At 42.0% G+C, this 56,411-nt stretch carries 55 protein-coding genes, 16 tRNA genes, 3 rRNA genes, 1 pseudogene and 2 CRISPR repeat arrays (2 of these 77 running past the window's edge); of the genes and pseudogenes, 19 read left to right on the top strand and 56 right to left on the bottom strand.

Annotated elements, in window-relative coordinates; translation table 11 throughout:
- The 4 genes from NKR21_RS04655 to NKR21_RS04640 all read left to right on the top strand — a co-directional run.
- Nucleotides 1-458, top strand: the 3' portion of a protein-coding gene (locus tag NKR21_RS04655; protein ID WP_144458545.1) for a DUF1963 domain-containing protein. It extends 232 nt beyond the left edge of the window; the window shows 458 of its 690 coding nt (coding positions 233-690); its start codon lies off the left edge, out of view; the stop codon is at nt 456-458.
- 65 nt (nt 459-523) lie between these two features.
- The gene (locus tag NKR21_RS04650; RefSeq protein ID WP_041815304.1) at nt 524-793 is read left to right on the top strand and encodes a hypothetical protein; all 270 of its coding nucleotides are present in this window, start codon (nt 524-526) and stop codon (nt 791-793) included.
- A 122-nt stretch (nt 794-915) separates the two neighbouring features.
- Complete coding sequence (locus tag NKR21_RS04645) at nt 916-1,107, top strand: hypothetical protein (protein ID WP_012009355.1); 192 nt, start codon at nt 916-918, stop codon at nt 1,105-1,107.
- A 55-nt stretch (nt 1,108-1,162) separates the two neighbouring features.
- Nucleotides 1,163-1,720: a histidine phosphatase family protein gene (locus NKR21_RS04640; protein ID WP_012009354.1), complete on the top strand. Its 558-nt coding sequence runs from the start codon at nt 1,163-1,165 to the stop codon at nt 1,718-1,720.
- 18 nt (nt 1,721-1,738) lie between these two features.
- Here the strand turns inward: NKR21_RS04640 and NKR21_RS04635 are convergent, their stop codons facing one another.
- From NKR21_RS04635 to NKR21_RS04520, 24 genes are all read right to left on the bottom strand, one after another.
- On the bottom strand, nt 1,739-2,443 hold the full coding sequence (locus tag NKR21_RS04635) for a hypothetical protein (protein ID WP_144458544.1): 705 nt from the start codon (nt 2,441-2,443) through the stop codon (nt 1,739-1,741).
- Between the two features lie 68 nt (nt 2,444-2,511).
- Entirely contained in the window at nt 2,512-2,943 is a 432-nt protein-coding gene (locus NKR21_RS04630) for a DUF7832 domain-containing protein (protein ID WP_144458543.1), read from the bottom strand.
- Between the two features lie 147 nt (nt 2,944-3,090).
- On the bottom strand, nt 3,091-3,885 hold the full coding sequence (locus NKR21_RS04625; RefSeq protein ID WP_041815298.1) for a phosphotransferase: 795 nt from the start codon (nt 3,883-3,885) through the stop codon (nt 3,091-3,093).
- Between the two features lie 424 nt (nt 3,886-4,309).
- On the bottom strand, nt 4,310-4,735 hold the full coding sequence (locus NKR21_RS04620; protein ID WP_041815295.1) for a hypothetical protein: 426 nt from the start codon (nt 4,733-4,735) through the stop codon (nt 4,310-4,312).
- Nucleotides 4,736-4,990: 255 nt separating this feature from the next.
- A tRNA-Leu gene (locus NKR21_RS04615) sits at nt 4,991-5,072 on the bottom strand.
- 36 nt (nt 5,073-5,108) lie between these two features.
- Nucleotides 5,109-5,197: transfer RNA gene (locus NKR21_RS04610), tRNA-Leu, on the bottom strand.
- A gap of 13 nt (nt 5,198-5,210) precedes the next feature.
- Nucleotides 5,211-5,281, bottom strand: a tRNA-Cys gene (locus tag NKR21_RS04605).
- A 5-nt stretch (nt 5,282-5,286) separates the two neighbouring features.
- Nucleotides 5,287-5,361, bottom strand: a tRNA-Gly gene (locus NKR21_RS04600).
- 7 nt (nt 5,362-5,368) lie between these two features.
- A tRNA-Gln gene (locus tag NKR21_RS04595) sits at nt 5,369-5,440 on the bottom strand.
- 9 nt (nt 5,441-5,449) lie between these two features.
- Nucleotides 5,450-5,525 (bottom strand) — tRNA-His (locus tag NKR21_RS04590).
- Nucleotides 5,526-5,555: 30 nt separating this feature from the next.
- Nucleotides 5,556-5,629, bottom strand: a tRNA-Trp gene (locus NKR21_RS04585).
- A gap of 9 nt (nt 5,630-5,638) precedes the next feature.
- Nucleotides 5,639-5,723 (bottom strand) — tRNA-Tyr (locus NKR21_RS04580).
- 15 nt (nt 5,724-5,738) lie between these two features.
- A tRNA-Thr gene (locus tag NKR21_RS04575) sits at nt 5,739-5,811 on the bottom strand.
- A gap of 6 nt (nt 5,812-5,817) precedes the next feature.
- Nucleotides 5,818-5,893 (bottom strand) — tRNA-Phe (locus tag NKR21_RS04570).
- Between the two features lie 18 nt (nt 5,894-5,911).
- Nucleotides 5,912-5,988 (bottom strand) — tRNA-Asp (locus tag NKR21_RS04565).
- 22 nt (nt 5,989-6,010) lie between these two features.
- Nucleotides 6,011-6,087, bottom strand: a tRNA-Met gene (locus NKR21_RS04560).
- 15 nt (nt 6,088-6,102) lie between these two features.
- A tRNA-Val gene (locus tag NKR21_RS04555) sits at nt 6,103-6,178 on the bottom strand.
- 32 nt (nt 6,179-6,210) lie between these two features.
- Nucleotides 6,211-6,285: transfer RNA gene (locus tag NKR21_RS04550), tRNA-Glu, on the bottom strand.
- Between the two features lie 17 nt (nt 6,286-6,302).
- Nucleotides 6,303-6,393, bottom strand: a tRNA-Ser gene (locus NKR21_RS04545).
- A 4-nt stretch (nt 6,394-6,397) separates the two neighbouring features.
- A tRNA-Asn gene (locus NKR21_RS04540) sits at nt 6,398-6,472 on the bottom strand.
- A 9-nt stretch (nt 6,473-6,481) separates the two neighbouring features.
- Nucleotides 6,482-6,597, bottom strand: a 5S ribosomal RNA gene (gene rrf / locus NKR21_RS04535).
- 109 nt (nt 6,598-6,706) lie between these two features.
- Nucleotides 6,707-9,637, bottom strand: a 23S ribosomal RNA gene (locus NKR21_RS04530).
- 182 nt (nt 9,638-9,819) lie between these two features.
- Nucleotides 9,820-11,368: ribosomal RNA gene (locus NKR21_RS04525) — 16S ribosomal RNA — on the bottom strand.
- The 16S, 23S and 5S rRNA genes sit together here with 16 tRNA genes alongside, the layout of an rRNA operon.
- Before the next feature lie 317 nt (nt 11,369-11,685).
- Nucleotides 11,686-12,564, bottom strand: a complete 879-nt coding sequence (locus tag NKR21_RS04520; RefSeq protein WP_012009349.1) for a nucleotidyltransferase-like protein — start codon at nt 12,562-12,564, stop codon at nt 11,686-11,688.
- A 189-nt stretch (nt 12,565-12,753) separates the two neighbouring features.
- Between NKR21_RS04520 and NKR21_RS04515 the strand changes: the two genes are divergently transcribed.
- A complete protein-coding gene (locus NKR21_RS04515) occupies nt 12,754-13,101 on the top strand; it encodes a YgzB family protein (RefSeq protein ID WP_012009348.1) in 348 nt (115 codons plus the stop codon).
- A gap of 34 nt (nt 13,102-13,135) precedes the next feature.
- On the opposite strand, the gene perR is transcribed toward NKR21_RS04515, so the two are convergent.
- Complete coding sequence (gene perR / locus NKR21_RS04510) at nt 13,136-13,573, bottom strand: peroxide-responsive transcriptional repressor PerR (RefSeq protein WP_012009347.1); 438 nt, start codon at nt 13,571-13,573, stop codon at nt 13,136-13,138.
- A 158-nt stretch (nt 13,574-13,731) separates the two neighbouring features.
- Nucleotides 13,732-14,199 carry a thioredoxin-dependent thiol peroxidase gene (bcp, locus tag NKR21_RS04505; RefSeq protein ID WP_012009346.1) on the bottom strand — a complete coding sequence of 156 codons (468 nt, stop codon included), beginning with the start codon at nt 14,197-14,199 and terminating at the stop codon, nt 13,732-13,734.
- A gap of 129 nt (nt 14,200-14,328) precedes the next feature.
- Here bcp and NKR21_RS04500 point away from each other — a divergent pair, with 129 nt between their 5' ends.
- Nucleotides 14,329-15,624, top strand: coding sequence for a glutamate-1-semialdehyde 2,1-aminomutase (locus NKR21_RS04500; protein ID WP_012009345.1), 1,296 nt, complete (start codon nt 14,329-14,331; stop codon nt 15,622-15,624).
- A gap of 246 nt (nt 15,625-15,870) precedes the next feature.
- Nucleotides 15,871-16,944: an FUSC family protein gene (locus NKR21_RS04495; RefSeq protein ID WP_012009344.1), complete on the top strand. Its 1,074-nt coding sequence runs from the start codon at nt 15,871-15,873 to the stop codon at nt 16,942-16,944.
- 29 nt (nt 16,945-16,973) lie between these two features.
- Here the strand turns inward: NKR21_RS04495 and NKR21_RS04490 are convergent, their stop codons facing one another.
- The 10 genes and pseudogenes from NKR21_RS04490 to fabL all read right to left on the bottom strand — a co-directional run bounded on the left by NKR21_RS04490 (nt 16,974) and on the right by fabL (nt 26,728).
- Nucleotides 16,974-17,870: an ABC transporter permease gene (locus tag NKR21_RS04490; protein WP_012009343.1), complete on the bottom strand. Its 897-nt coding sequence runs from the start codon at nt 17,868-17,870 to the stop codon at nt 16,974-16,976.
- 17 nt (nt 17,871-17,887) lie between these two features.
- Nucleotides 17,888-18,889, bottom strand: coding sequence for an ABC transporter permease (locus NKR21_RS04485; protein ID WP_003217874.1), 1,002 nt, complete (start codon nt 18,887-18,889; stop codon nt 17,888-17,890).
- A gap of 61 nt (nt 18,890-18,950) precedes the next feature.
- On the bottom strand, nt 18,951-20,537 hold the full coding sequence (locus tag NKR21_RS04480) for an ABC transporter substrate-binding protein (RefSeq protein ID WP_144457515.1): 1,587 nt from the start codon (nt 20,535-20,537) through the stop codon (nt 18,951-18,953).
- Nucleotides 20,512-21,489, bottom strand: coding sequence for an ABC transporter ATP-binding protein (locus NKR21_RS04475; RefSeq protein ID WP_144457513.1), 978 nt, complete (start codon nt 21,487-21,489; stop codon nt 20,512-20,514). Before NKR21_RS04475 ends, NKR21_RS04480 begins: the two co-directional genes overlap by 26 nt.
- Complete coding sequence (locus NKR21_RS04470; RefSeq protein WP_144457511.1) at nt 21,458-22,480, bottom strand: ABC transporter ATP-binding protein; 1,023 nt, start codon at nt 22,478-22,480, stop codon at nt 21,458-21,460. Before NKR21_RS04470 ends, NKR21_RS04475 begins: the two co-directional genes overlap by 32 nt.
- A gap of 112 nt (nt 22,481-22,592) precedes the next feature.
- The gene (locus tag NKR21_RS04465) at nt 22,593-24,335 is read right to left on the bottom strand and encodes an ABC transporter ATP-binding protein (RefSeq protein ID WP_144457509.1); all 1,743 of its coding nucleotides are present in this window, start codon (nt 24,333-24,335) and stop codon (nt 22,593-22,595) included.
- Between the two features lie 94 nt (nt 24,336-24,429).
- Entirely contained in the window at nt 24,430-24,960 is a 531-nt protein-coding gene (ntdP, locus tag NKR21_RS04460) for a nucleoside tri-diphosphate phosphatase (protein ID WP_012009337.1), read from the bottom strand.
- Between the two features lie 147 nt (nt 24,961-25,107).
- A complete protein-coding gene (locus NKR21_RS04455) occupies nt 25,108-25,368 on the bottom strand; it encodes a YgaB family protein (RefSeq protein ID WP_144457507.1) in 261 nt (86 codons plus the stop codon).
- 382 nt (nt 25,369-25,750) lie between these two features.
- Nucleotides 25,751-25,900 (bottom strand): annotated as a pseudogene (locus NKR21_RS04450) (gamma-type small acid-soluble spore protein); the annotation flags it as partial.
- A 75-nt stretch (nt 25,901-25,975) separates the two neighbouring features.
- Nucleotides 25,976-26,728 carry an enoyl-[acyl-carrier-protein] reductase FabL gene (gene fabL, locus NKR21_RS04445; RefSeq protein WP_144457505.1) on the bottom strand — a complete coding sequence of 251 codons (753 nt, stop codon included), beginning with the start codon at nt 26,726-26,728 and terminating at the stop codon, nt 25,976-25,978.
- A gap of 81 nt (nt 26,729-26,809) precedes the next feature.
- Here fabL and NKR21_RS04440 point away from each other — a divergent pair, with 81 nt between their 5' ends.
- The gene (locus tag NKR21_RS04440; RefSeq protein ID WP_003217808.1) at nt 26,810-27,034 is read left to right on the top strand and encodes a hypothetical protein; all 225 of its coding nucleotides are present in this window, start codon (nt 26,810-26,812) and stop codon (nt 27,032-27,034) included.
- On the opposite strand, the gene mutY is transcribed toward NKR21_RS04440, so the two are convergent.
- Entirely contained in the window at nt 27,021-28,121 is a 1,101-nt protein-coding gene (mutY, locus tag NKR21_RS04435; protein ID WP_144457503.1) for an A/G-specific adenine glycosylase, read from the bottom strand. The genes NKR21_RS04440 and mutY overlap by 14 nt on opposite strands.
- Before the next feature lie 191 nt (nt 28,122-28,312).
- On the opposite strand from mutY, the gene NKR21_RS04430 reads away from it, so the two are divergent.
- Complete coding sequence (locus tag NKR21_RS04430) at nt 28,313-29,293, top strand: metal-dependent hydrolase (RefSeq protein WP_144457501.1); 981 nt, start codon at nt 28,313-28,315, stop codon at nt 29,291-29,293.
- Nucleotides 29,294-29,994: 701 nt separating this feature from the next.
- A CRISPR array of direct repeats spans nt 29,995-30,368; the repeat unit is 33 nt; unit sequence ATTTCAATCCACGCACTCACATAGAGTGCGACT.
- 565 nt (nt 30,369-30,933) lie between these two features.
- Here the strand turns inward: NKR21_RS04430 and cmr6 are convergent.
- The 9 genes from cmr6 to NKR21_RS04385 form a co-directional block, all read right to left on the bottom strand.
- The gene (gene cmr6 / locus NKR21_RS04425) at nt 30,934-31,710 is read right to left on the bottom strand and encodes a type III-B CRISPR module RAMP protein Cmr6 (protein WP_253602463.1); all 777 of its coding nucleotides are present in this window, start codon (nt 31,708-31,710) and stop codon (nt 30,934-30,936) included.
- Nucleotides 31,707-32,075, bottom strand: a complete 369-nt coding sequence (gene cmr5, locus NKR21_RS04420) for a type III-B CRISPR module-associated protein Cmr5 (RefSeq protein WP_041090765.1) — start codon at nt 32,073-32,075, stop codon at nt 31,707-31,709. Before cmr5 ends, cmr6 begins: the two co-directional genes overlap by 4 nt.
- Complete coding sequence (cmr4, locus tag NKR21_RS04415) at nt 32,072-32,941, bottom strand: type III-B CRISPR module RAMP protein Cmr4 (RefSeq protein WP_253602462.1); 870 nt, start codon at nt 32,939-32,941, stop codon at nt 32,072-32,074. The genes cmr5 and cmr4 overlap by 4 nt, the downstream gene beginning before the upstream one ends.
- Nucleotides 32,942-32,954: 13 nt before the next feature.
- Entirely contained in the window at nt 32,955-34,187 is a 1,233-nt protein-coding gene (gene cmr3, locus NKR21_RS04410) for a type III-B CRISPR module-associated protein Cmr3 (RefSeq protein WP_144457495.1), read from the bottom strand.
- The gene (gene cas10, locus NKR21_RS04405; RefSeq protein ID WP_144457493.1) at nt 34,180-35,991 is read right to left on the bottom strand and encodes a type III-B CRISPR-associated protein Cas10/Cmr2; all 1,812 of its coding nucleotides are present in this window, start codon (nt 35,989-35,991) and stop codon (nt 34,180-34,182) included. The genes cmr3 and cas10 overlap by 8 nt, the downstream gene beginning before the upstream one ends.
- A complete protein-coding gene (gene cmr1, locus NKR21_RS04400) occupies nt 35,961-37,268 on the bottom strand; it encodes a type III-B CRISPR module RAMP protein Cmr1 (protein ID WP_144457491.1) in 1,308 nt (435 codons plus the stop codon). Before cmr1 ends, cas10 begins: the two co-directional genes overlap by 31 nt.
- A 15-nt stretch (nt 37,269-37,283) precedes the next feature.
- Nucleotides 37,284-38,126: a DUF6602 domain-containing protein gene (locus NKR21_RS04395; RefSeq protein WP_144457489.1), complete on the bottom strand. Its 843-nt coding sequence runs from the start codon at nt 38,124-38,126 to the stop codon at nt 37,284-37,286.
- A 317-nt stretch (nt 38,127-38,443) separates the two neighbouring features.
- A CRISPR array of direct repeats spans nt 38,444-38,871; the repeat unit is 32 nt; unit sequence ATTTCAATCCACGCACTCATGTAGAGTGCGAC.
- A 181-nt stretch (nt 38,872-39,052) separates the two neighbouring features.
- Complete coding sequence (gene rsoA, locus NKR21_RS04390; RefSeq protein WP_148666385.1) at nt 39,053-39,274, bottom strand: sigma-O factor regulator RsoA; 222 nt, start codon at nt 39,272-39,274, stop codon at nt 39,053-39,055.
- Nucleotides 39,222-39,824, bottom strand: coding sequence for a sigma-70 family RNA polymerase sigma factor (locus NKR21_RS04385; protein ID WP_012009330.1), 603 nt, complete (start codon nt 39,822-39,824; stop codon nt 39,222-39,224). Before NKR21_RS04385 ends, rsoA begins: the two co-directional genes overlap by 53 nt.
- A gap of 166 nt (nt 39,825-39,990) precedes the next feature.
- On the opposite strand from NKR21_RS04385, the gene NKR21_RS04380 reads away from it, so the two are divergent.
- The 3 genes from NKR21_RS04380 to NKR21_RS04370 all read left to right on the top strand — a co-directional run bounded on the left by NKR21_RS04380 (nt 39,991) and on the right by NKR21_RS04370 (nt 41,890).
- Nucleotides 39,991-40,173: a YvrJ family protein gene (locus NKR21_RS04380; RefSeq protein ID WP_144457487.1), complete on the top strand. Its 183-nt coding sequence runs from the start codon at nt 39,991-39,993 to the stop codon at nt 40,171-40,173.
- A 66-nt stretch (nt 40,174-40,239) separates the two neighbouring features.
- Nucleotides 40,240-41,403, top strand: coding sequence for an oxalate decarboxylase family bicupin (locus tag NKR21_RS04375; protein WP_088001657.1), 1,164 nt, complete (start codon nt 40,240-40,242; stop codon nt 41,401-41,403).
- A gap of 67 nt (nt 41,404-41,470) precedes the next feature.
- Nucleotides 41,471-41,890 carry a regulatory YrvL family protein gene (locus NKR21_RS04370; RefSeq protein ID WP_119124604.1) on the top strand — a complete coding sequence of 140 codons (420 nt, stop codon included), beginning with the start codon at nt 41,471-41,473 and terminating at the stop codon, nt 41,888-41,890.
- Between the two features lie 7 nt (nt 41,891-41,897).
- Here the strand turns inward: NKR21_RS04370 and NKR21_RS04365 are convergent, their stop codons facing one another.
- Nucleotides 41,898-42,365, bottom strand: coding sequence for a DinB family protein (locus tag NKR21_RS04365; RefSeq protein ID WP_144457485.1), 468 nt, complete (start codon nt 42,363-42,365; stop codon nt 41,898-41,900).
- Between the two features lie 206 nt (nt 42,366-42,571).
- On the opposite strand from NKR21_RS04365, the gene NKR21_RS04360 reads away from it, so the two are divergent.
- Nucleotides 42,572-43,705, top strand: a complete 1,134-nt coding sequence (locus tag NKR21_RS04360; RefSeq protein WP_144457483.1) for an FAD-dependent oxidoreductase — start codon at nt 42,572-42,574, stop codon at nt 43,703-43,705.
- Between the two features lie 23 nt (nt 43,706-43,728).
- Here NKR21_RS04360 and NKR21_RS04355 read toward each other — a convergent pair whose 3' ends face one another.
- From NKR21_RS04355 to NKR21_RS04345, 3 genes are all read right to left on the bottom strand, one after another.
- Nucleotides 43,729-46,323 (bottom strand): YfhO family protein, encoded by a 2,595-nt coding sequence (locus tag NKR21_RS04355; RefSeq protein WP_144457481.1) that lies wholly within the window; start codon nt 46,321-46,323, stop codon nt 43,729-43,731.
- An 87-nt stretch (nt 46,324-46,410) separates the two neighbouring features.
- Complete coding sequence (locus tag NKR21_RS04350; RefSeq protein ID WP_003217835.1) at nt 46,411-47,394, bottom strand: glycosyltransferase family 2 protein; 984 nt, start codon at nt 47,392-47,394, stop codon at nt 46,411-46,413.
- A gap of 290 nt (nt 47,395-47,684) precedes the next feature.
- Nucleotides 47,685-47,957, bottom strand: a complete 273-nt coding sequence (locus NKR21_RS04345) for a YfhJ family protein (RefSeq protein WP_012009323.1) — start codon at nt 47,955-47,957, stop codon at nt 47,685-47,687.
- Between the two features lie 116 nt (nt 47,958-48,073).
- Between NKR21_RS04345 and NKR21_RS04340 the strand changes: the two genes are divergently transcribed.
- Both NKR21_RS04340 and NKR21_RS04335 read left to right on the top strand, forming a co-directional pair.
- Nucleotides 48,074-48,223, top strand: coding sequence for a small, acid-soluble spore protein K (locus tag NKR21_RS04340; protein ID WP_003217849.1), 150 nt, complete (start codon nt 48,074-48,076; stop codon nt 48,221-48,223).
- A 25-nt stretch (nt 48,224-48,248) separates the two neighbouring features.
- Entirely contained in the window at nt 48,249-48,422 is a 174-nt protein-coding gene (locus NKR21_RS04335; RefSeq protein ID WP_144457479.1) for a YpzG family protein, read from the top strand.
- Between the two features lie 22 nt (nt 48,423-48,444).
- On the opposite strand, the gene NKR21_RS04330 is transcribed toward NKR21_RS04335, so the two are convergent.
- Together NKR21_RS04330 and recX are read right to left on the bottom strand one after the other, a co-directional pair.
- A complete protein-coding gene (locus tag NKR21_RS04330) occupies nt 48,445-48,759 on the bottom strand; it encodes a YfhH family protein (protein WP_088001663.1) in 315 nt (104 codons plus the stop codon).
- A 3-nt stretch (nt 48,760-48,762) separates the two neighbouring features.
- Nucleotides 48,763-49,554: a recombination regulator RecX gene (gene recX, locus NKR21_RS04325; protein ID WP_144457477.1), complete on the bottom strand. Its 792-nt coding sequence runs from the start codon at nt 49,552-49,554 to the stop codon at nt 48,763-48,765.
- Between the two features lie 94 nt (nt 49,555-49,648).
- Between recX and NKR21_RS04320 the strand changes: the two genes are divergently transcribed.
- From NKR21_RS04320 to NKR21_RS04310, 3 genes are all read left to right on the top strand, one after another.
- Nucleotides 49,649-50,545, top strand: a complete 897-nt coding sequence (locus tag NKR21_RS04320) for a TIGR01777 family oxidoreductase (RefSeq protein ID WP_144457475.1) — start codon at nt 49,649-49,651, stop codon at nt 50,543-50,545.
- Nucleotides 50,546-50,597: 52 nt separating this feature from the next.
- Entirely contained in the window at nt 50,598-50,708 is a 111-nt protein-coding gene (locus NKR21_RS04315; RefSeq protein WP_144457473.1) for a YfhE family protein, read from the top strand.
- A gap of 61 nt (nt 50,709-50,769) precedes the next feature.
- Nucleotides 50,770-50,925: a YfhD family protein gene (locus tag NKR21_RS04310; protein WP_012009317.1), complete on the top strand. Its 156-nt coding sequence runs from the start codon at nt 50,770-50,772 to the stop codon at nt 50,923-50,925.
- Between the two features lie 37 nt (nt 50,926-50,962).
- Here the strand turns inward: NKR21_RS04310 and NKR21_RS04305 are convergent, their stop codons facing one another.
- Nucleotides 50,963-51,550: a nitroreductase family protein gene (locus NKR21_RS04305; protein WP_186299657.1), complete on the bottom strand. Its 588-nt coding sequence runs from the start codon at nt 51,548-51,550 to the stop codon at nt 50,963-50,965.
- A 272-nt stretch (nt 51,551-51,822) separates the two neighbouring features.
- Here NKR21_RS04305 and NKR21_RS04300 point away from each other — a divergent pair, with 272 nt between their 5' ends.
- Nucleotides 51,823-53,079, top strand: a complete 1,257-nt coding sequence (locus NKR21_RS04300; RefSeq protein ID WP_012009315.1) for a transcriptional regulator — start codon at nt 51,823-51,825, stop codon at nt 53,077-53,079.
- 37 nt (nt 53,080-53,116) lie between these two features.
- On the opposite strand, the gene NKR21_RS04295 is transcribed toward NKR21_RS04300, so the two are convergent.
- The 3 genes from NKR21_RS04295 to mprF all read right to left on the bottom strand — a co-directional run.
- Nucleotides 53,117-53,584, bottom strand: a complete 468-nt coding sequence (locus NKR21_RS04295) for a thiol-disulfide oxidoreductase DCC family protein (protein ID WP_012009314.1) — start codon at nt 53,582-53,584, stop codon at nt 53,117-53,119.
- Between the two features lie 336 nt (nt 53,585-53,920).
- Complete coding sequence (locus NKR21_RS04290; RefSeq protein ID WP_012009313.1) at nt 53,921-54,469, bottom strand: thioredoxin family protein; 549 nt, start codon at nt 54,467-54,469, stop codon at nt 53,921-53,923.
- Nucleotides 54,470-54,560: 91 nt separating this feature from the next.
- Nucleotides 54,561-56,411, bottom strand: partial view of a bifunctional lysylphosphatidylglycerol flippase/synthetase MprF gene (mprF, locus tag NKR21_RS04285; RefSeq protein ID WP_144457469.1) — the 3' portion only. It continues 720 nt past the right edge of the window; 1,851 of the gene's 2,571 nt are visible here — the last part of the coding sequence; its start codon lies off the right edge, out of view — the gene reads right to left on this strand; the stop codon is at nt 54,561-54,563.

Below are 56,411 nucleotides of genomic sequence, written 5' to 3'. Positions count from 1 at the left end.
TTCAAATCTTTCTCAATCAGAAAGCACTTCCGATGGATATCACCAAAAAAGGCGAAGGCTGGAAACTCATTGAATATTCAACTATGGATGGATTAGAAGTAGTTGAGACTCCCGAAGAAGTGAGAGGATTAAAACCCTTTCAAATTCAATGGAAGAAAAGTGAGCAAGAAGACCACCCTTGCTGGGAAGAAGCGTGGTCATACGTCGATTTATCAGAAGTAAATGAAAGTGATGCAGCGACAGAACACTTCTTTGATCAATACACCAATTATTCATTCACAAAAATTGGTGGGTATGGCGCATATATTCAATCCCCACCCCATCATCAACCAGGCGAATTCATGCTACAAATCGCCTCAGAAGAAAAACCTCGGTTTATGATTGGTGATAACGGCACGATGTATTTCTATTACGACAAAGACACAAAAGAATGGTTTATGCATTGGGATTGTTTTTAAAGTTTGATTGAATGAAACCTTCCCTCCTTCTAAGCGTAGGAAATAATATGGAAGGAGGAACTAACATGGGATTCATTTTTGATATCTTCTCACTAGCTGTGTATATTCCTTTTCTACAGGTAGATGAAGAGGATATTTCTCGAAACGCAAGCGAGCTCAAAAGGTATAGCTGGTTTCATGCATTATTAAATAATCCAGCTTACAGACAACTTATCATTTATCATCAAGATGTCAGACACGTCATTGGCAGATGTAACACGAATAAACTCCATCGCAAGCGATACAACTTAAAATGCGAACGCAAATTGCTAAAAGCATTGCATCGTGCTATGTAAGAGCCGCACTATCCTGTGTGGCTCTTTTCATATATTCTTTTGAAGAAAACATTTGACGCCTGGACAACTCTCCCCGTATATTATGTATAAATCCATCTTTTTCATAGAAAAGGGGGCTTCACATGCGCTTGTTTAAGTACTGGAAAAAAAAGCAGCAAACACAGCAGGTCACCTCTGAAAAACAGGAAGACAGCATCCCAATTAACTTCTCCGCACTTCCCTTTGGCACAGACACCGTAGATGATTTTTTGTTCAACTTAGACCTCACCTCGAAGCTCACAGATCCCTATAAAGAAATAGACCCGAGCAAATGAACCTATCCTCATCCAATCCTGGATGATTTTTTTATACTCATGAAAGGTGTGACCTATGAAAACATATTATATCGTTAGACACTGCCAAGCCAATGGACAATCCGAGGATGCGTCTTTAACACTACAAGGCATCGCACAATCTCACGCACTAGCACAGTTCTTTTCCAGCATCCATCTCAATCAGATCATCTCAAGTCCCTATAAGCGAGCGATCCAAACATCTGAGCCTCTTGCTCATGCAAAACAACTCGAAGTGAAAATTGATCAACGCCTCGCTGAACGTGTGCTAAGCAGCAAACCAATGGACAATTGGTATGAGAAACTAAAGCACAGTTTTACGGACTTACATTTGACTTGTGAGGGCGGAGAATCAAGCCTTGAAGCCATGAATCGCATTGTAGAAGTACTCTACGAACAAATAAATTCAGAAAAAGATCATACGCTATTTGTCACACATGGCAATATCATGAGCTTGCTTCTTAAACACGCCGATGCCACGATTGGATTCAAAGAGTGGGAGAAACTAAGCAATCCAGATGTCTATGTCCTGACATATTTCAAACCAGATCATGTAGAAATAGAGCGAATATGGCATAAAGAAACGGCAGAATGAACTCTGCCGTTTCCTCACCTATTGTTGATAATAAAAAGCCTCTACCCACTCATACGGCTTCTGACGCTCCGCACACCATTTCATAAAACCTCTTGTCTCCGTTTGCTGAAATTCCATCCAGTCTGATAAAAGCTGACCATAATAGGCTACTTGTTTTTCAACATTAGTGCGAATCCTCTTATCTTCAATCAGCATCATGACATCTTCAATACCTTGAATTCGCTCTTGGTCTTTCTCATAGGTGCTTAAATAAAGATCTTCATGTATATGATGATACGAATACCATAAAGCAGATAAATAGGTTTCGCAAATTTGAAAAATGACACGCTGCTCCTTGCTGCCTCCAAGCTCTAGTGCTTTCAATAAATAGGGCAGTCCTTCTCCCTGATGCACAAACAAGCCCTGCCAGCGATATGGTCTCACATCAATCGGATCAACCTTCTCCCACTCTTGCAGAACAGGCTGAATCACCCCCATTATCAATGGATACACAAGCACATGATGACCATCCTCAAACCGTTCAATCTTCTCAAACAGCCAAGCAACAAATGAACGCCGTGCTGCAAATTCGGTCTCATTCATCTCTTCAATAAAAAACTGGAGAGCCTTTAACGCATCTTTACGCAGACCCTGTTCTTTCTTCAGACAGTACTGTCTAAAAAGCGGATAATCATGGGATCCTTCGTCTTCAATGATGGTCTGTATAATCGTATTCATTTGCAAGTTAACAACTCCGCCTTTTTAACATTCATTCTATTACTCATTTATATTTGAATCATAAACCTGATTCCTTAACGCTGATTCACCCAATCTAAATAACGTTTTTGAATCACTTTTTTGATTTTTTCGTAGTTCTCCCAACTATCTTTAACATCATATACATCTTCGGCTTCTGGAAATTTCTCCTCATAGTCATCTAAATACAACCCATTTTCAAAATCGAAATAATCTTGGGCAAATTCATTGCCTTCATCATTCAACATATCATTTGAAAACACACCATCACAGTCCATATAAATTTGAGTCCCTGTTACTTCTCGTGATTTGAATTTTTGAATCTCACCCTCAATGTCTTCTTCAAATTCTTCACTGAACAAATCATTATCAATTATCCAACCCAAAAACATGCCTGTATGTACGAAGGCTTGATCAATAGATAAGTCCTTTGGAAAATCCCCATCATAATGATATTTTGCTTTATCATAAACGATCACTTCAAACAACAATTCCAGCCCCCTTCATATCTTCTCTATTTCAAAAATAACTTTAGGTCTAGATAAAGTCAATTTCTTTTAGTCTCTTACGTAAGCGTGATAAGAGTGGTATAAACACCTAATTGTTCCTTCTCTTTTAGAGGGCCCTTGGCATCCTCAAACCCATTCTTTTCTGTGTTCATGAATGAATTGTATGTCTTTTTGATAATGTTCAAGGTGCCCCTCATCAATCATTTTTTGAAAAGCAATATCCCCGTCACTCGCTTTTCGTTTCATGTACTGACATAACCCTTTTAAACGCATCAGCACCATCTCCACATAATCTTCTGCTATTTCCTCACCATAAGCTTCAAAAAACAGTTTGACTCTATACTTTATATGGCCTGCATGTTCTAATGCGTGATAATGAACGATCTCCCCCGCTTCAGTGCGAAAAAATCTACTGAGAGGCACACATGTATAAAGGGTATAAGCGATATCCCAAAGTCTTGGACCCGGAGCAGCTACATCAAAATCAATGATCCCCACTGGCTTTTTATCTTTGAAAATAATGTTGTACATCGCAAAATCATTATGGCACACAACCTCTATGTTGTTAGGCGTATTGTCCATTCGTTCCCAATCGTCTGAAATGGGAAAATCACAAATAGCATCATGATACTGTCTAAGCATTCTCGCTATTTCTTTTAAAGCATTGTGAGAGCACATGTATTCTTCTAAGGGATCATGACCGGCTACACCTTCAATGAAGGACAAGATCTCTCGGCCTTTTTCATCAACCCCTAAAAACTTTGGAGCATAGGAGAAATTCTTTTTTTCTAAATGCTTTAGCAGCTTTCGTATATTAATATTGTCTGACTTTACTTCTCGACGAACCGTATCTCCCGAACGATAAACGTTCGAGACATTTCCACCTGTCAATAACTCCTCATGATCATTTTGTTTTTTCATAAATTCTCCCCTCAAACTGGGTCACAATGATGATGTCAGCTAAAGATGTGTATGTACCCACAAATATTCATTTAGTTATTCAAAGAAAGTGCACTGTTTGATGTGAATGTGCTACACCGTTTTGTTTCCTTCCATGGTTAAATGTATCTTATCAAATGTTGCAAATCATCTAAAGATTAATCTGCTAAAAGAAGTACATACTCTTTATTTTCTAATAGGTTTCTATTTTTTATTTAAATAACTCTTTTAAACCACAAAAAAACGCTTCACCACGAGGGTGGAACGTTAGGTTGACGGTAAAAACCGATTATGAAACTTTTAATAGATACTGGTGGCTGGGGTCAAACCGGCACTCCGCGATCAATTATTCCAAAAAGGCACGGTATCCCCTCTTAAAGTAAAGCACCTCTTAATAAAATAAGAGTTAAAGTTCTTCTTGATATATGTCTAATTTTATCGGCTTTAAACTCAAAGGTATTGTAAACTCATGAATACTTTCAATATGATTAAAAAAATGATCTATATCGTCATAATCCATTGACCATTCTTCTACCACCTTTAACTTTTTTAACTCGCTTGTTGGTTTAAATAAAAATTCACAGTGCAGTTGTTCCATGTGTGAATAATCATCTTCTTCATAAACTGTAAACTGACGTACCAAGTCAAAATGAAATAGTTCCTCTCCTGTAAAATCATAGACACCACACTGAAATAAAATTTCTTTATCTTCTTCGCCCTCAACAGTCTCCTTTGAAAAAGCTTTAAATGTTTCCCAAACCTTTTTTATATCATCGATATCTTCACCAATGCTATCTTTAAGATAACTTTCAGCATTTTTAACCGTAATCATTACAACACCACCTATGTACAATTTATACAATCCTTCTTCAATTATCCTGCCTCTTTAGTTTAATCATAAGGTAACCATCATTAAAGTTAAAGTTAATTTCCTTTGAACACGATTTGAAGAACTTTTTTCGTGTGAAAAATCAGCTAAAAAACAAATAAAAAAACGCCCTCCTACAATTTGTAGAAAGACGTTTGAAACGTAGATATTCCTTTATTCTTCTGTACTTGACGATCATAAAGAATATCTAAATGTAGATACCGGTGGCCGGGGTCGAACCGGCACTCCGTGAGGAACACGATTTTGAGTCGTGCGCGTCTGCCAATTCCGCCACACCGGCATGATCATTAAAGAGCGCAACTTATAATTAAAAACATGGTGCCGAGGGCCGGACTTGAACCGGCACGGTAGTCACCTACCGCAGGATTTTAAGTCCTGTGTGTCTGCCAATTCCACCACCCCGGCAGTCTTTTCAAAAAGGCGACACCCGGATTTGAACCGGGGATAAAGGTTTTGCAGACCTCTGCCTTACCACTTGGCTATGCCGCCATTATTGGAGCGGAAGACGGGATTCGAACCCGCGACCCCCACCTTGGCAAGGTGGTGTTCTACCACTGAACTACTTCCGCAAATTAACTGGGCTAGCTGGATTCGAACCAACGCATGACGGAGTCAAAGTCCGTTGCCTTACCGCTTGGCTATAGCCCAATAATAAAATGGGGCGATTGATGGGAATCGAACCCACGAGTGCCAGAGCCACAATCTGGTGCGTTAACCACTTCGCCACAACCGCCATAGATGTTATGAATCATATTAAGAAAATTGGCAGGGGCAGTAGGAATCGAACCCACACCGGAGGTTTTGGAGACCTCTGTTCTACCTTTAAACTATGCCCCTATGAAAAAATGGTGGAGGGGGGCGGATTCGAACCGCCGAACCCGGAGGGAGCGGATTTACAGTCCGCCGCGTTTAGCCACTTCGCTACCCCTCCACATTTGAAAAACAGTGCCGGCAAGAGGACTTGAACCCCCAACCTACTGATTACAAGTCAGTTGCTCTACCAATTGAGCTACACCGGCAAATAGTGGTGGCTCGGGACGGAATCGAACCGCCGACACACGGATTTTCAGTCCGTTGCTCTACCAACTGAGCTACCGAGCCATGTATTCTTTTTAAAAATGGCGGTCCGGACGGGACTCGAACCCGCGACCTCCTGCGTGACAGGCAGGCATTCTAACCAACTGAACTACCGGACCATTTTGGTTGTATAAAATAATTTGGTTGCGGGGGCAGGATTTGAACCTGCGACCTTCGGGTTATGAGCCCGACGAGCTACCGAACTGCTCCACCCCGCGATGATATAAAAGATATGGTGGAGGATGACGGGCTCGAACCGCCGACCCTCTGCTTGTAAGGCAGATGCTCTCCCAGCTGAGCTAATCCTCCGAATAAAAAACACTGGTGTATATTCTATAAAATGGTGACCCGTACGGGATTCGAACCCGTGTTACCGCCGTGAAAGGGCGGTGTCTTAACCGCTTGACCAACGGGCCCTCTATTATGTAAATTGTGGCGGAGAGCAAGGGATTCGAACCCTTGAGACGGGGTTACCGCCTACACGATTTCCAATCGTGCTCCTTCGGCCACTCGGACAGCTCTCCAAATTGGCTCCGCAGGTAGGATTCGAACCTACGACCGATCGGTTAACAGCCGATAGCTCTACCACTGAGCTACTGCGGAATGAAGAAAGCCTGGCGATGTCCTACTCTCACAGGGGGAGACCCCCAACTACCATCGGCGCTGAAGAGCTTAACTTCCGTGTTCGGTATGGGAACGGGTGTGACCTCTTCGCCATCATCACCAGACAATTTAGTGACAAAAGATATTATACTATGTATTGAAAATAAATCAAGAGAAATTTAAAAAATATTCTCTCAAAACTAGATAACAATGTTCAAACTTCACAATAGAATATAGGTTAAGTCCTCGATCTATTAGTATCTGTCAGCTCCACGTGTCACCACGCTTCCACCTCAGACCTATCAACCTGATCATCTTTCAGGGATCTTACTTCCTTGCGGAATGGGAAATCTCATCTTGAGGGGGGCTTCATGCTTAGATGCTTTCAGCACTTATCCCGTCCGCACATAGCTACCCAGCGATGCCCTTGGCAGAACAACTGGTACACCAGCGGTGCGTCCATCCCGGTCCTCTCGTACTAAGGACAGCTCCTCTCAAATTTCCTGCGCCCGCGACGGATAGGGACCGAACTGTCTCACGACGTTCTGAACCCAGCTCGCGTACCGCTTTAATGGGCGAACAGCCCAACCCTTGGGACCGACTACAGCCCCAGGATGCGATGAGCCGACATCGAGGTGCCAAACCTCCCCGTCGATGTGGACTCTTGGGGGAGATAAGCCTGTTATCCCCGGGGTAGCTTTTATCCGTTGAGCGATGGCCCTTCCATGCGGAACCACCGGATCACTAAGCCCGACTTTCGTCCCTGCTCGACTTGTAGGTCTCGCAGTCAAGCTCCCTTGTGCCTTTACACTCTGCGAATGATTTCCAACCATTCTGAGGGAACCTTTGGGCGCCTCCGTTACATTTTAGGAGGCGACCGCCCCAGTCAAACTGCCCACCTGACACTGTCTCCCTGCCCGATAAGGGCAGCGGGTTAGAAGGTCAATACAGCCAGGGTAGTATCCCACCGATGCCTCCACCGAAGCTAGCGCTCCGGTTTCCAAGGCTCCTACCTATCCTGTACAAGCTGTACCAACATTCAATATCAGGCTGCAGTAAAGCTCCACGGGGTCTTTCCGTCCTGTCGCGGGTAACCTGCATCTTCACAGGTACTATAATTTCACCGAGTCTCTCGTTGAGACAGTGCCCAGATCGTTGCGCCTTTCGTGCGGGTCGGAACTTACCCGACAAGGAATTTCGCTACCTTAGGACCGTTATAGTTACGGCCGCCGTTTACTGGGGCTTCAATTCGCACCTTCGCTTACGCTAAGCGCTCCTCTTAACCTTCCAGCACCGGGCAGGCGTCAGCCCCTATACTTCGCCTTACGGCTTCGCAGAGACCTGTGTTTTTGCTAAACAGTCGCCTGGGCCTATTCACTGCGGCTTCTCGGGGCTTTAACACCCTAAGAAGCACCCCTTCTCCCGAAGTTACGGGGTCATTTTGCCGAGTTCCTTAACGAGAGTTCTCTCGATCACCTTAGGATTCTCTCCTCGCCTACCTGTGTCGGTTTGCGGTACGGGCACCTCTCACCTCGCTAGAGGCTTTTCTTGGCAGTGTGGAATCAGGAACTTCGCTACTAAATTTCGCTCGCCATCACAGCTCAGCCTTCACGGGAAACGGATTTGCCTATTTCCCAGCCTAACTGCTTGGACGCGGATATCCAATACCGCGCTTACCCTATCCTCCTGCGTCCCCCCATTGCTCAAATGGTGAGGAGGTGGTACAGGAATATCAACCTGTTGTCCATCGCCTACGCCTTTCGGCCTCGGCTTAGGTCCCGACTAACCCTGAGCGGACGAGCCTTCCTCAGGAAACCTTAGGCATTCGGTGGACGGGATTCTCACCCGTCTTTCGCTACTCATACCGGCATTCTCACTTCTAAGCGCTCCACCAGTCCTTCCGGTCTGACTTCACAGCACTTAGAACGCTCTCCTACCACTGTTCGTTAGAACAGTCCGCAGCTTCGGTGATACGTTTAGCCCCGGTACATTTTCGGCGCAGAGTCACTCGACCAGTGAGCTATTACGCACTCTTTAAATGGTGGCTGCTTCTAAGCCAACATCCTGGTTGTCTAAGCAACTCCACATCCTTTTCCACTTAACGTATACTTTGGGACCTTAGCTGGCGGTCTGGGCTGTTTCCCTTTCGACTACGGATCTTATCACTCGCAGTCTGACTCCCAAGGATAAGTCATCGGCATTCGGAGTTTGACTGAATTCGGTAACCCGGTAGGGGCCCCTAGTCCAATCAGTGCTCTACCTCCGAGACTCTTACCTTGAGGCTAGCCCTAAAGCTATTTCGGAGAGAACCAGCTATCTCCAGGTTCGATTGGCATTTCACCCCTACCCACACCTCATCCCCGCACTTTTCAACGTGCGTGGGTTCGGGCCTCCATTCAGTGTTACCTGAACTTCACCCTGGACATGGGTAGATCACCTGGTTTCGGGTCTACGACCACGTACTCATGCGCCCTATTCAGACTCGCTTTCGCTGCGGCTCCGCATCTTCTGCTTAACCTTGCACGGGATCGTAACTCGCCGGTTCATTCTACAAAAGGCACGCCATCACCCTTTAACGGGCTCTGACTACTTGTAGGCACACGGTTTCAGGATCTATTTCACTCCCCTTCCGGGGTGCTTTTCACCTTTCCCTCACGGTACTGGTTCACTATCGGTCACTAGGGAGTATTTAGCCTTGGGAGATGGTCCTCCCGGATTCCGACGGAATTTCACGTGTTCCGCCGTACTCAGGATCCACTCTGGAGAGAACAACATTTCAGTTACAGGGCTGTTACCTTCTTTGGCGGGCCTTTCCAGACCTCTTCGCTTATATCGTTCCTTTGTAACTCCGTATAGAGTGTCCTACAACCCCAAGAGGCAAGCCTCTTGGTTTGGGCTGTTCCCGTTTCGCTCGCCGCTACTCAGGGAATCGCATTTGCTTTCTCTTCCTCCGGGTACTTAGATGTTTCAGTTCCCCGGGTATGCCTTCTCATACTCTATGTATTCAAGTATGGATACTACTCCATTACGAGCAGTGGGTTTCCCCATTCGGAAATCTCCGGATCAAAGCTTGCTTACAGCTCCCCGAAGCATATCGGTGTTCGTCCCGTCCTTCATCGGCTCCTAGTGCCAAGGCATCCACCGTGCGCCCTTTCTAACTTAACCATTTCTTACTTTAGAAAGAATCACTATGTGTGATGAACTTTGCATTGCATTCAATGTGAATGTATTACTTATTGTTATCTAGTTTTCAAAGAACAATCCTGTCTCGCTAGAGACATGTTTTGAAGGAATGATCCTTCAAAACTAAACAAGACGAAAACGCACGCTGCTCCATATATCCTTAGAAAGGAGGTGATCCAGCCGCACCTTCCGATACGGCTACCTTGTTACGACTTCACCCCAATCATCTGTCCCACCTTCGGCGGCTGGCTCCATAAAGGTTACCTCACCGACTTCGGGTGTTACAAACTCTCGTGGTGTGACGGGCGGTGTGTACAAGGCCCGGGAACGTATTCACCGCGGCATGCTGATCCGCGATTACTAGCGATTCCAGCTTCACGCAGTCGAGTTGCAGACTGCGATCCGAACTGAGAACAGATTTATGGGATTGGCTAAACCTTGCGGTCTCGCAGCCCTTTGTTCTGTCCATTGTAGCACGTGTGTAGCCCAGGTCATAAGGGGCATGATGATTTGACGTCATCCCCACCTTCCTCCGGTTTGTCACCGGCAGTCACCTTAGAGTGCCCAACTAAATGCTGGCAACTAAGATCAAGGGTTGCGCTCGTTGCGGGACTTAACCCAACATCTCACGACACGAGCTGACGACAACCATGCACCACCTGTCACTCTGTCCCCGAAGGGAAAGCCCTATCTCTAGGGTTGTCAGAGGATGTCAAGACCTGGTAAGGTTCTTCGCGTTGCTTCGAATTAAACCACATGCTCCACCGCTTGTGCGGGCCCCCGTCAATTCCTTTGAGTTTCAGTCTTGCGACCGTACTCCCCAGGCGGAGTGCTTAATGCGTTAGCTGCAGCACTAAGGGGCGGAAACCCCCTAACACTTAGCACTCATCGTTTACGGCGTGGACTACCAGGGTATCTAATCCTGTTCGCTCCCCACGCTTTCGCTCCTCAGCGTCAGTTACAGACCAGAGAGTCGCCTTCGCCACTGGTGTTCCTCCACATCTCTACGCATTTCACCGCTACACGTGGAATTCCACTCTCCTCTTCTGCACTCAAGTTTCCCAGTTTCCAATGACCCTCCCCGGTTGAGCCGGGGGCTTTCACATCAGACTTAAGAAACCGCCTGCGAGCCCTTTACGCCCAATAATTCCGGACAACGCTTGCCACCTACGTATTACCGCGGCTGCTGGCACGTAGTTAGCCGTGGCTTTCTGGTTAGGTACCGTCAAGGTGCGAGCAGTTACTCTCGCACTTGTTCTTCCCTAACAACAGAGCTTTACGATCCGAAAACCTTCATCACTCACGCGGCGTTGCTCCGTCAGACTTTCGTCCATTGCGGAAGATTCCCTACTGCTGCCTCCCGTAGGAGTCTGGGCCGTGTCTCAGTCCCAGTGTGGCCGATCACCCTCTCAGGTCGGCTACGCATCGTCGCCTTGGTGAGCCATTACCCCACCAACTAGCTAATGCGCCGCGGGTCCATCTGTAAGTGACAGCCGAAACCGTCTTTCATCCTTGAACCATGCGGTTCAAGGAACTATCCGGTATTAGCTCCGGTTTCCCGGAGTTATCCCAGTCTTACAGGCAGGTTACCCACGTGTTACTCACCCGTCCGCCGCTAACATCCGGGAGCAAGCTCCCTTCTGTTCGCTCGACTTGCATGTATTAGGCACGCCGCCAGCGTTCGTCCTGAGCCAGGATCAAACTCTCCGAGGTATGCAGGATGCATATCACACATGCGTTGCTACACGATGTAGCGAACTTAGCATGTGATCATTTCCTGCCTCGTCAGCGTTTGACTGACTACCTATGAAACATCATAGGATTTTTTATAAAAACTCGAATTAACAGGTACGTTTTGTCTTGTTTAGTTTTCAAAGATCATCTTCGTCGTCTCTCAGAGGCGACTTTCTCAATATAACATTTTGACGCTGTGGGCGTCAAGTGTTTTTTAGAATTTCTTTTTGTCAGCTTTTCATTCAAAGCAACTTGGTTGCTCGTTAGCGACGTATAATAATATACCATCATAATATTCAAGCGTCAACATCTTTTTTCACAAAATATCCTCGATGATAGATTTTTTGTCCCTTTGTCTCAATCGGCTCCACTTGAACAATTCCTTTTTCCACAAAGAAATCAATCATGACGCTAAGGTCAGGCGTAAAATACTTGAGGTCAGGATGCGCGAGAAGCTCTCCAAAAAGCCATATATCTTGCTGTTCCATGACATGACGCAAATGAGCGGCGCCAATTTCTGCTTTTGAATGGATCAAAAAGTCATTTGCTAAAAATAAAAGTTCCAAACGCTTATGAAGGCTTTCATGGCTTTCAATGAGTTCTGAATAAAGTTTATAAACTTCCGGTTCCATATGTCGTACCTGATTCCAAACTGTCACTTCTGGATGGAAGCCTTTATCGATGACTTCAATACGTGCCAAATGATGCAGCGCATGCACAATTGAATTATATGCATCAAGGAATTGATTTGACTCAAAAAATGCTTTTCCTTCTATATACCTTCGAATAAGCTTGCCGTATTCTAAACCGATTTTAAGTTTGCGGTTTGAAAATGGGAATGTACTCAGGTCATCAATTAAGTTGAAAATATATTCATTTCGATCAAATAGGACTTTCCCATTTAAAATCCAATCAATGATACGGCGATTCGTGCCAAGGGTAATCCATTCCTTCAACTGCTCATCTGTGACAACATTTAAAGAAGCTGTTTGGTGAGCAGATTCATAGTGCTTGATAAATAACGGCTCTTCCGCTTCTTTTACAATGACTAAAAGTGCTGCATCAAAGTTATCCGTCTCAGAAGATACTTTGTGTCTTCTTTCTACTATAATCACAGCCAATGTGTCTGGGTGACTTGCTCTCTCTTGATAAATAGGACGGAGAAGATTTTCCATAGTGATTCCTCCAATACTCGGGTGTAAAGTTCTTCTCTAATGCTATGTATTTCTCCTCATAGAATCAAAATTCCTTCAATTCAAGAAAAAAGATCATTGAATCATTATAAGCAATTTATTCACAAAACTCTATAACTAATTCAAACAGAAAGGTAAAATGTGCTATATTGGAGACAAGGGGGACTAGGGATGGCGAAATACTCCAGTAAGATTAATAAAATCAGAACATTTGCACTTAGTTTGGTTTTTGTTGGCTTTCTGATCATGTATATCGGTGTGTTCTTCAAAGAATCGATTTGGCTGTCGACTTTCTTTATGCTACTCGGCGTCTTATCGATCGGATTGAGTACAGTGGTTTACTTTTGGATCGGTATGCTTTCTACGAAGGCAGTCCGTGTGGTATGTCCAGGCTGTGAGAAGGAAACAAAAGTGCTTGGGCGGGTGGACATGTGCATGCATTGCAGAGAGCCGCTTACACTCGATCCAGGATTAGAAGGCAAAGAGTTTGATGAATCCTACAATCGAAAAAAGTCATAAAAAAAGCTGACCGGTTAAATGGTCAGCTTTTTCATTAATGATTTTCTTTTTTCGCACATTCTTGACAAGTCCCATAGATCTCCAAGCGATGATGACTAACTTTAAAGCCCGTCACATGGGATGCAAGCTGTTCCACTTCATCAAGGCCAGGATAATGAAAGTCCACTATTTTTCCGCAGTTTTCACAAATCGCATGGTAATGGTCGGATGTCGCAAAATCAAATCGGCTTGAGGAATCACCGTACGTTAATTCCTTTACTAATCCAGATTCCCGGAAGACTCGTAAATTGTTGTAAACCGTTGCGACACTCATATTTGGAAATTTACCTTCAAGTGCTTTATATATATCGTCCGCGGTTGGGTGAGTCATAGAATTTACGAGAAACTCCAAGATGGCATGGCGCTGCGGAGTAATTCGAACACCGGTTTCTTTTAAAGCATCTAAAGCGTCTTTTAGTTCGTGAGCAGCCATTTCATCATGCACCTCTCTTCAAAAATATTCTTATATTATAATCTTTATAAATAGTGTACCCCCAGAGCCGAATCTTTGTCAATTACAATCCTCTTTTTTACCTATTCTACTTCACAAAAAAAGACCGGCATGTCTGCCAGTCCGATCCTGTGAAGATATTAAGCGTGAGCTTTTAGTTCCTCAAGCGCTTCTTCTACGTGGTCTTTCACCTTAACTTTTCTCCACTCTTTCACAAGCGTTCCTTCTTTATTAATAAGAAACGTTGAACGTTCGATGCCCATGTATTCTTTGCCAAAGTTCTTTTTCAGCTTCCACACTCCAAAGGCTTCAGACAATTTCTGTTCATCATCTACAAGAAGTAAGAACGGTAAATCATGTTTTTCTTTAAACTTTTGATGCTTGTCCTGACTGTCTGGGCTTACGCCGATAATGACAGCATCTAATTCTGCAAAGCTTTGATGGCGATCACGGAAATCACATGCTTCTGTTGTACAGCCGGGTGTCATATCTTTTGGATAGAAATAAAGGACAATATGTTTTCCTTTAAAGTCGGAAAGCTTTACTTTCTCCCCGTTGTCACCAGTTAATTCAATCTCAGGTACTTGCTGGCCTACTTCGATTGTCATAACACAATCCCTCCAACCTATTTTTTAAATAGCCTATCCAATTTTGAGAGGATATTCAACTAAGGACGCTTGCATCGACATGTTAAAATAATGATAGACGACGTGATACGTTGAGATAGGAGGCTATTTATGAAATTCACAGAATCAGAAAAATTACATCAAGAGGCGCTGGAGCATATTGTTGGAGGTGTCAACAGCCCCTCTCGTTCATATAAGGCAGTAGGTGGCGGTTCACCCGTAGCTATGGAAAAAGGAGAAGGCGCTTATTTTTGGGATGTTGACGGAAATCGCTATATCGATTACTTAGCAGCATACGGCCCTATTATTACGGGACATGCCCACCCTCATATTACAAAAGCGATTACAAAAGCGGCTGAATCAGGTGTTCTTTACGGAACGCCAACGAAGCATGAAGTCACTTTTGCCAAAATGCTGAAAGAAGCTATGCCTGCTTTGGACAAAGTTCGCTTTGTCAATTCAGGTACTGAAGCCGTGATGACAACGATTCGTGTGGCACGTGCTTATACAGGCAGAACAAAGATCATTAAGTTTGCCGGGTGCTATCACGGTCACTCTGATCTTGTACTTGTAGCAGCTGGCTCTGGTCCTTCCACTTTAGGAACCCCTGATTCAGCAGGCGTACCAAAAAGCATTGCCAATGAAGTCATTACCGTTCCATTTAATGATATTGACAGCTACAAAGAAGCATTGGATCGATGGGGCGATGAAGTCGCAGCTGTCCTTGTCGAGCCAATTGTCGGGAACTTCGGCATCGTGGAGCCTAAGGACGGTTTCCTGCAACAAGTCAATGACCTCACTCATGAAAAGGGCGCACTTGTGATCTATGATGAAGTGATTACAGCTTTCCGCTTTATGTACGGAGGCGCACAGGACTTGCTTCAAGTAAAACCTGACCTCACCGCATTAGGAAAAATCATTGGTGGCGGACTCCCGATCGGTGCTTATGGGGGTAAAAAAGAAATTATGGAGCAAGTCGCTCCTCTTGGACCGGCCTATCAAGCTGGCACGATGGCAGGAAATCCTGCATCCATTCTTTCTGGAATTGCCTGCTTGGAAGTGTTAAAACAAGATGGTGTTTATGAGCGTCTAGATCAGCTTGGCGCTATGCTAGAAGAAGGCATTTTAGCCCATGCCAAAAAACATCAAGTAGATATTACAGTGAATCGCTTAAAAGGGGCTCTCACTGTATATTTCACAAAAGAAACCATTGTAAACTATGAGCAGGCTGAAAATACGGATGGCGAAATGTTTGCCCGCTTCTTTAAATTAATGCTTTCACAAGGGATTAACCTCGCTCCTTCTAAATATGAAGCTTGGTTCTTAACGATCGCACATACTGAAAAAGATATTTCTGAGACGCTGCAAGCAGTAGATCGTGCGTTTGAACAGTTGAAACAATCATAATAGGGTCAAAAACAGGCGTAAAAAAATGCGCCTGTTTTTTTATTGACCAGCTCTTGTTTGTCAAAAGCGTGTGAATCTGTTACATTTCTTCTCAATACCTTCTTTTGATGTTTTCATGAACTTTCAAAAATCACTTGAATATTTCGGAAGACCGCTGTATATTACTTAGTTGTTCATCAAAATATTTATAATAAATGACGAGTGATCATCTATTATCTAAAAGAAAGGAATGCAGGGACAAAACCAATGAAACTTGGAGCCCGTATTTTAAAAACTGGTATTGCCATTGTACTCGCGCTTTACCTGGCAACATGGCTTGGGTTGCCAACACCCGTCTTCGCGGGGATTGCAGCTGTATTTGCTATCCAGCCATCTATTTATCGATCTTTTTTAACGATTGTTGATCAAGTGCAAGCCAATATTATTGGAGCAGCACTTGCCATTACGTTCGGCCTGCTTTTTGGCACTGGACCAGTCATTATCGGTTTAACCGCCGTCATGGTCATTGCCATTAATTTAAAGCTGAAGATTGAACACACGATTCCAATTGCACTTGTAACCGTCATTGCGATTTTAGAAAGTGCAGGGGATCATTTCCTTTCCTTTGCCTTAATTCGAACAGCTACTGTGGTGTTAGGAGTTCTTTCATCATTTTTAGTAAATTTAATCTTCCTGCCGCCAAAGTATGAAACAAAGCTTGTTCATCACATTATGGAAAATACGGAGGAGATTTTAAAATGGATTCGACTGAGCTCCAGACAGTCTACTGATCATTCCACTTTAAAGGATGACATCGATCAAATAAAAGAACGCATGATCAAATTAGATCACATTTACTTGTTATACAAAGAAGAACGAAGCTATTTAAAGAAAACAACCTATGTAAAATCAAGAAAGCTCGTTTTGTTCAGACAGGCCATTATGGCATCGAATCGCGCTCTTTACTTGCTGAAAAAGCTTCATAAATTAGAAAATGAAATTCACTTGATGCCAGAGCATTTCAGGGAAAGCTTAACAGATGAAATTGATTACTTACTGTATTGGCATGAGCGCACCTTGATGAAATTCGTCGGTAAAATGAAACCGCAGGATGATGAATTTCAAAATGAATGCTCTCTTCGCCTTGAAACGTTAACGAAATCTTTTATCCAGCATCAGCAAAACCAAGAAAATGACTTGCTCGATTACAATATGCTAAATGTTATGTCCAGCATCATCGAATACCGTGATGAACTAGAGCATTTAGATACATTGATTACAAGCTTCCAGACGTATCACCCAAAAGACAGTGAAATTGAGACAGAAGAAAAAGAAGCATAGACAGAAAAGACCAATTCATAGAATTGGTCTTATTTTATTTTCTTCATTTTAGGATCCAGTGTGTCACGTAATCCATCTCCCATCAGGTTAAAACCTAAAACTGTCAGCATGATCGCGACGCCTGGGAAAATTAATGTCCAAGGGGCTTGAACGAGATAAGGTCTCGCATCGGCGAGCATTTTCCCCCACTCTGGGCTTGGTGCCTGTGCACCTAATCCTAAAAAACCTAAAGCCGCTGCTTCGATAATCGCTGTTCCGATCGCAAGCGTTGCCTGCACGATGACTGGCACCATACTGTTTGGCAGAATATGACGCAGCACGATGCGGCGGTGTGACATCCCAACCGCCTTTGCTGCTAGCACATATTCTTCTTGTTTAATACTCAGCACTTTTGAACGAACGAGCCGTCCAAAGGTTGGGACATTAATAATCGCAATGGCAATAAGGGCATTTTGTAAGGAGGGGCCTAAGATGGAGACGATCGCAATCGCTAGTAGAATACTAGGAAAAGCGAGTAAAATATCAAACAATCTCGAGATCACAGCATCTAGCATTCTTCCGCCATAACCTGCAATCAACCCAAGCAGTGTGCCTAAAATGACAGACCCGAGAACCGAGAAGAAACCAACCCATAAGGAAATCCGCGCGCCATGCACAACTCTTGAAAATATATCTCTGCCAAAATCATCTGTACCAAACCAGTGCGCAGCTGAAGGGGCACTAAATCGTTCACCGAGAGATTGTTCATTGATTTCAAAAGGAGCAATGAGCGGTGCGAATACCGCTAAGATGAGAAATAAAAAGACAATCACACTACCAATGACCGCCAGTTTGTGCTGAAAGAACAGCTTCATCGATTCAAGAATCAATGATTGAGAGCGTTCTTCTTTTGGTTGAGGTGGTTCAAGCTCTTTTTGTGCTTCCATGTGATCACTCTCCCTCCCTAATATTTAATCCTTGGATCAATGACCGCATACAAGATGTCCACAATGAAATTGATCAGGACAAATATGAGCGCAACGACGAGAATGCCAGTTTGAATGACGGGGTAATCTCGATAGCTGATAGCGTCATATATATACCGTCCAATGCCCGGCCATGCAAAAATGGTCTCTGTTAAAATGGCCCCGCCTAGCAAGAGACCTGTCTGAAGACCAATAATCGTCAAGATCGGAATAAGTGCATTTTTCAGCCCATGCTGATAAATGATGAAAAATGAACGTACTCCTTTTGCTTTTGCTGTTCGAATAAAGTCTGAATGAAGCACTTCCAGCATACTTGCCCTTGTTATCCTTGCAATAATCGCAGCAGGGATTGTGGCAAGTGCTGTACTTGGTAAGATCAAATGCTTGATGCTGTCAGTAAATTGATCAAATCGGCCTTGCAAAAGCGTGTCCAGCGTATGAATGTAGGTGATTGACTCCACTGGATTTCTGACGTTTTCACGGCCTGTTGTCGGTAAAATACCCAATTCAATTGAGAACAGCCATTGTCCCATTAAGCCTAACCAGAAAATCGGCATGGACACTCCAATGAGCGCAATAAACATCGCAACATAATCAAAGAAAGAATGTTTAAACCAAGCACTGATGATTCCGGCATTTACCCCCACAACGATCGCCAGCACCATGGCAAAAAAGGTCAATTCTAACGTCGCAAATAAGTACGGTTTCATTTCCTGGGCAATAGCCGCTCCTGTTCGTATCGAAGTCCCTAAATCTCCTTTTAAAAGGCCTAGCATGTAATGTCCGTATTGAACATACCAAGGCTGGTTTAAACCGAGCTGGATGGTTAACTGTTCTACTGCTTCTTTCGTTGCCCGCTGCCCTAAGATAACCTGAGCTGGGTTCCCTGGAATAAACCGTATAATTGAAAACACGACCAATGTCATTCCGATCAATACTGGGATGAGCATTCCTGCCCGCTTCATACAATAAGCAAACAAACAGCTTTCACCGCCTTTTTCTTTGTTTGAATAAGGGAGATACAAGATCTCCCTTATTTGCTTATTCGAAATACACGTCAGTCAAAGCTTCTGAACCAGTTGGATGCGGCTGGTAGCCTTTTAATTCACTAGATGCTGCAAGCATTGGGATCGAATGCACCAATGGAATCCAAGGTGCTTCATCATGAATGATTTCTTGTGCTTTTTTATATAGCTCATTTCGTTTCTTTTGATCTGTGTCTGTTTGCGCTTCAATGAGGATGTCGTGCATTTTATCGTTTTCGAAGAATGTATAGTTGTTGCCGCCAATGCTGTCTTTGTCCAAAAGTGTGTAGATGAAATTATCAGGGTCGCCATTATCCCCTGTCCAGCCTAACAAGAACACATCCGCTTCCCCTTTACTTGCCTTATCTAAATAGGTCGCCCAGTCATATGTCACAATTTCTGCTTTGACCCCGACCTTTTCAAAGTTTGATTGAATGACTTCTGCTACCTTCATCCCATCTGGCATATATGGACGCGGTACAGGCATAGCCCAAAGTTTGATGCGAAAGCCGTCAGGAAAGCCCGCTTCTTTTAAAAGTTCCTTCGCTTTTTCAGGATCATACGGGTATGGATCAATGTCGTCATTGTAGCCTTCTAAAGCTGGCGGAAGAGGATTTTTTGCTGGCTCGGCAAGCCCGCCATAAAATGACTTAATAATGGATTCTTTATCGACCGCGTAATTGAGCGCTTGACGAACAAGCTTGTTATCAAGCGGCTTTCTTGTAACGGTTAGTCCGATATAGCCTACGTTCATTGATGGTCTTTCAATGAGCTGGAGGGCTTTATCCGTTTTAATGCCATCTAAATCTGACGGATTCACGCCATCCATCAAATCGATCTCGCCTGTTTTCAAAGCATTTAAACGAGCCGAGTTTTCTGGAATCGAGCGGAAGATGATTTGATTCAGTTTTGGCTTATCCTTCTGCCAGTAATCTTCGTTCTTTTCTAATACGATACGGTCGTTTTGTTTCCACTCTTTAAACTTGAATGGTCCTGTTCCCACTGGATTCTCTCGAAAGGAATCGCCGCTTTTTTCAACAGCCGCAGGACTTGCGATGCCAAACGGTGACATGGCAATGTTTTTAAGAAATGTCGCCTGCGGGCGCTTTAGCTGAAATTCTACTTCATGCTCACCTTTAACAATGATGTCTTTAATCACATGTCCTTTATCTTTTTTATAGCCCCCAAACATGCCATAGTAAGGGAATTTTTCTGCATCGCCATTCATCCAACGATCAAAGTTGAATTTCACTGCTTCTGCGTTAAAGTCTGTGCCATCGTGAAATTTCACACCTTCTCTTAAGTAGAATGTGTATGATTTTCCGTCCTTTGCAACATCCCAGTCTGTTGCGAGACCTGGGTGAATGGTCGTGTCCTTTTCACCATAATTCAGGAGCTTTTCAAACATATTCTCTGTGACCTTGAAGGTTTCGCCTTCAGTTGTTGTGATTGGATCTAGTGAAGTGGAGTCTCCTCCTCTGCCAAATACGAGAGTATCTTTTGTTGCCTTCTCTTCTGATGACGGAGAGGACGAGCATCCCCCTAAAAACAGTGCAAGCATCAGCACAAAAATGAAACTACTGAACAACCAAGTCTTCTTCATTGTGTTCCTCCTTTTGATATAAGTAACACGCCGCCGCATGCCCCGGTTCCTCCTCATATAAAGCAGGTACTGCTTTTAAGCATTTCTCCCACCTTTTTGGACACCTTTTGTAGAAAGGACAACCGCCGCTTGGCGTCATGGCAGACTCTTCTGCCGACACATCTTGCGTCTCTAGCACGTGATCCATATGTGGAATGGATTTCAGAAGTAGCGATGTATAAGGATGAAGCGGACTGTGAAATACGTCTTCGGCAGGCCCCATCTCGACAATGCGCCCAGCGTACATAACGGCGATCCGATCGCTCATATACCTGACAACGCCAAGATCGTGAGAAATAAATAGATACGTCAGAGAAAGCGTCTTTTGCAATTCAAGCATCAAATTCAAAATTTGTGCTTGAACGGATACATCTAAAGCGGAAACGGGTTCATCGGCAATGACAAGACTTGGATGGGTAATGAGTGCTCTAGCGATCCCAATTCGTTGCCTTTGTCCGCCGCTAAATTGGTGCGCATAACGCTCCCCGTAGGAAAGGTCAAAACCGACAATATGCAGCATCTCTTTTACCCGCTTCCGCCTTTCTGCTTTTATTCCATGTCGATGTACAATGAGCGGTTCCTCTAAAATATCTTTGATTTTCATTCGCGGATTTAATGAAGCATATGGATCTTGAAAAATCATTTGAATGTCTTTTCTTAAAGAACGCATTTCTCTTTCTTTCAAAAGAGTAATCTCTTGCCCTTTCAGTTGAATAGAGCCTGACGTCGGTTCAGTTAATCTCATTAAGCTTTTGCCAAGTGTTGATTTCCCGCAGCCTGATTCACCAACAATGCCAAGCGTTTCCCCCTCCTTCACATGAAAAGACACTTGATTTAAAGCCAAATTCGAATGTTTGTGTTTAGAAAAAAAAGCGGCTGTCTCATACCGTTTTGTCAGCTGATTCACTTGCAAGAGTGGGTGACTCAGTGTCTTCTCCTCCTTCCATTAGAAAGCATGCCACGCGGTGATCCTGTTCAATGGATTGTAAAACTGGATCTTCTTCAAGACATTGCGCTATTTTGTAAGGGCAGCGCGCGGCAAATTGACAGCCGGATCGAATGGTCCCTGGCTTCGGTACATGACCTGCAATAGAGATGAGCTTTTCTTTTTTCTCTTTGAACGATGGAACTGAGGCGAAAAGACCTTTTGTGTAGGGATGCAGAGGTTTTTGAAAAATACGGTCAACGGTTCCTTCTTCTACGATTCGACCGGCATACATAATCATGACTCGCTGGCATATTTGCCGTACGACGCCTAGATCATGGGTAATAAATAAGATTGCGGTGTCCATCTCTTCATTCAGCTTTTTGAGCAGGCGAAGGATTTGCGCTTGGATGGTCACATCAAGTGCAGTTGTTGGTTCATCTGCGATCATGAGCTTTGGGTGACAAAGCATCGCCATCGCAATCATCACACGTTGACGCATGCCGCCTGATAATTCATGTGGGTATTTTTTAAGCAACGATTCGGCTTGCTTCAATCCGACTGTCTGAAGCAGATCAACCGCCTTCGCTTTTGCTTCTTTTTGACCGATTGCTTGATGTGTGAAAAGGGCTTCCGCCATTTGTTTACCGATAGTCATTAATGGGTTCAGAGAGGTCATTGGTTCTTGGAAAATCATCGAAATGTCATTTCCTCTTATTTCTCGCCACTGTTTTTCTGAAAGTGACAGCAGGTTTTGCCCTTCGAATTGGATCTCCCCCGTTGTCTCTGTTTGCTGGTTTAGTCCCATTAATGACATAGATGTGATACTTTTCCCGCAGCCAGATTCGCCAACAATACCTAAGGTTTCTCCTTTTTGAATCGAGAACGATATGTGATGGACGATGGGTACTTTTTGCTTTTTTTGCTGAAATGCAATGGACAGCTGTTTAACATCTAGCAGCACGTCTTGTTCTTTCACATATTCACCACCCCGTCATACTTTTTAAAATTGTATTGAGACAAGCTGGGAAATATGTCATGTTTTTGACTAGCATAAAAAAGCCTATCCGCTAGAATCGGATAGGCTTCTACTAATTTAATGTTTGAATGGTAAAAAGATGGCGATAGTGGCTGTCTCTGTTCATTAATTCTTCGTGTGTTCCTTTTTCCACAATCTCGCCTTGTTCCATGACGACAATGAGGTCAGCATGTGTAATTGTTGACAAGCGGTGTGCGACAATAAAGGTTGTGCGGTCCTTCGCTAGCTTTTGCATCGCTTCTTGAATGTAATGTTCACTTTCTAAATCTAGTGCAGACGTTGCTTCATCTAAAATCAACAGCGGTGGATTTTTTAGAAAGACCCTTGCAATGGAAATCCGTTGTTTTTGACCACCTGATAGCTTCACGCCCCGTTCTCCTACCTTGGTGTCATATCCTTCAGGAAGAGACATAATAAAATCATGGGCATTTGCCGCTTTTGCAGCCGAAACAATTTTTTCAAAAGAGGCTTCTGGATCTCCAACCGCAATGTTTTCTTTAATCGTGTCACTGAATAGGAATGTATCCTGCAGCACCATGCCGACTTGATTTCGAAGGCTTCTTGCTTTGTACTCTTTTATATCAATGCCGTCAATTTCAAGTGATCCGTTTGTCACATCATAAAATCTTGGAATTAAGCTGACGAGCGTCGACTTCCCCCCGCCGCTCATTCCAACAAGTGCAACCGTTTGTCCTTTTTCTACTTTCAAGGAGATATTGCGGAGAATCTCTTCCTGCGTGTGTTCATAACGAAATGACACATGTTTAAATTCGACCTCTCCTTTTAAATGATCGGCTTCTTTTGCATTCGGCCGATCGGTTACCTCGTATGGCTCATCAATAAATTCAAAAATACGATCCATTGACGCTACCGACTGAGTTAAAGTCGTGGATGAGTTGATGAGGCGGCGAATCGGGTTGTACATCCGGTCAATATAACCAACAAAGGCAATCATGGTCCCGATCGAAAGTGATCCATTAATGACAGTGTAGCCGGCAAATGCAATGATCAATAGCGGTGCAATATCAGTAATGGTATTGACGACGGCAAATGTTTTGGCGTTCCAATTCGTATGGTTGATCGCTTTGTTTAAGAAATTTTTATTTTCATCATGAAAATTCTCTTGTTCATATTCTTCAATGGCAAAGCTCCGAATGACTGGCATTCCTTGTACCCGCTCATGTAGATGCCCTTGCACTTCAGCCAGCGCCTGTGACCGCTCTTTTGTCAGCTTGCGGAGCCTGCCGTAAAAAAACTTCACTGCAAACGCATATAACGGAAAAATAATGACAGACACGATGGTGAGCTTGATGTCCAGTGTACACATAATGGCGATCACGATGAGCACGGTCATCAAATCAAGCCAAATATTCATAAGACCTGTGATGACAAACTCTTTTGTCTGCTCCACATCGTTGATAACTCTAGAAATGATTTCTCCTGTTCTCGTGTTGGCATAATAACGAAGGCTGAGCTTTTGAATATGCGAAAACAGTTTTTCTCGAATATCAAATAATACTTTACTGCCTGTCCACTGCGCATAGTATTGTCTATAGTATTCAACAGGCGGTCTCATCACTAAAAATAAGACGAGCATGATTCCCATAGTCATCAGTAGAGATGATGTCTTTTCGTCAGCCGACCCCGAGCCTTGAATGACATCATCAATGACATACTTTAAAAGCAGAGGCAATGTTAAGGGAATCGAGAACTTGATCATCCCGATGACCATTGTCAATGCAATCTGTTTTTTATACGGTGTTACAAAAGCCATGTAACGTTTAATGACCCCCATGTAAATCTCCTTCCCAATCTATCAGTGCCTCTTATCCGTACGCAATCAAAAACCTGTTAGCCTAAAAAGCTAAACAGGTTTTTGTTGCTCTTGCTTATTTTGTATAATGTAAAAAACGTTCATACCACATATCCACAAATTCAGGAGCAAACGGACCTTTCCGCTGGTGAATCCAGTGCAATAATGTATTCAGATGCTCTCTTAAGATACTATCGATTTCCTTTGGATAATTCATTTGCCTCTTATGATCTGCATATTCATCCTCATCCAAGATATTGTACGTCATGTCTGGAAAGACTTTGACATCTAAATCGTAATCAATATACTTAATGGCTTCTTCATCTGTTGCAAAAGGAGAGCTGATGTTGCAGTAATAATATACCCCATCATCTCTAAGCATCCCAATCACATTAAACCATTGTTTTGCATGGAAATAGCAAATAGCCGGTTCTCTCGTCATCCAAGTACGGCCGTCGGATTCAGTCACCATTGTCCGGTCGTTTGCACCAATGATACACAATTCCGTTGCTTTCAGAATGGTGGTTTCATTCCAAATCCTGTGGATCAAGCCATTGTGTTTATAGCTTTGAATTTGGATGGTTTCTCCTTCCTTGGGATAGCCCATATTTTCTCCCCTACTTTCTATAACAAAAAAACCTAACAGTCCAAAGACCTAAGTTCCCAACTAAACATGTCTCTATTATATTATACCGTTACATCATTAAAAAATGAAATGAAAAAGCCATTCAACCCAATTGAACGGCACACTGTTTTACATCACGGTTGAACTCTTTTCCATCTGCTTATATGAGTTGATGACCTCTTCTGTCTGTTTTGTAAACAAGGTTTGGACTTTTTGCAGTTCTTCACGTTTCTGTTTGATTTGATCATGAAGCTTGGTCCACTCTGCTTTTTTTTCATCTTGTAGCAATTGTTTTTCTGTTTCTAAGCATAGATCGAGTTCTCCCTGTACATTGAGCAGTTGATCCATGAGTTGCATTTGTTCTTTTACAAGCTGATCGAAATCAGACATCTAACTCCTCCCTTTTATTTTCATCCACTTTTTATCTGTATACCATTTCTTGAAAGATCGCCGAAATCCTTTGACTGTTTATGTAGAGGTTTTACAGGTTTTGTCGGATGGTGGGAGAGGCAAAAAGAAAAGCACTTCATTCGTAGATGAAGTGCTTCAGCGTGCAGACAAACCCTCGCATTCGGTGTCAGGTCTGCGCTTCGGTGCTCACGAATGTCAAATTCGCTCCGCTCCGGTGCTCGTCCTTCCTAGACTTCAAAGGTTTTCATGTCACGCTGAAAAGAAGACAAAGGGCTAAAATAAAGATCATTTTAGCCCTTTGTCAACAATCTGAAAGAAAAGCACTTCATTCGTAGATGAAGTGCTTTCTCTGTTTCAGTGATTAGCTGTTTTGTTGTTTGTTTTGCTCAGCTTTTTGGTTATATTTTTTTACGTGCTGCGCGTCAGTCTCGCTAGCAAATTCAGTGCCATATTGACCACCTTGTGCAGCAGCTTGGTTTTGTTTCTTTACTTGTTGTGCGTTTGTTTTGTTTTGTTGTTGATCCATCATTATCACCTCCACGCACATTAATTTGTGCAGAAGGTGCAAATCCTATTCATGATTTTTTTAAACAAGCAAAGAACGTCCGCCATCCACAATAATCGTTTGTCCTCTAATCATGTCTGCCTTGCCTGATACAAGGAATTCCACGCTGTCGACCATATCTTTAATTTCCACCATTCGGCCAGCTGGAGTATTTTTCTTGGCATCTTCTAAAAGCTCTTCTCGGTTCGGGAAGTGCTTAAGTGCGTCTGTATCGATCGCGCCGCCTGATACAGCATTCACGACGATATTTTTTTGTGACAGCTCAACAGATAGATAACGCGTCAATGCTTCTAATGCTGCTTTTGAGACGCCAACTACTGTGTAATTTTCAAGATAGCGAATAGAGCCTAGTGAGCTAATGCTGACGATATGTCCGCCGCCGTTTTTCTCCATTAATTTGGCTGCTTCTTGTCCGCAGAATAACAAGGCCTTCGCATTGATATTCATGGTCCAGTCCCAATGATTTTCTTCAAGTTCCATGATTGGACGCTGAACACCTGATGCCGCATTGTTTACAAATACATCTAAACGGCCAAAGGTTTCGTCGATTTGCTGAAACATGTCTTTGATTTTCTCTGGCTGACCTACATTGGCTTTGACAACCAATGTTTTGACACCCATCGCTTCAATTTCTTCCGCTGTTTCAAGTGCGGCTTTTTTGCTTCTCGCATAGTTAATGACAATGTCATATCCTTTTTCAGCTAGGCGAAGGGCTACTTCTTTTCCTACACCTCTGCTGCTACCTGTAACTAATGCACATTTACGTTGACTCATTATGGTTCATCTCCTGATTTGAATAGTTTTCGTCCATTCGCTTCACACTAATAGGAAAGTTCCTATTAGGAGGTTACATTCATGTATGTCGGACGCGATTTAAGCCAGCTTGGCATGATGTCCAAGGATCAATGGAAAGATACTGAGCTTGCTTACTTTCATCATGCTTTCCAACAAATTTTACCTTATTTAAACGAAGAAGGGCAATCTAAGTATCGAGAAATCATTTCTGAAATCGAAGACCGCGGGGGTCTGCACCGAAATGAAGCCGATTATACCCACGGTACAACGGTTAAATACGACTAGGTTCTTCAAGTGCCATCTTCCAAATTTTTTGGTGTGAGACTGGCAAAGCATATGCCTCAAATTCTTCTGTTGTCACTTTTTTCAGCATCGTGTCATCAGATACAGATGTCACACGTCCAAAGAAAACAGAAATATTCCAGATGAGGTGGGTAAATACATGCTGAATGGTGCCTTCTAAATCACCAAGCTCTGCTTGTACACCTGCCTCCTCTTTTAAGAAATCCATTAGCTGCTCTTTTTCCGTTTTTCTTCCCTTTATGGTTTCCAAGTTAGGGAATTCCCATAAATTCGCAAGAAGGCCTGTACTTGGCCGCTTATGAATATAGAGGTTGCCTGCGTCATCAAATAACACCGCTGCTGCCATTGATTTTGCAGTCGGTTTTTTCTTTTTACTTTTCACTGGAAGCTCATGCTGAACGCCTTCTTCGAGTGCCGAGCAATGCATGTTCACAGGACAAATGAGGCATGCAGGGGATGTTGGGGTGCAAATGAGCGCACCAAGCTCCATCAGCCCTTGATTGAATTCTGATGGCTTTTCCCGGGAAATGAGCTGATCGACCGCAAACTCGAAAATATTTCTCGTTTTTGGTTTTGCAATATCATCCCATACGGACAAAATACGAGAAATGACCCTCATAACGTTGCCGTCTACCGCAGGGTACGGCTTGTTATAGGCGATACTCAGCACTGCGCCGCTCGTATACGGGCCTACACCTTTGAGCTTTGAAAATTGCTCTTTCGTATCAGGGACAACGCCCTCGTAGGATTCATATACTTCTTTTACAGCTGCTTGTAAATTACGCACTCTTGAGTAGTAGCCAAGACCTTCCCATGCTTTCATGACTTTTTCTTCATCAGCTAAAGCAAGATCTTTCACCGTCGGGAATTGCTCCATAAACCGGTTGAAGTAAGGAATGACCGTATCCACTCTCGTTTGCTGAAGCATCACTTCTGATACCCAGACGCGGTATGGATCTTGGTTTTCACGCCACGGAAGTGTTCGTTGTTCTTTTTCATACCAATCAATTAAATCATGCTGAAATCCCGCAATATCTTTGCGGTCCAGCTTTTCTTGAATGTCTTTCATATCTATACTCCTTCTCATTGAACCGAGGGCTAACGTTCTGAAAAGAACCTTATTTGTTGTATACTGTTTGTAGATACGTTAACATGTTACATTAAATCGAGACAAAGCAAAAGTGCTTTTGCACATAGTCTTGAAAGAAGGCGTATACTTTGTATGATTGTTCCTAAGCATGACAACTAGGAGGTAATCAATTGGATACTGGTACTCATGTAGTAATGGGCATTTCTCTTGGGGGACTTGCACTTTTAGATCCAGCCATCAGCGCAGATCCACACATGGCACACGCCGTGATGATCGCGACCATCGCCGGCTCCCAAGCACCAGACATTGATACTGTGCTAAAACTAAAAAATAATGCGGTTTATATAAGAAATCACCGAGGATTTACACATTCCATTCCGGCTGTACTGTTTTGGTCATTGCTGATTCCGGCTGTGATTTTCCCATTCGTGCCGGGGGCAGATTTACTTCACCTTTGGTTATGGACACTATTAGCCGTTGTGCTTCATGTGTTTGTCGATATATTCAATGCATACGGTACGCAGGCCATTCGTCCATTTTCGAAGAAGTGGGTAGCGCTTGGGATCATTAACACGTTTGATCCATTCATCTTTTTTACACACCTTGTCGCCATTGTCGTTTGGGCGATTGGCGGACATCCTGGCTATACGTTTATTACGCTGTATGCCGTGATTTTCTGTTATTATATCGTCAGGGTGATCATGCAGCTTCAAATTAAACGTCAGCTGCGTGCCCGATTTGATGAAATTGAAGACATTATTATTTCGCCTACGATGAAGTTCAGACAATGGCGCATTGCCGTGAAATGTAAATCCTCCTTCCATGTTGGACGCAGTATGAATGGTGAGATCATCATTTTAGACACCTTTAACCGGGTGCCGGTCCCTGACACAGAAATTATGAAAATTGCCAAACAAGACGAAAACATTTCAGCTTTTCTCTCCTTCTCCCCTGTCTACCGGTGGGAAGTGGATAAATACAAGGATCATTATGAGGTGCGGTTCATTGATTTGCGCTACCGCAGCAAAGGTCATTATCCTTTCGTCGCGATCTGCCATATCGACATGGATCATCAAATCAAAAATTCCTATACCGGCTGGATTTTCAGTGAAGAAAAACTACAAAAAAAATTAAGACTCGGCTCTGTGTGAGCGAGTCTTTTTTTGTTGTGTAGGCTTGGATTTAGGGGAAAGTACATTATTTTGATTAATCATTTGTGTAGATTTTGATATGGATAAGTATTTGACTTTATATAATTTGCAGAAATTGTGATCTATGCACTCATGGAGAGTGCGTCAGCATTCTTGATAAAGGTTTTGTACATAACAATATTTCAATCCACGCACCCATATAGAGTGCGACAATGATTACGAGAACTTTTGAGGAAGTGGCAGGATTTCAATCCACGCACCCATATAGAGTGCGACTGTCTTTTTACTATTATTTATTTAACGGTGTTCACATTTCAATCCACGCACCCATATAGAGTGCGACTGCGATTTCCGCCCTAATTATAACATTTTTTAGGGAATGATCGTCAAAACCCTCAAGTTTCTATATAGAATTTTGTTTTCACCCCTAAAAAACATACATTTTTTCTCATTTCTGTCGAATAAAACGGTGCGAATGTTCCAGGGATTTTATGTTCACCTCACATTCGCACCGACTTTTTCTTAGTATGAAATCTATTGAAACTTGTTAATCATACTTCTTTATATTTCAGCAACAATTGAATCCAATTAGATTCATGACTACTGAGGCAGGAGGCAGAGTTATGTTTTCACAATTATTAATCCATCCACTCATGTAGAGTGCGACCTGAAACACCAACTAAACCGACATATCCAAGCAAGATTTCAATCCACGCACTCATGTAGAGTGCGACTTCACAGTTTTTTGAATTCATTAATTTGATGGTATTTCAATCCACGCACTCATATAGAGTGCGAATTTGACTGATTTTTCGATTTTTCTTAGTTCATTCCAATGCTTATATTTCAATCCACGCACTCATATAGAGTGCGACCTGATCACATTTTCTTCAAAGGCAAGTGATTTTAATTTCAATCCACGCACTCACATAGAGTGCGACAACGGCGATTGGATGGTCGGCGTGGCTGCATCGGATTTCAATCCACGCACTCACATAGAGTGCGACTAGAGGGGTGGGATGTGACTTATGGCGGAATTTGAATTTCAATCCACGCACTCACATAGAGTGCGACTGCGATTTTCGCCCTAATTATAACATTTTTTAGGAAATGATCGTCAAAACCCACAAGTTTCTATATAGAATTTTGTTTTCACCCCTAAAAAATATACATTTTTTCTCATTTTTGTCGAATGAATAGGTGCGAATGTTCCAAGGATTTTATGTTCACCTCACATTCGCGCCGACTTTTTCTTAGTATGAAATCTATTGAAACTTGTTAATCATACTTATTTATATTTCAGCAACAATTGAATTCAATTAGATTCATGACTACTGAGGCAGGAGGCAGAGTTATGTTTTCGCAATTATTAATCCACCCACTCATGTAGAGTGCGACGTCGATCGCGTCAAGAAGCACGAAGATTGGAGCGATTTCAATCCACGCACTCATGTAGAGTGCGACTGCGATTTTCGCCCTAATTATAACATTTTTTAGGGAATGATCGTCAAAACCCTTAAGTTTCTATATAGGAATTAAGTTTTCACCCCTGAAAAATATACATTTTTTCTCATTTTTGTCGAATGAAATGGTGCGAATGTTCCAGGGATTTTATGTTCACCTCACATTCGCACCAAGTTTCATGAAATGTCGTCGTCCATTTTAAGTCTTCCATAACCTGCATTTGTTTTAGCACCGATTCCTTCGTGTTCTAAAGCGCCTAGTAAGATGGTTTTGGCGAGTTCGAGCCATTCCGCTTCTTCTGGTAGATTCTTTTTTGTTTTCAATAGAAGTTGAAAGCGGCCGTTGACCACCGTTAAGAAATGAATCGGTGTTGGTGAGTCATCGTCTCGAGGGGCTGGAACACTTCCCCCTTTGTTCATCTTATCTAGCTTGACGCTGTTATAGTCTGAATGATGTGGTGTCATCACATCCACTTTGAATGCTTCCCCTACCGTCTCAGGCATCATGAGCGCATCATGAAATTCGATGATACCAGCACGTTCTTTTGTTCCAAACAATGTGTTGTAATCACTACCACCTTGTTTTAATTCTGGAAAGTTTTCACCTAATACAGAGTGGGCATAATGAGAGGCTACACCTTTTAAAGCTGTTCCTGGTATATAAGGAATGCCGTATATCGGGTGTAATAACAATTCCGTTTCAAGCACACCCTCTCCTCCATGCCCAATGACTAACGGCGATATGGATTTGACTAAGCATGTGGGGTTCGTGTCAGTATAATATCGCTCCAAAAACTTTTCATACAACAAGCGATTTTCCCCCCATTGTTTTCGATGTAGATTAATCACATTTTCATAAAATGACTGCTTCTTCGAACTGTCGTTTATGATGTTCGACAATGTAGAACCATCAATCTCCCATTTGCTTTTGTTTAAGGTTAATGACAGATTCATTGGATGTCCTCCACATTTTCCGCCCCTTGTTCCACCTTTAAAATAGATTCCGCATATCTTTTTAACCAAACAGATGCACTTAAAGCTTGTCTTGATTTGATTAAATAATCTCGATTAGAAGCTGACCAATCTCCTTGTATATCTAGTGTTTCTTTTATATCCTGAACGAATTGTTGATAAGCATTTCCTTTTTTTGATTTTGCTTCAAAAAATGTAATGGTGAGCCTTAATCCATTTGTTAAGATCATTGAAGCGAATCTGTGACAGAGTTGTCCATATTGATTTGAGAAATTCTCCTCATTCGTTTTGGCATTCATCACATGTTGATACGCTTTCTCAGCATAATGATGTTGAATGAGTTTCATGATCTCTCCCCTCCTGTCATACGCCAGGATACTCTTCCTTTACCTACGTTTGTGTTTCCACCTAATTGAAGATACATCTGTTTTTCTAGTTGATTTAAAAGTTGATGTCTAACAGATAAATCATTGCTTCCATCGACACGATCACACCACATGAGCCCATAAAATATGGCTTCTGCCGGTACATACTCTTCATACCAGAGAGCACCTTTACTAACTGTTTGGGTTTCATGATCAATTCTAATACGAGGTGTCACTTCAGAATTCATGGTGACAATGTATTGAAAAACGTCATCACTTACAATCACAAATCGTTCTATCCAAAGAGTTTGTGATTGTTTATCGTCGAATAAAAGTTTGGCCATCTTTTGAGCAAAATCGGTTAGTTGTTGAGATTTTTTCGCTGTCCCTTGGAATTCACCTAGATATAATTCGTCATTCTCTACTAATTTAGAATTCATGGTGACTAGCGTGCTTGATTCTTCTATGAGATCAGGGATATCCAGCGTTACGCCTAATGCTTTTGCATCGCGGGCTAATCTTTTCAATATGAGTGGACTTGCCACATATCCAAATGTACCGTATCTACTCGCCACCGGGAATGAAAATAACCGGCCATCTGTCATGACGACTGCTCCTGCGCTTCCATCTTGATCTCCTTGTGTACCAAATACTTTTTGTACGAATGTGTCTTGTCCTTTCGCGCGATAATGTTCACGCTGCACGCCTTTGATACTGCTTCCAGGTATAATCGGCCATTCTGTTACTTTTTCTCGTTGAATGGGCATATCAATCACGCCAACTCCTTCACCCGCTCCAATATGAAGGGGGGATAAACAATGTATCCAAAACCAACGGCTTGCTTCCATCATCTCACTCCTCTTATTCATTCGGCTTCCATGTTCCCCAAAGTGCTAACCCGCAGCCATCTTCACGATCAAACGCTTCTTTGCGCCGGTTACGATCAGATACTGATTGAAGCCACATTTTTTCGGCCAGTTCTGCTGGATCTCCTTCTTCTACTGTAAAGAAGTAAACACTACCGGCGGGGACTAAGCGGCGGATTGCTTTTTCACGCCCTTTGTCTTTATTTGCTAAGCTCCATCCAGAGATAGGCTGCCAATGTGGAACAGATGCCCAAACCAATTTCAGTCGTACATTTGTATCAAATAGTGGTTTTGACATGAGCTGTTCATCCAGCCAGCCGGGCTGCCATCCTTTACTGAAATAAGCAGGTGTCGCCAATATCATGCGAACATACGGCTTGTTCTTAAGCGATGCTTTAATCATATCTGGACATGTCCAATCTTGTTGGTATACATGTGGCCGGTCTTCTATATGAGCCAGCCGCCTTTCACCACCGATTGGGTGAAGACTTGAGAAAGGCTTTAATGCTTCTGACTCTTCAGTAGATAACTCTATTCCCGCCTCCAGTTTAAAGTCATCTGGGAATACGAGTGATTCTGTTGAAAATAGATGCTGATCTTTTGCCTTTTTACTGCCAGTTTCCACCTCAATTTGTGTTCGTTCCTGACGCTGTAATGCTGGAATAAATGCCGGTGGTGTTTCCTTTTTGAAAGAATGATTTCCCTTCTGCATATGTTGGTATTCAGTCAAGGCTTCCTTCACCTGACTCTCATTCACTGCGTCTGTCAGCCAGTTCACCATCCACTTTAGTGATACAAAAGCAGGCGGCGATTTCATTTTTTTACGAGCACCAGCTCCAATTGGCGGCCATAATGCCTCACTAAAACGGCCTGTTTTTCCTGTACCAAAAAAGCCCTGTCCTTCCGACATCATTGGCTTCGGTCTCACTTGATACATGCCATACTCATCATCGAATAACTCAAGGTCATGAGGCATTGGCACATATAAATGATCATGCCAGCGATATAAAGGACCTCGCACAAGAGATTTCGCATAATAAGAAAGTGGTGTGGTGTGTTTCATTGATTGTCGTTTCTTCGCTAGTGCTGTACGAAGTGTTCCTGCGACCACACTTGGCGGAACATCGTTTAGTGAACGCGCCCGTATACCTGGTACACTTTGAAATGGGCGTGCATCACGAATAAGCAGCGGATCAAGCGGTTGAATGTGAAACCATCTTTCAGGCATGTCCACTTACCTCCTCTAGTTGAAGAGCAATGATCATACATTCAGCGATTGTATGTAATTCTTCTAATGTATTCTTCTTCGGTATATACTTCGCAATCAATTGATCGATCCACTCTTTCGTTTCTTGCTCTGTTTTTGCTTCCGTTTTCTTTTTGAATGCAAGACGGCTTATCTCTAGTGGAATGAGTTCATCTAAAATTTCCGGCTGTTTTCTAAAAGAAGACTGTTCGTATGTTTGATACAACTCTCGTAAGCCATATGCAAAGCCAGATGTGAAATAAGACTGTTTTAACCACGTCGTCATCTCTTGGATAGAGGCCACTGGATCTATTTGAAATGAGACTGAGATATTCATTGTGTCTCCTCCGCCTCGCTTTTGGAAATGAATCGCTAATGAATTCCGCTCTTGTTTTGCATATTGTTCAGCCTGACGTGCCATGCTTCTTACTTCTTCAAGAGGCTCAAGCATATGAACGATGGCGATTCCAATTGAAATCGAAGGAGGTATTTCACTATGTTGATGAGCCTTCATCGTTGAAACAAATTCACTTTGTAATTTCCCAGCTACTTCTAAGCATTGGTGCACCGGTACATAAGCCATGACATCATCTCCACCGCCATAGATCAATGTACCTTCACATTTGGAAATAATCCCACTTGCCTTTGAAGCAAAAGTTGAGAGCGTTTTAGAAAATGCAATATGGCTTTCTACATGCTGTATATTTCGTAGTTGGCCACCCATCTTATCTCCATCCGCCATGAGAAAGGCATAGTAAGGTGAAGGTGCTGGTGGTTTGATCGGCTGGCCATGATGCTTGCTGTATTCACCTTTGAAATATTTTTCGAGCAGCTGTGTGATGTCATTTTTCGCTTCTGTTCGTGTGGTCCCGACAAGTCCACATTGTTCAAGATAATCTTCTATTCTTCTTTCATAAAAAAGCGATGCCTCACTCCAATCAATAGGAGCTACTTTTAGATTCATATTCTCAAGATATGTTTCTACATCTTTCACATATTGTATGGCTGCTTGCTTCATCTGTTCATTTTGGTCCAACATATTTTGATAAGGAGCACAAGCCTTATCACATACAGATGGAAATGTCATACTCGGGTGCTTATGTAAGGACAATCGTTTGATCACTGAAATCGCATCTAATGATTCATGTTCACCAATTCCCCATTTTGCTAATTGCGCCACTTGCTGTGGTGTTTTTTGCTTTTGGAAAACAGACTCTCGTCCACCGTCAAGTGATGATTTTGATTCACCGAATAAAGCCCCCGGCTCATTTTGTTTAAAATCTCTTAAAGTCTTCCGTGCAGCCATTAAACCTTCGACTTCTTGAAGAGCCATATGATATGGGCTTGTGGACGCATTTGCCGCTTTGTCTTGGTTTTGCACCTCAGTCCACACAGCATAAAATTCCAATAAGTCATCTACTTGTCGATTCCATGTGCCTATTTGAATATAAGGATCCACAATCTCTCTTACAAAGTCTGCGTATTCCTTCCACTTGTTATATACTGCTTTTTTTACTTGTCTTGCAACGGATGAAGGCTGTTCGTTTGAGATTTCCCCCAATATTTTATTTGGTGCGTTGTTTGGTTCTGAAGAGGATTCGTTGAACACAGGGAAAATAAGCGTTCCACCCAGTTCCTGAAATTTCTTCGCACCTGCTTTACTTAATTCAGATAGAAGAAAAGAGCCAAACCATAAATCACGCGTCCGCCTTGCTTGCGCAATAAATTCTTGAACAGGCCCTATAGAAAATAGCATTAATGTTTGTTTTTGTGATTCTTCTGACAAAATGTTTGCACCTCCTTGCTATGTAAAAAGGCTTGAATCGCCGATGAGTGCGTCCGGCCACTCTCGTCTTGTAATGGGTTTTTTGAGTAGGTGGCTGTTGGATAGATACTTTGTTCATCTGTTACATTGGGCAAAGGCTTTCCGTTCCCTAAAAGCGATAAAGCTTCAATCTTTGGTTGCTGCAGCACCATCACCATGCCCACCGATTCCTTTTGATTAATAGCTAACGGTTTTAAGATGAGTGGTGAAGCCAAGCGATCCTTTCCTTTAGGTAGGAGCGTTACAGGATCTGGATCTTTCCCACTATCTTTAGGAGCAAATCGGAACTGAATAGGCAAACCAAATTGAGCTCTAGGAAATGCTTGATATTTAAATGGTTTCTCTTTTGGATAAGGGATGTGATGACCTGATTTAGCCTTACCTGTTAACAGACGAATAGTATCTGCTTCCGGCCAACAACTGCGCCCCATTTTTTTGGTCGGGTTAGATCTTCTTCGAAATGTTTCATATGACTGAATGACAGATCGCCAGCTTGAGATCATAGATGATGGAAATGCCTGTACTTTGAATTCACGACTAAGCGTCGGCCATTCTCGGCTTGATGCTGGCAATTGGATGTCATATTCTAAAAGCTTTTGCTCAAACCATTTTTCCAATTGGCTTTTTGTCCTCTTGTTGTATGGTGAAAATTGCTTGCAATATAAACTGCCACACCCACGTCTCGTTCTTGACCCAAGTCCACCGAAGTTGATCCAAGCCCACAAGGCAGCTTCAACTTCTTTTTTGATTAACTCAAAATCGGTTGTTTTTTTAGATATACGGATATTTAAAGAAAGTTGCGCCTTCATGAGGTATGGTGTTTCATCTTTCATATTTGAAAGAACATACCGTGGAAAAGGATGATTTTTCTTTTTAAAAAATACTTTTGAATTTCTTTTCACTTCGTCTTTTTCATAATGCGTTACCACTTGAATCTGGCTCGCTTGTTCTGTATGACCAAATATATCTGCTTCTCGTTTAGATAATTCATTTGCATTTTTGCAAGCAGCTCCTCGAGTTGCACGCCACCAGAAACGAAGATGTCCACGAATCGCACTTTCACGAATCGGTCTGTCTTCATCAATTGAGTTTGATTTGGGCCCTCCCCCAAACATTGGCGTAACCAAATGAATAGTAAGCGGCTCTTTAAAAAGTCTTTGGTCTTCATGGATTTTCGTATCAATCGCATGTTTCACATCATGCCAATTGGTTTTGGGTTTACTAGATTCCCTTGTCATGTCGCTCTCCTTTCTTCACTTTGTTATCTGTTTCTGAAACAGCTTGGCATATGCATAGTGAGGGAAAAACATGGGATTGTTAATGAGCATCAGCAATTGATTTAATTGGAAGTTCAGCGTCAACAGATCGTATCCATCAATACGTAAATCGCTGAGTTTGTTTTCATCTAAAAATTTTTCTTCTTCCTTATATCGTTTTTCTTTTTTGAAACAATTTAATTCGTTTGACCACCATCTTAGATGTTCATGTTCATTAGGTACTTTCAATTGAAATTCATTGCTTTTTTTCATGAGCATGAAATCAAAGGACGCCGCTAATTTAGCTGCTTTACTTGAAATTGTTTGGTCTCCTTCTCTTTTAAAGTTACTTGCTAAAATGAGTAAAGGACGCGTCCTCTTTTGTGTGTTACTTTCGCTTGTAAAGTAACCTGTAGCCATTCTAGCAATTCTTGTTGTTTTTGGTGTTAGCCGTTTTATTTTTTCAGACCATTCTTCTAAACCTTTTTCTTTCAAATTTGAACTTTTACATTCTATAGCAACCGCAACCGCCTCAATCGGTATAAACTTCAACGAATTGTGTTGGAACACATACGGCGTATACTGCTCATCAAATACGGCAATATCGACTTCGTTAGAATGATTTCCTTCTGAGTCAATAATGATGACACCTTGTGCTAATGAATATTTTTTAGGAATGATTTTCCGAAAAAACTCCAGCCACATCACTTCTCTAGAATCTCCTGTCAGCCCGCCATGATTAGAAGCAAAGTCCACTTCTTCTGATATCATGCTGTTTAATCTTTGATAATTCTCTAAGATCAGCTGCTCAACTTTACCAGTTCGCTCCGTTTCACCCAAACCAATTCCTCCTTCACCATTCAGTACAAATGGATAAAATTTGAATCTAAATGACTACTTTTCATTTCGACTTATTTTGAGATTTTTTAAGGTTTATTTAGGAAAAAGAAGAAGAAAAAAACATGACTGCAAAAAGTCATGTTTTCACTATACAAATGAACAGTCTATTTTGATGGATTTTGTATCTGAAAGAGGGTGTTGTAAGAAGATGATCTTTAAGGTAGTCATAACCGTTTAAGACACAATCATTGAAAACCATGCGCACCTCATATATGGGTGCGACAACAATTCATCATACATTCAGGAGGTCACTGCATATTTCAATTCACGTACTCATGTAGAGTGCGACTACTTTTCGATTCAGCAGCACCCAAAATATCGGTATTTCAATCCACGCACTCATGTAGAGTGCGACCGGCCAAACGATCCTGCCACTTCATTTGTTCATTATTTCAATCCACGCACTCATGTAGAGTGCGACGCGTCTTTCTTTCCTTCTCGTGCATCCTCAGCGTTATTTCAATCCACGCACTCATATAGAGTGCGACTAGAAGTTTGTTAAGTAACATAAATGCCATTTTAATTTCAATCCACGCACTCATGTAGAGTGCGACTGTAGTAGTCGGAATTTGTTTTCCCTGTAAATTCATTTCAATCCACGCACTCATGTAGAGTGCGACGACGAAAATGGTCACACCGATTACGGTTCCAGAATTTCAATCCACGCACTCATGTAGAGTGCGACTGCGATTTCTGCCCTAATTGTAACATTTTTTAGGAAATGATAGGCAAAATCCACAACTTTCAATAAAGAATTTTGTTTTCCCCTTCATAAAATATACATTTTTTCTCAATTTTGTCGAATGAAAAGGTGCGAATGTCCCGAGGATTTTATGTTCACCTCACATTCGCACCATCAGTTCCTCTTACAACTTCGTCATATATTCCACAATAAACTCCCAAAATCCAGGTCCTTCTTGGTAAATCAGCCGGTCTACTTTTTCGATGAGTTTGATGTAGAGTTCTTGTTCGAGGTCTTCTCTTTCTTGATATGCCGTGTTTTGTAGTTTCTTTTTGATCATGGGTGTGAAGGTTTCAATGAGTTCTTCCATTTCTCCATTCGTCATTTTTTCTTCGTTCACGGACATCTCCCCCTGTTTCTTCTTTTAGTTTGTTGAGCGCTTTTTTGTGGATGTTTGAGATGTTTTGTCTCGTTTCGCCTAGCCGGTCGGCTATTTCTTTCATTGTTTGACCTTCAACATAAATATGGGTTAAGACCATTTTTTGTTTGTCTGTGAGCTGCTGGTAGGCCTTGTACAATCTTTTGTCTTGCAGGTGCTCCCCTAAGTCTTGCTGGTTGAAGAGCACGGCTTCATACGTATCTGTTTGAACAGGATCTTTCACTTCTTGTGTATCAGGATGATCGAGTATGAGTGGAAAACGCTGCTGCTTTTTTTTGACTCGTTTATCAAAGTCGACTGAAAAGATGCGGATCATTGTGGAAATATACTTGATGATGCGGATTTTTTGATAAAACTGCTTGAACTCGGAATCTAGTTTTTTCGCATTTTCTTCGTTTGGCTCCTCCATGACTTGCCGGAGCAGCTGCTGGTTTTTAGGATTGCTTAAAAATTGCTGAATGAGTGGGTGATCAATGATTTCATTCCATTTTGCTTTCAATAACAGCCGATAATCCATGTGCATCCTCCCCTTTGTTCTCTCTACTTGCATTAAGTGGACAAAAGTTAAAAAAAGAAAACTTTGTGAGACGGGTCTAATGATTCATTTTCTCCCCCTTTGATTTCCTATTTCTTCTTTCATACCACTTATAGAGAAGACGAGCATCCGCTGGGAGGTGAGACAAATGGAGACTTTTTTTTCGGAAGAATGGCTGAAGCAGCTCGGTCAAGCTGGCTTTCCTGCCATTTTGACAGTTTACTTGCTGACACGTTTTGAACGGAAGTTTGATGAATTAAGCAAACTCATCCAACGATTGAAAAAAATGATGAATCAGATTGACATCTTCTTGATTCGTTTCACCTTATGAAAACGAGGGCGAAATGAAAGACCTTTTGTCACCTCACACAATACGATGTTGAAAGGGGATTTTATCATGAGTGAAAAGCAAAATGGTGTACCGCAACCGATTCGAGGAGAAAAAGGTGCAACGGTCAAAATTCCACGTAATCTCGAGCGAGACAGACAAAATCCAGATATGCTCACGCCACCAGAAACCGATCATGGAACGGTTCCCAACATGAAATATTCTTTCTCTGATACGCACAACCGTTTAGAAAAAGGCGGCTACGCCAGAGAAGTCACGGTACGTGAACTGCCAATCTCTAAAAGTCTTGCCTCTGTGAACATGCGGCTAAAGCCTGGTGCAATTCGCGAGCTGCACTGGCATAAAGAAGCGGAATGGGCGTACATGATTTATGGGGAAGCCCGGATTACATCGGTTGATGCAGAGGGACGCAATTTTACAGAGGATGTGACTGAGGGTGATTTGTGGTACTTCCCTTCTGGCTTGCCGCATTCTATTCAAGCACTTGAACCGGGAGCTGAATTCTTGCTTGTGTTTGATGATGGTTCCTTCTCTGAAAATAGTACGTTCCAAGTGACTGATTGGCTTGCCCATACGCCAGAGGAAGTTGTGCTCCAAAACTTTGGAATGACAAAGGAGCAATTTGAGAAACTGCCAGAGAAAGAGAAGTATATTTTCCAGCAAGGAATTCCTGGTTCCCTTGAGTGTGACAAGGTGAAAACAGAGCAAGGTGAAGTCCCAAATTCCTTTAAATATGAGTTGTTAAAGCAAGAACCGATTACGTCAAGCGGTGGACAAGTGTGGATTGCGGATTCTACCAATTTCAAAGCGTCTAAAACGATTGCCTCTGCTCTAGTGAAAGTCGATCCAGGCGCCATTCGTGAGCTGCACTGGCATCCAAATACGGATGAATGGCAATATTTCATTTCTGGAAAAGCTCGAATGACGGTATTTGCTTCTGATGGACATGCGAGAACCTTCAACTATCAGGCGGGAGACGTTGGCTATGTGCCATTTGCGATGGGGCATTATGTAGAAAATACAGGTGACGAACCGCTGTATTTCTTAGAAATCTTCAAGAGCGACCATTATGCAGATATCTCGCTCAATCAGTGGCTTGCGGTCACACCGAAACAGCTTGTTCTTGATCATTTAGATCAAGGTGAAGAATTCTTGAAATTGCTTGATACTGAAAAACACCCTGTCATCGCTGCACCTAAAAAAGAGGATTAATTCCACCTTCCTGCAAAAAGGCTGTCCTTTTTGCAGGTATCTTCATGTAAAGGAGTGTTGTTTACCCATGCAACAATCTGTTCACGCTTTATGGCAAGGGTTGAAGTGGCTGATGGCGACGTCGGCTGTCTGTTACATATTTTTGTTGTTTTGTGTGCTGTTCTTTCATTTGACGGGTGCTTTTTATCAATCGATTTTATCGCTACTACTGTTTATGGGCATCTATGTTGTACTCGGAATCTCTTTTGAACATCTGGAACACGTGCTCATGCGGTTTGTTCGCAAGTGTCGGTCCAAAAAACGATCTATCGTTTTCTATGCTGTTTTATTTCATCTTTTGTTTAATTGGGGTGCTGTCTATGTATCAGACGAATTGGTTGACGGCATTTTGCTGACTACTTCTGAAGAAATTCTCTTTGCCATGAGTCTTTGGCTATTTCATTTTTTGTTTGATTATGCGACGTTTCCATTTGAGAAAGAAGCTTAGTGACTCTCTATCTTCTTTTTGTGGAGAGCGCTTGTTTGACCTGCTCCATATGATGAAGATTATGCTTAATCAAACCTGGAAAATAACTTGATAACGTCAGCTCGGTTTGACCGATCAGAAAGGGTGTAGTCCAGCGAGATGCTTCGATTTTCTTCATTTCTTGAAGCAATTCTGTTCTGACAGCAATAAACCGCCCGATCGTCTCGCTTCTCTCTTCGTGTCTTGCCCTTTCGGCTGACTGTCGATTCATTTCATGCACATCCGGTGCCTTACATAACGCTCGATCGTTCCAAAATTCCTTTAGGCGATCGTGTAAAATAAATTCATCCCACGGAACGAAATGTGCGATGATCTCAGCAATGCTCCACTTTCCATCAGCGATGGCGTGGCGCCACTCTTCGTCTGTTACTTCCGCTAGTGACTGTACCCATTCAAGGGTGTGTTCATAGTGTTTTATCACGGTGTCTTTGTTCATGTTTTGTTATCCCCTTCATGTTTTTAAAAGAAGTTGATCAGAAATTGGTTAGTTTCATTCTTGCTAAATCGTTTATAACATATTATCATATACTTTAATTACCAAATGAAAAAGGGGAATTGTGATACGCTGTCCTATATGAAAAAGCTTATTTTTTTGCACTAAAATAAACCGACCGGTCTGTTTATAAAAAGGGAGGAAAAATGATGAAATCTCAAAATGTGATTATTATCGGCAGTGGTGTAGCAGGATTGGCTACTGCTTTATTTTTAAAAAAGGCTGGAATGGAAAGTACGATTTATGAAAGCAGGTCAGATGAAGAATTAGAAACAGGAGCAGGGTTTTTACTGTCTCCAAATGGGGTAAAGATTTTGGAAGGAATCGGGTGTAAAAATGAAGTGATAGCAAATGCAACCGTGATAAAGAAGATCCAGCAAATAAACAGTGAAAATGAAGTAGAAGCGATCTTTCACAATTATAGTGAAAAATATTATGATGCCCCTTTACTGAACGTCATGAGAGACCAAATCATCCAATCACTTTTAAAAGAAGTTCACCGCCAAGGAATAGAAGTGAAATACAACAAAAAGTTAACCTCGATCAAACAGCAGCCTCATTCCGTTCAGGTTCTTTTTGAAGATGAAACTGAGATAACAGGTGATATCGTAATAGGAGCAGATGGAACTTTTTCTAAAACAAGAGAGGCTATTGCGTTTAATGCTAAATTAGACTATAGCGGTTTTTGGGGACTACAAGGAGTATCGTTTGTGAAGGATTTTGTATTGGATGAGACAACAAGTTATTTTTACAATGACGGAAACTTTCAATTCATTTTTGGGAAAGCGCATCCAACAAATAAAATGAATATTTTATGGCAAGCTTTCTCTCAGTGTCCTGAGAAGTTACCTACAAAACATTTTGAGAAAGCAAATAAAGAAACCATCCGACAGTTATTATATAAACAAATGGAACATTGGAACATTCCTAAACACCTTTCTGACATCATCGATCATACTAACATGTTCTTTCCAAGAAGTATCTATGAAATAAAGGATTTTCCTGTGTGGTCAAAAGGACGTGTTGTTCTTGTAGGTGATGCGGTACATACGGCGAATCCTTTTGTTGGTCAAGGAGCATCATATAGTCTAGAAGATGCCATGCTCATAGCAAAGATGCTAAGGGATCATGATTATCGAGATGCGTTCTATTATTATGAAAAGGATCGAAGAAAGAGGACAGAAGAATTGAATGCGCTATTTCAGCACATGAGTATTCAAAACGAAATTGATAAAAAAATGAACGAATACACGATTGAATGGGATGAAGAAACTTACGTATGAGATGAAAGATAAAAAAACACCACTTATGCTGAAAAGTGGTGTTTCTTGTGTTTTCTCCGTGCATAGAGGATCGCACCGATCAAACTGACGAGTGAAATCAATGCGAGAATTCTGATATAAGGCGGATAGTAGGTTAGCACAATCTTGTTTTCGCCTTTTTCTATTGGAAAACCAATAAACGTGTAGTTGGCTTGTTCAATTTCGGTTTTGTGTCCATTCACCGTGAGCTCCCAGCCTTTTTCATATGGAACGGGCAGAATCATGTAGTCATCACCACGTTTGTTCTCATATGAAATCGTAAAGCGGTTATTTTTAAGCTTTACTTGCTGGCTGCCATCATCCTGTTTTTCTTTTTCATATGCTTTCTCTAGAACGCGGTAAGTCTCATGATACAGCTTCAGTTGATTGAGCTCATATGTCCCTTTTGGCACTCGAATGGAGAGGATTTTTTCCGCAGGGACCCGAATCGTCACTTCATTGACGCCAGTTTTGTAGATGGATGTATTGCTTTTTCGTGATGTGACATAGTCGTCAACGGATAACTGAAATCCTTCGTTACGATCTGTCCGTTTCACATAAAAGCTCACATACACATCCCCAGCGCGAGCGATGTCATCTGGTAGTGTGATATTCAGACCGCCCATTTCTCCGTATACATCAAGCACGCCATGTTCGTATACAGCTTGTTCCGTATGGATATTCGTATCTTTGACTCGATCTTGCGCACGCTCGATTTCAGCGTTTCCTTTTTTGTTTAAAATGACGCCTTGCAGCATCGCATGCTCTTTATCAAGTGCTGAGGCATCCTTTAATGATTGTTCTGAATAAATGGTGCTCGTTGTTCTTGCAAATGGCAGTGACCGTGTATTTTCATATACCTCATAATGCTCACTTTTCAAGATTGGCTTAAAATAAGCTGGCGGTGAGTAAGGCATCATACTGTTTCTCATATAATACTTTCCGTAGGTCAGGCTGTATAAATTCGCCCTGTCCCCCATTGTTGCATACCGGCTGACACTTTCCCGTCCCATATCGATTTGCAGGTCATTCCAGTAGAAATGGAGCAGATGCTGATTCAATATACTTGAATACGCACTCATGCCTTGGAAGCCTTCAAATAACGGGGTATTGTTTCGCACGCCATTCATCCAATCAATCCGGGCAAGCGGATCTTTTGAAGAGCGGCTTTGAATCTGCTGAATGAGCTTCATTTGCTCATGTCCAGCATACGCATCACTATTCAGATACGTATCTGATACGCTCTTAATATTGCTTCTTTCAAATAAGTATCCCTGCTGATACACGCCTGCTGTCATTAGGCTGACAACGATGAGCACTGCTGAAAAGAGACGAAGATGCTGACGTTTTTCCGCATGCATCCATAGGAAGAACAAGCTGATCACGAGCAGTCCTATACCTGTAAACACAACGACATCCATGTTTCCCTTTGCTCGTTCTGAAAGAGCGACAGCGAGAAGGAACACGATCCAAGCGCCTAAGACCGCACGCTTTTTCCACTTCCACTCGATTTGTGAGAAATGCTTGATCGTGATGGCAACGACCGCTCCAACTGTAAAGGCTAGAATGTATTCAAATCTGTACTGCGGTGCTGAAAAACCATTAAACACGCTCGCCATCTTTGGACTGTAGTGAAAAACAATGAGCAGAACGCTGATCGATGTAAACATGAAAAACCATCTGTTCCGGTAAAGCGGAACGAGGAACATACAAATGAGAAAGATCACAGGTAATAAATACACCCTGCTCGTAAACAGCAGATGATCATGCAGCTCGAACCAAGGAATCGCCTGTTCATACGGCGGTCTTATATTGTTAAGAAAGCCATAAACAGACGGGATAAAAAAGGCGGCACTAATCCCAAAGGATAACAGTGTAGAGATCGCAAGGGTCCAAAACGCCTTCCACCCGCGCTCCTCACTTCGCAGCTTGATCATATATCTGAAGACAAGATAGATCGCTAAAAAGATAAAGTGAATATAAGCAAAGTAAAAATTGTTGATCAGCATGAGACTGCAAGCCGCAATAAACCAAGCCGGCTTACCTGTTTTGAAAATCCGCTCCACCCCAAGTACAAGTAGCGGAAGCCACATCATGCTATCGGTGAAAAATTCCCAAAACGTTTGATGCCGGAAATATACAATAGATAGTCCATAGATTGCGGCACCCGTCAGTGCACCCAATCTATTTTGAACCATTGAAAGAAGCACACGGTAAGCGATGAAAAGAATAAGCGTCAGCTTGATCACGCTCAGCCAAATCACAGCATTTGCCCAGAAATGAATGTCCGTTGACTGTATGAGATGAAGCGTATTCATCAGCCAGACGACAGCGACTGTGACCATAAAGACCGTCGACGTTGTGAAATAATATCCTAATTGCGTGTATGTACCGCCGCCTAGACCGAATTGATAGGAATAAAAGAAATTCCCTTTGACATATTCGTCGTAAAGCAGCTTTTTAAATGGGAGCATTTGCGAGATGCCATCCCCATCTCCTGTCATGTACCGGCCTTGCGTATATTCATATAAGAAAAAGGAGTGGCCTAATAATGCTAGAATGAGGCATATTCCAATGATTATCCATCTACGTTTCATCATCTAAATCCTTTCCAGAAAAGATCCATTGTTCTTTGAAACAAAACAACCCAGCAAGCGAATCGTGCTTGCCGGTTATTTGACTCCACGTTATTTAAATAACTGTGTTAACACTCGGTCTTGTTCCTTAGAGCTTGTCTCTTGCTGCATGACATTTGATTCTTGGATCAAATAATGCGGCCTCTTTTTCGTTTCATAATAAATGCGGCCAATATATTCTCCAATCACACCTAGACTCAAAAGCTGGACACCTCCGAGGAAAAGCACAGCCGATATTAAAGTGAAATAACCAGGTACCATCACGCCCGTTCTGACGATTTGAATAAAGGTGGCCACGATGTAAATCAAAGAAAGGAATAAGATCAGTATGCCAGTATAAAAACAAATACGCAGCGGGCGGTTGTTAAAAGAAATGACGCCATCTATGCCGTAGTTAAACAACTTCTTTAGTGACCATTTTGTATCACCATGCTGTCTTTCTACATTTTCATAATAGATCACTTTTTCTTCAAACCCAATCCAGCAAAAAAGCCCTTTTGAAAAACGATTTCCTTCTTTTAGCTGAAGCAATGCATCGATTGCTTGGCGAGAAATTAAACGGAAATCTCCGACACCATCACGCAAGTCCACTTCGACTACCTTGTTCATCACTTTATAGTACATGGATGATAAGTAAGAGCGAAGCTTGCTGTCTCCTTTACGGTTCCGTTTGGCAATGACTTGGTGGTAGCCTTCTTCATATCCTCTGACGAAGTCTTGAATCAAATACGTTGGGTGCTGCAAGTCAGCGTCCATGATGATCGCAGCCACTCCCTTCGCATATTCAAGTCCTGCCAGAATAGCGGCTTCCTTCCCAAAGTTACGTGAGAAGGAAATGTATTTGACCTTTGCACTTTTGCGAGAGAGCTCTCTCATGTATTGAAGTGTATTGTCTTTGCTTCCATCATTCACAAAAATGATTTCAAAGTCATAATGAAAATCGCGAAACTCTTCCTCGAGTGCCTCAAAGATTCGTCTGATGTTTTCACCTTCATTGTAAGAAGGAATTATAACAGAGAGCAATTCTCGTTCCATATCGCACCTTCTCTTCACTTTTTTCACATAGTCTGATATGTTCATTATTCCTTTTTTGTCAGGAAACGAAACCCTTTTTTATTATCCATAAATTACATGTCTCTTTAATCGTTCTATTATATCAAAGTTTTATTTCCAGTGATTTTCAGCAAGATGAATTTAATGTAATTTTAAGTTTAACCATTGTAAAAAGCCTGTAATTTCGATCACAGACTGGGTATTGCATCATAAAATTGTTTGCTTCTTTATATATTTTCCTATTTATTGAAAAAGATGAGCGGGCCCTTCTTTTAATGAAGTAACCCTTTATTCTGCCCTTGTAGATGATCGTTTGCCTTTGATTGTTTATTTTGGAATAAATGCAGCTGCGCACCGTAGCTCTCAATCCATTCTTGGACAATCCGTTCAGTTGTGTCCTGTCCTTTATACTTGTGACCAGCCTTTGCATAGGTCGTTTCAAAATCACTCCAAAGCAACTCTACCCATGTACGCGCTTCGTCATATGTCAGCATATTATTTTTTTCCATTAATTGTTCTGTTAATCGCTCAAAGTATTGTTCCATATCGGTTCCTCCTTCATCTAGCAGAAAGTGCCTTTTTAAAAAAACCTCTTTTTTCATATACTACCCTTACGTCTTCAAAAGACGCAAATGATTTGTATTGTTTGGAGGGAATCGATATGCGTAATAAAGCAAAAGGCTTTCCAAATCAAGTGAATCACAAATTTGAAGGCGAGCCAGGCGCCACAGATGCTTATGCGTCTAAAAGGCCGAATGGTGAGACGAATACACGTCCACAGGAACGTATGAGGGCATCAGGGAAACGCTAATTTTTCCAAAGGGAGTGCTTGAGATATGAGTTCAAATGGGAAATCGTATATGGAAGACTTTGTTCAATTAAGGACAACCGCTTACCCTCAACCATGGGCGAATGCAAAGCATTCTGCCTCTCAGGTCAATGGAGAAACGCAGCAATCGCAGCACGACATCGTACTTCAGAACAACGTCCGTAAACAACGTTCGAAGTAAAGAAAAGGACTGATCTCTCGGATCAGTCCTTTTTCGTCAGCATTGAAATCGGCAGGGCATCTTCTTTATTTGGAGCTGATAGTCTATATCCCCACGCAAATACACCATTTAAATATTCCACATAAAACGCTTCGTCTGTATCTTTAATTTGATAGGTCGTTTTGGTTTGAATCAAGGCTGGATCTACTAAGTAGGCTTTGGCCATATCGATTTTTCGTTCTAAGACGGCATATTCATTCACAATGCCAAGCTGCTCAGCCTTTCGTGCTTTTTCAGAAAGAGAGGCAATCTCTTGCTTCAATTCGTATTCCGTCATCTCACTATAACGTTTGTCCATCTGTCATTCCCCTTTGTCTAAAACGTGATCAATTGTGTCGAGATCAAAGCCTTTTCTGAATAAAAATTGCTTCACCTTCATCTTCTTTTCAAATGATCCGTCGTATCCTACCTTGCGTTTTGCCTTCTCCATCATATAAAGGAGTGCTTCTTCTTCCTTTTCCTCTTCTTGTCCATCATAGGCTTCTTGAAGGGCTTTATCAATGATCTCAAACGAAAATCCCTTTCGCTGCAGCTGCAACTTGATGCGCTGCTCGATTTCTTTTGTGGAGCGATTTTTTTCTTTTCTCACAAGCTTCTGAACCTGCTTCACAGCCTCCTCCAGCTGTAAGTCATCAGGATATTGTGATAGTGCTTGTTCAATGTGGTCATCCTCTATTCCTTTGAGCTTTAGCTCTTTTTTCAGAACGGATGGCCCTTTGCTGTTCGTTTTACGGTGAGTGCTGACATAAGCTTCTGCAAATTCGAGATCATTTACATACTTGTAATACTTTAATTTGTGTATAATTTCACTAATGGCAGGTGCCGGGATTTCTTTTTTCGTCAAATAATCGGTGACTTCTTTCACTGATCTCATTCGGTAGGATAAATAATCGACGGCCTGCTGAAATCCTTTTTTGACAGCATCACCGAATTGAATGTCAATGATATCGGCTTCGTCCAGCTCTTTTCCTTTTTTCAAATCGTGCTGGACGAGCACATCTAGATCCACGCTAAAGGCGTACTTTTCATCAAGAAAGATGTTCACCCGCTCTGTATTGTTTTTCTGAGCGGAGATTTTTGTAATATAGGGCATCCTGTAATCACTCCTTTTTTCAAACAGTCAGGATGTTTCTTCTGATTCAAAATCGTGAAAGATATAGGTATGTATATGAGAGGAGAGATGTCAATTGAATATCGCCATCACCGGAGGAACCGGTTTTATCGGGCAGCACGTCATGAAAGTGCTCGCTGCTGAAGGACATCATCTATATATTTTAACAAGAAATGCAAAGGAATCCGAACAAAATCATTTACACTATGTGCAGTGGCTGACAGAAGGTGCTGCGCCTGAGCATGAATTGCCTGCGATTGATGTCTGGATTAACCTTGCTGGAAAATTCATTTTCACCCGCTGGACAGACAAGGCAAAAGAAGGCATCCTCTCTAGCCGTATTCAATCCACACAAGAAGTGAGACGCATTATAGAAGCGCAGGAATCAAAACCATCTGTGCTCATTCAAGCAAGTGCTGTTGGCATTTATGGCACGTCTCAAACAGGAGATTTTACAGAGGAATCACCTCCTGCGGATACTGATTTCTTAAGTCATACATCTAAACTTTGGGAAGCTGAGGGGCAAAAGATTGAAGCACTCGGCATTCGTACAGTCTACACACGCTTCGGCGTCGTATTAGGAGAAAAAGGGACACTGCCACTAATGACACTGCCATATAAACTATTTGCGGGCGGAACGATTGGCTCCGGCTCGCAATGGGTTTCATGGGTTCATGTCGAAGATGTAGCACACCTCATTGCTTATGCCATACACAATGACGACATCTCAGGTCCACTCAATGTCACATCACCGAATCCTGTTCAAATGAAGCAGCTCGGACAAACGATTGCATCTGCCCTTCACCGCCCTCACTGGCTGAAGGTCCCATCCTTTGTCATTCGAACGGCACTTGGCGAAATGTCATTACTTGTTTTAGAAGGTCAGCGTGCGCTGCCGAAGAAGGCATTGCTTTCTTCTTATGACTTTTTGCATCCTGAATTAAAAGAAGCGATTTTGCATTCAAAGGAATAAATGTTGTCAAAAACACCCATCCTATTAAAAATGAGATGAGGGGGCGATTTTGATGAAGAAAAAAGAACACCAGCCAACTTCAAAGCTGAAGAAAACCCAGGAAGTCCTGTATCAGCAGGAATTCAAAAAAGCGGCAAGAGCAGCAGAAAAAAGAAACAAATAAGGTGGATATTCCACTCCAACAAGCACATAACTAAAGTGATCTTGTAAAGGAGGGAAAGGCTTTGAAAAAAGACCAACACCAAAAAACCAACCACGAGCTTGCTGCACAAGAGTCGGATGGCGAATATGTTGAATTTTCCAAAGAACTTGCAGATCCGAATGACGTAAAAGCAATGGCACGTATGAAAGCAGCCGACCAGCGCGCCAAAAAACAATAAGTAAAAAAAGCAGACCCTACAGCGGTCTGCTTTTCTTTTATTTAATTTCTGTGAGAAGACTTGATGCTTTCTGACGTGATTTTTCCTCAGGCACCTCTTCTGGATAACCAATATGAAGGATGGCAGCAAATCGCTCGTTTTCCTTTAAGCCCATGTCCTGTTGAAAGCCTTTGTCATATAAGATGCGGCCGCTCTTCCACACCATACCGATTCCTTGATCCCAAGCAAGCAGCTGGAAGTTTTGAATGAGTGCGCTCACAGCGGCAAAATCATCATTTCTCACCACTGGGTTCTCGTCTTCTTTTAACACTACAAGTAAAAGGGCTGGAACTTTTGAAAAGTAATGTCTATATTGATTGATCTTTTCTTCCTTTGCATCTGGGTTGTTGCGCTTGAAGAACGCAATAAAGCGTTCAACAAATGTCGCTTTCGCTTCATCCGTCACCGCATATAGAAAGCGCCACGGCTCCGTGATTTTATGATTCGGTGCATAGACCGCATCCTCTAATAACGGCTGAAGCTGCTCGATGGTCACCGGCGTTTCTTTAAATTTCCGAATGGATCGTCTATATCTGACAGCGTCTCGTACCGTTAACGCTTCTGTTTTTTGTTTGATTTCTGGCATATGTGTCATCCTTTCAATCAATCTTAATTGAAATTGATTCTCATTCCCATTATAAACATCATTTCGTACAGTTGCAAATGGTGTTTCCCCTCCCGTCTGCTAAAAAGTTGTTTGAGTTTTTCAAGTAATGTTACAATCATATTACGTTTTAAACAAATTTTGATAAAAAAACCAAGATGATGAAATGATTTCAGGTATTCCCATTTTGTCTAATTCGGTTTTTTTGTCAAAAGGCTTTCAACCCATGATTGGAAGGGAGGCTTCTGGATGGAATGAAAATCAATATCGGGCAAATCATTAAGCTCTACCGGTATAAACAAAATATGACCCAATCTGAATTGGCAGAAGGAATTTGTTCTGTCTCTCATTTAAGTAAAATCGAAAATGGCTCAAAGGAGGCCAATCAAGATACGATCAATTTACTGCTTGAACGACTTGGTATCAGTCAAGAAACGCTGTCACAAAAGGCGCGTCATCTGCTGTCACTCTTGGATGAGTTTCAAATGAATATGTATTTCTATGCACTCGATCAAGCTGAACAAAATGCAGAAATGATCATTCAGCATGAGGAACAGTTCTTTTCGCTCGATTTAGGCATTCAGTATCATTTGTCCTTATTTCAATTTTATTTATTATCGGACAAGCAGCCGCTTGCCTTAAAAACACACCGCGTGCTTAAAAAGTTTGAAAAAACCTTTATTGAAACGGAAAAAGAGATATTTGAATATCTAGATGGCATTCATCTTATTCAAAATGGTCAGCTTGAAGAAGGCATAAAGAAACTTGAGAGCTGCTTTTCTTACGCGTCTGTTGAACAAAGTGACCTGTATTATCACTATGCAAAAGCACTTGGAAACATGGGGCAACTTGGTGATGCGCTTGAAGCAACCCATCAAGCGATGGATTTATATAGACAAAAGAACAATTTCAAACGGATTATTCACTGCACACTCATTCATGGCGTGATCTCACTGGAACTAAAAGCCTTTCAAACGGCGAAGAAATATTTAAAAGAAGTGATTTTGCACACATCCCTTTATCCTGATGCCTATATTAAAATGACCGCGTATTTTTATTACGGCGTGCTTTTAAAACGGGAAGGTGATTTCTCTTCAGCTGTGCCATATTTACTAGATTCACTCAATTACTTTAATCAAGAACAGATAGAAGACCGTTATTGTGAAACTCTTTATGAAATTGCGACATTATATGCTGAATACGACCGCAAAAAGGCACTTCCCTACATACATGAGCTGTTAAAACAGCCTCGTATTCAGCCAAACTGTTTATATATGATCAAAATCTATAAATTGATGATTGAGGAAAACCCTCTTGATTTGAAAACCTATTTGATCGAAGCAGCCCTACCTTACTTTAAACACAATGAGCTGCACAGTGAGTACTTGTTTGCTCTTAGAACCTTGCTTTCCTATGCGGCTTCTGAACTTGATGAGCATGCGTTTATGTCCTACACGAGAACGCTACTTCAACATCTTGCATCATACGTCCCCTATTACAAAAAAGCATGACCTTCTGCCGATCGAAGGTCATGCTTTTTCTTATTCATTAAATGGTCTTCTGTTGATCTGTATCAGGACGGGTGACTTGTTTGACTGAATGAACATACCGTTTTTTCGCAAAGTAATCGTACGCATGCTGACCAAAGCCTAACCAAATGCTGAGTACAATGAATGGGATCGTTCCCCATAATGCAGGGATATTGCAAGCAATTTTCAGCAATGTATAGATCCCTGAGTTTTTTTGGTTTTTGGCTAATGCAATTGACACGATTCGCTTTTCTGCCTTTTCTTCACTTATTTTGTTCAGTTTGAGCAGCTGCGAGTGTCGAAAGGATTCGAAATGAATACGGTTCTTCCAATCGAGAGCTTTCAACAAGTCCATCGCTTTTGCACATGAAGGGCTTTGCCCGTCATAAAACACAAGCAGCCTAAGTGATTTGATGGAACGCTGTTCTCTTTTTTTCGATTCAGCGAGCTTCTTTTTTTCTTGATCGAGATAAATGATTTTTTTCATAGATTGATCGCCAGCCCTTTTCCGTCATTTGTTTTTTAGTTCGTTCAAAGGAGATTACAACTAGATTACTATAGTTGCTGGGCCTCTTGTATTGGGAAAAAGCAAACCAACGTGCGTTATATGAGCCTTTAGATAAGGGCAAAATTGAGGTTTTCATGGCACATATGAGGTTTTCCAACTAAAAATGGTTGGGAAAATCGTGATGCGTTGCGGTTTTCTGCGGTTTTCGGTAGAATTCTGCGGTTTTTCTACATCTTTATGCGGTGTTTTGTAGGTGAGACGCAAAAACAAGATAAAAAAAGACTACTTCCCGTTGCGGCGAAGTAGTCTTTTGGTTTATATTTTTTCCAAAACTTCTACTATTTCTTTCTCAATATCTTTCCATAAGTAACGATCTGTCGTATAGTGATGTGCGGCTTCTTTCGCAAATACTTGAAAAGCTTCCTCAAAATTAGGTGCATCCTTGTCTGGTTTTTTCTCATCAACAAAGCGCTGTGCATCAGTTGAGCGTGGTCCCCATTTACCTACTTCATTTCCGTCCTGATCAATGATCACGATAATCGGAATCGATCTTGCGGTCCCGTTCGTTAAATACTGATCCATCAGATCTAGATGCTCGTCCCGAATGAAATAGCGCGAATCAATGAGTGCTTCACTTGCGATACGCATGAAAATTGGTACATTGACCATCGCATCTCCGCACCAGTCGGCTGTAATGACAAGCGCTCTGAGCTTTTTCTTTTGCAGCTTTTGAAGCAGCTCTTTTTCTTTTTGATGAATTGCGTACTGGTTGTACACCGTGAGTAAATTTTCTCGATTTTTCTCCATGTTGTGTACATATGTACGTTCAGTTAATCCCTTTTTAAACCATTCATTTAATGTCATATTTACATCCCCCTTACTCTTCAACTTTACCACTTTTGCTATTCTTTTGTCTAAAAAAACCTTCACCTAGTGAAAGGTAAAGGTTTTTGATCTATGGACGCCGGTTGCGATTTGGGTCCATCCCAATCAGCTTGGTGACAAGCACCATTGTGACAGGTAATGATGTATTCTTTTTATACGCTAAATATTTTCCGCGCCATTCAGGTTTATATTTCTGTTTAAACGAGCGTAATCCGCTGAAGCTGTACATAAATCTGACGTTGTTGAAAATAACACTCGCCAAACGCTCCGTGAGAAAGGACTGATGAAATGTTCCTACATTTGATAGAGGCGCCATTCCCATGTTAAAGGATTTGTAGTCATTTTCTTTCGCCCATTGAAAAAGGTGGATAAACAGCGCATCCATCATCCCGTTCGGTGCATCATGCATATGACGCATCAGGTCGATGGATATCTCCCCTTCTTGATACATCGGCATTAATGACACAAAAGAAATGATCTCCCCTTGTTCATCCTTCAGGATCGCAATTGGTGCTTTTTGAAGATAATCTTCTTGAAAATAGCCGAGCGAAAATCCTTTTTCTTTTTTCTTTCCGAGCCAGCTATCAGAAATCTGTTTTAACGTTGAGATGAACTCGTCTGAAAAAGGCGGTTCCAGCATTTCAAACGTATAGCCTTCTCGTTCAAACTTATTGGCCACAGCCCGTAAATTTGATTTTTTCTTACCGGAGAGAGAGAACGTTTCTAAATCGACCATGGCTTCTTCTCCAAGCTTAAAGAAATGAAATCCTAAGTCATGGTAGAGCGCCATCCCTTCCCGTTCTACTTGATAAAAAGCGACGCGATAGCCTGCTTTTTCTGTCTGCTGTAAAAACTCTTCAAGTACAAGTGGATAGGATGCTTTACGTCCAGAAGGATCTCCGAGCACAATGACGCAGCGGCCAATGCGGCCAAATTGAAGCATCGCCTCTCCATCACTTGAGAAAAATAATTTTTTATCGCCTAAAAAGCCAAGATGACTAAGGGCATTGCCACCTTTTTCTTCTAAAAATGTTTTTAGTTTTTCCTCATCTGCTTTTTCTCCAATCGGAAATGCTTTTTTATTAAAGATCAATTTACTAATGAAGAAGAAAAGCGGTACACCGATGAGCGCAATCATGCTTGTCATTGTGATATGCCGTTCATTATGCACAAGGTAATCCTTACTCAAGAAATGCCCAATTTTGGTCCAAATAAAGTTGCCGATGACATTATAGTTAAACAGCACGAGTAAATAACCAGCGGCAGCCGCCACAAACTGATACAACGAATAAGGGGCCTGCTGCTTCACAAATTGATTTCGAAGAGAGAAAAATACAGCCATGATGACCGGCAATATAAAGATCAGACTCAGGTTAAATCCTTTTAACAAAGTAAACACAAAGCCGCCTGCTAGGGCGATCATTGTTAGCACGTACGATCTTTTCGTTCGTTTATACACTTCAATGGACAAAACCATCAGGATAATGCTGAACATTAAAGAAAGACCATTAAAACCTGATAACAAAAAGCGTGGAATGCTCGTAATCACGCCTAATCGATCGACAGGAAGGACAACAGACGCCATAATAAGCAAGCCGCTTCCGAAGGTTAAAATTGATAGTGATCCGTACAATAAACGGATTAATAAAGCACGGTGCAACACAATTAAGACGTTCGTTGTTTCTACGGCTGGTGCCATTCTCGGATTGCCTTCAAGACGTCTAAGCGTCGTTCCCGTTAAATCGTAAGCAGCTAGACAAAGCCCAAGGATAAACGGGAAGATCGAGTACACGAAGCGGTACAAAACGAGCGCAGTCAGTACCATCTCTTTATCAAACCCAATGTACTGCATGCTCAGTAAAAAGATAAGATCAAAAGAACCAAATCCGCCCGGTACCATACTGATTAAACCGCCAATTGA

It is taken from the genome of Bacillus sp. 1735sda2, assembly GCF_024159245.1.
Lineage (GTDB): Bacteria > Bacillota > Bacilli > Bacillales > Bacillaceae > Bacillus > Bacillus pumilus_O.
The sequence above is the reverse complement of the archived record's forward strand: the minus strand, read 5'-3'. Positions and strand labels throughout refer to the sequence as shown.

What these genes read in the sequence shown, in the direction of transcription:
- NKR21_RS04650 (WP_041815304.1), top strand. Translation starts at nt 524, where the DNA reads ATGGGATTCATTTTTGATATCTTCTCACTAGCTGTGTATATTCCTTTT.
- NKR21_RS04645 (WP_012009355.1), top strand. Translation starts at nt 916, where the DNA reads ATGCGCTTGTTTAAGTACTGGAAAAAAAAGCAGCAAACACAGCAGGTC.
- NKR21_RS04640 (WP_012009354.1), top strand. Translation starts at nt 1,163, where the DNA reads ATGAAAACATATTATATCGTTAGACACTGCCAAGCCAATGGACAATCC.
- NKR21_RS04625 (WP_041815298.1), bottom strand. Translation starts at nt 3,885, where the DNA reads ATGAAAAAACAAAATGATCATGAGGAGTTATTGACAGGTGGAAATGTC.
- NKR21_RS04620 (WP_041815295.1), bottom strand. Translation starts at nt 4,735, where the DNA reads ATGATTACGGTTAAAAATGCTGAAAGTTATCTTAAAGATAGCATTGGT.
- NKR21_RS04520 (WP_012009349.1), bottom strand. Translation starts at nt 12,564, where the DNA reads ATGGAAAATCTTCTCCGTCCTATTTATCAAGAGAGAGCAAGTCACCCA.
- NKR21_RS04515 (WP_012009348.1), top strand. Translation starts at nt 12,754, where the DNA reads ATGGCGAAATACTCCAGTAAGATTAATAAAATCAGAACATTTGCACTT.
- perR (WP_012009347.1), bottom strand. Translation starts at nt 13,573, where the DNA reads ATGGCTGCTCACGAACTAAAAGACGCTTTAGATGCTTTAAAAGAAACC.
- bcp (WP_012009346.1), bottom strand. Translation starts at nt 14,199, where the DNA reads ATGACAATCGAAGTAGGCCAGCAAGTACCTGAGATTGAATTAACTGGT.
- NKR21_RS04500 (WP_012009345.1), top strand. Translation starts at nt 14,329, where the DNA reads ATGAAATTCACAGAATCAGAAAAATTACATCAAGAGGCGCTGGAGCAT.
- NKR21_RS04495 (WP_012009344.1), top strand. Translation starts at nt 15,871, where the DNA reads ATGAAACTTGGAGCCCGTATTTTAAAAACTGGTATTGCCATTGTACTC.
- NKR21_RS04490 (WP_012009343.1), bottom strand. Translation starts at nt 17,870, where the DNA reads ATGGAAGCACAAAAAGAGCTTGAACCACCTCAACCAAAAGAAGAACGC.
- NKR21_RS04480 (WP_144457515.1), bottom strand. Translation starts at nt 20,537, where the DNA reads ATGAAGAAGACTTGGTTGTTCAGTAGTTTCATTTTTGTGCTGATGCTT.
- NKR21_RS04465 (WP_144457509.1), bottom strand. Translation starts at nt 24,335, where the DNA reads ATGGGGGTCATTAAACGTTACATGGCTTTTGTAACACCGTATAAAAAA.
- ntdP (WP_012009337.1), bottom strand. Translation starts at nt 24,960, where the DNA reads ATGGGCTATCCCAAGGAAGGAGAAACCATCCAAATTCAAAGCTATAAA.
- NKR21_RS04455 (WP_144457507.1), bottom strand. Translation starts at nt 25,368, where the DNA reads ATGTCTGATTTCGATCAGCTTGTAAAAGAACAAATGCAACTCATGGAT.
- fabL (WP_144457505.1), bottom strand. Translation starts at nt 26,728, where the DNA reads ATGAGTCAACGTAAATGTGCATTAGTTACAGGTAGCAGCAGAGGTGTA.
- NKR21_RS04440 (WP_003217808.1), top strand. Translation starts at nt 26,810, where the DNA reads ATGTATGTCGGACGCGATTTAAGCCAGCTTGGCATGATGTCCAAGGAT.
- mutY (WP_144457503.1), bottom strand. Translation starts at nt 28,121, where the DNA reads ATGAAAGACATTCAAGAAAAGCTGGACCGCAAAGATATTGCGGGATTT.
- cmr6 (WP_253602463.1), bottom strand. Translation starts at nt 31,710, where the DNA reads ATGAATCTGTCATTAACCTTAAACAAAAGCAAATGGGAGATTGATGGT.
- cmr5 (WP_041090765.1), bottom strand. Translation starts at nt 32,075, where the DNA reads ATGAAACTCATTCAACATCATTATGCTGAGAAAGCGTATCAACATGTG.
- cmr4 (WP_253602462.1), bottom strand. Translation starts at nt 32,941, where the DNA reads ATGGAAGCAAGCCGTTGGTTTTGGATACATTGTTTATCCCCCCTTCAT.
- cmr3 (WP_144457495.1), bottom strand. Translation starts at nt 34,187, where the DNA reads ATGCCTGAAAGATGGTTTCACATTCAACCGCTTGATCCGCTGCTTATT.
- cmr1 (WP_144457491.1), bottom strand. Translation starts at nt 37,268, where the DNA reads ATGACAAGGGAATCTAGTAAACCCAAAACCAATTGGCATGATGTGAAA.
- rsoA (WP_148666385.1), bottom strand. Translation starts at nt 39,274, where the DNA reads ATGTCCGTGAACGAAGAAAAAATGACGAATGGAGAAATGGAAGAACTC.
- NKR21_RS04385 (WP_012009330.1), bottom strand. Translation starts at nt 39,824, where the DNA reads ATGGATTATCGGCTGTTATTGAAAGCAAAATGGAATGAAATCATTGAT.
- NKR21_RS04380 (WP_144457487.1), top strand. Translation starts at nt 39,991, where the DNA reads ATGGAGACTTTTTTTTCGGAAGAATGGCTGAAGCAGCTCGGTCAAGCT.
- NKR21_RS04375 (WP_088001657.1), top strand. Translation starts at nt 40,240, where the DNA reads ATGAGTGAAAAGCAAAATGGTGTACCGCAACCGATTCGAGGAGAAAAA.
- NKR21_RS04370 (WP_119124604.1), top strand. Translation starts at nt 41,471, where the DNA reads ATGCAACAATCTGTTCACGCTTTATGGCAAGGGTTGAAGTGGCTGATG.
- NKR21_RS04365 (WP_144457485.1), bottom strand. Translation starts at nt 42,365, where the DNA reads ATGAACAAAGACACCGTGATAAAACACTATGAACACACCCTTGAATGG.
- NKR21_RS04360 (WP_144457483.1), top strand. Translation starts at nt 42,572, where the DNA reads ATGAAATCTCAAAATGTGATTATTATCGGCAGTGGTGTAGCAGGATTG.
- NKR21_RS04355 (WP_144457481.1), bottom strand. Translation starts at nt 46,323, where the DNA reads ATGATGAAACGTAGATGGATAATCATTGGAATATGCCTCATTCTAGCA.
- NKR21_RS04350 (WP_003217835.1), bottom strand. Translation starts at nt 47,394, where the DNA reads ATGGAACGAGAATTGCTCTCTGTTATAATTCCTTCTTACAATGAAGGT.
- NKR21_RS04345 (WP_012009323.1), bottom strand. Translation starts at nt 47,957, where the DNA reads ATGGAACAATACTTTGAGCGATTAACAGAACAATTAATGGAAAAAAAT.
- NKR21_RS04340 (WP_003217849.1), top strand. Translation starts at nt 48,074, where the DNA reads ATGCGTAATAAAGCAAAAGGCTTTCCAAATCAAGTGAATCACAAATTT.
- NKR21_RS04335 (WP_144457479.1), top strand. Translation starts at nt 48,249, where the DNA reads ATGAGTTCAAATGGGAAATCGTATATGGAAGACTTTGTTCAATTAAGG.
- NKR21_RS04330 (WP_088001663.1), bottom strand. Translation starts at nt 48,759, where the DNA reads ATGGACAAACGTTATAGTGAGATGACGGAATACGAATTGAAGCAAGAG.
- recX (WP_144457477.1), bottom strand. Translation starts at nt 49,554, where the DNA reads ATGCCCTATATTACAAAAATCTCCGCTCAGAAAAACAATACAGAGCGG.
- NKR21_RS04315 (WP_144457473.1), top strand. Translation starts at nt 50,598, where the DNA reads ATGAAGAAAAAAGAACACCAGCCAACTTCAAAGCTGAAGAAAACCCAG.
- NKR21_RS04305 (WP_186299657.1), bottom strand. Translation starts at nt 51,550, where the DNA reads ATGCCAGAAATCAAACAAAAAACAGAAGCGTTAACGGTACGAGACGCT.
- NKR21_RS04300 (WP_012009315.1), top strand. Translation starts at nt 51,823, where the DNA reads ATGAAAATCAATATCGGGCAAATCATTAAGCTCTACCGGTATAAACAA.
- NKR21_RS04295 (WP_012009314.1), bottom strand. Translation starts at nt 53,584, where the DNA reads ATGAAAAAAATCATTTATCTCGATCAAGAAAAAAAGAAGCTCGCTGAA.
- NKR21_RS04290 (WP_012009313.1), bottom strand. Translation starts at nt 54,469, where the DNA reads ATGACATTAAATGAATGGTTTAAAAAGGGATTAACTGAACGTACATAT.